This is a genomic window from Achromobacter sp. NPDC008082, assembly GCF_042957345.1.
Classification (GTDB): Bacteria; Pseudomonadota; Gammaproteobacteria; order Burkholderiales; family Burkholderiaceae_B; genus Achromobacter; species Achromobacter kerstersii_A.
The window spans coordinates 512916-567799 of record NZ_JBIBIB010000007.1; the positions used below are offsets into that span (position 1 = coordinate 512916).

The window sequence follows — 54884 nt, forward strand, 5'->3', positions numbered from 1 at the left end:
ACGTCTGCGACTGGCTGGGCGAAGCGCTGGCGCTGGTGGCCCATCAGGCGGACGCCCGCGGCATCCGTTGCGACGTGCGCGCGGGCCATCCTGCCCACGTGACGCTGCACCCGCGCTATATGAGCCGCGCCTTGCTGAACCTGGTGCAAAACGCCGTGCGCTACGCCAGCGCGCGCGTGGAAATCGAACTGGCTGAAACGCCAGACGGCGGATACGAGCTGTGGGTAGACGACGATGGCTGCGGCATTCCCGAAGCCGACCGCGAACGCGTGTTCGAGCCCTTTGTGCGCTTGGACGAAAGCCGTGACCGCGGCACCGGCGGCGCGGGCCTGGGCCTGGCCATCGTCAAGCGGGTGGCGGCTAACCATGGCGGCACCATCGGCATTCTGGACAGCCCCTTGGGCGGCGCGCGCTTTGTGTTGCGCTGGCCTGCAACTGGCGCCGTCATGGCCCAGCATGGCCTATAACAAAACACCATTTATGGCACTTTTGCCCTGGTCCAATCTGCCGCATCCTACGGGCTCGTGATCCCCATTCGATAACAGCTCTTCACAAAGGTAGGCGTATGAGCCAGCGGTTGAATTACTTCCAGGTGTCGGCGGAACTGTCCAAGAAGTACATGGACTACAGCGCGGCAGTGAAAAAATCCCCCGTGGTGCAGGAGTTCGGCGATTTGGTCGATATCCGCGCGTCGCAGATCAACGGCTGCGGCTTTTGCCTGGACATGCATGTCAAGCAGGCAAAGATCCACGGCGAACGCGAACTGCGGCTGCACCACATTGCCATCTGGCGCGAATCGACGCTGTTCTCGCCCCGCGAACGCGCCGCGCTGGCCTGGACCGAAGCGCTGACCACCTTGTCGCCGCACGGCGTGTCAAACGAAGTCTATGAGCAGGTGCGCGAGCATCTATCCGAAGCCGAAATCTCGGACCTGAGCTTTCTGGTCATCGGCATCAACGGCTGGAACCGCTTGAACGTGGCGTTCCGTACCGTGCCAGGCTCAGCCGATGCCGCCTTCGGGCTGGACAAGGCCGGGCTGAATTAAGCCCTGCATCAGTAAGCCCTAAATCAGTAAGCCCTGCATCAGTAAGCCCTACATCAACGCCCGGATTTGCAGGCCCAGCTCATGGGCCTGCGCTTGCGAGGCAATGTTGGTGAAGCTCAGCAGCAGCCCCGACGGCGGGTTGGGCAACGACGACCACCGCGACAAGGGGTGCGCGTACATGCCCTGCTCCAGCATCCTGGCGGCCAACGAGCGGTCGCTAAGCTTGCCATCCATGCGCGCCACCAGATGCATGCCGCCGGGCTGCGGCTCAATATGCATGCTGTCGCCTAACGCCGCGCTCAACCCGGCCGCCGTGGCGTCGCGCCTTTCGCTGTACAAGCGGCGCATGCGCTGAATGTGCCGGCCGAAATGCCCTTCGGTGATGAAGGCCGACAGAATGGCCTGCGTGAAACCGGGCGCGCCACCCGACAGCAGGCGGCTGATCCGGTCGAATCGTGGGACTTGCGCATCCGGCACCACCAGATACGCCAGCCGCATGCCGGGAAACAGCACCTTGCTGAACGACCCGGCATACAGCACCCGCCCCTGTGTATCCAGACTCTTTAACGCCGGCAATGGCCGGCTGACATACCGGTATTCGCCGTCGTAATCGTCTTCCACGATCCACGCCTGCTGCCGTTCGGCCCACTCCAGCAACGCCTGCCGCCGGGGCAGCGACAAGGACATGGACAGCGGGCTTTGATGCGCTGGCGTAACGACCGCCGCCCGCGCCTGCCCGGCGCGCGCGATGCCTTCGCTGACGATCAGCCCGTCTGCGTCCACCGGCACCGGCACCGCCTGCAAGCGCGCCTGCACCAGCAATGCGCGCGTGGGCGGATAGCCGGGGTCTTCCACCCACACGCGGTCGCCCGGTTCCAAAAGCGCCTGCGTGATCAGCTGCATGGAATAGTTGTAGCCCGACGTGATGAACACCTGCGCGGGCTGGCAGTGTATGCCGCGCGCCACCTGCAAGTACGCCGCCAGCGCCGTGCGCAAGCTGGCCAGGCCGCTGGCGGGCGGGTAGGACAAGTCCGGCGCTTGCAGGCCGCGCAGCTGGCGCGCGCCCAAACGAGCCCACAGCTTGCGCGGAAACGCATCAAGCGCGGGCAAGCCCATTTGAAAAGGCAGGATGCGGGCGGGCCGCTGCCAGCCGTGGTCATCGTCGGCCGCGTCAACCAGCGGCGCCGTCGCCGGCGCGGGCGGCTGGGGCTGCAAGTCGGGCGTGACAATCGTGCCGGCTTGCCCGCGCGTCTGGATATACCCTTCGGCCCCCAACAACGAATACGCGACTTCGATGGTGCCGCGCGCCACGCCCATTTCTTTGGCCAAGGCGCGCGCCGACGGAATGCGGTCACCCGGCTTTAATGTGCCTCCCGCGATGGCGCTGCGAAAGCGCTCATAGACCTGCCGGTACAAGGGCTCGGCGCTGTTGGGCGCCAACGGCGGCAGGCTGTCGGGCGTGTGGGCGATCATGGCATAGTCCAAAGTTCAATTTATGGCCCTTCAAATTATGGCATGGCGTTTCTACGATAAGGCCTGATGCATCCACGCCCATTCGTACCGCCTTTCCCTCACGCCATCCATGACCGACACCGATCTCAAACACCTCGACACCGACGACGACATCCAAGCCTGCCTGCCCCTGATGCGCGAGTTGCGCCCGCATTTGGCGGATGCCAGCGACTTTGCTGCGCGCATCGGCCGCATGCGTGCCGACCACTACCGGCTGCTGGCCGGCATCGACGCCGGCCAAGCCGTCGCGCTTGCCGGCTATCGCTTCCAGGAAAATCTGATCTACGGACGCTTTCTGTACGTGGATGACCTGGTGGTGGACAGCACGCGCCGTGGCGGCCGCTGGGGCGCCCGCCTGCTGCACGCGCTGGACGGCATTGCGCGCGAGGCCGGCTGCGCCAAGCTGGTATTGGACACAGGCTTGTCCAACGCGCTGGCCCAACGCTTTTATTTCCGGCAAGGTCTGTTGACCAGCGCCATTCGTTTCAGCAAGAACCTGGATCTTCCCACCGCATGAGCATTCTTCACATCACTTGCAGCCCGCGTGGCCGCGACGCCGAAAGCCACCGCCTGTCGCAACGCATTATTCAACGCTTGATCGCGACAGCGGGCGATACGCCGCCTGCCGTGGTCGAAATTGACGCCACCACCCTGCCCCATGTCGATCAGGACTACGCCGCCGCCCTGAGCGCGCCGATGGACCCGGCCGAAGACGTCCTGGCGCGCGGCGCGCTACGCCAATCCGCACAGTTGATCCAGGCGCTGCTGGACGCAACGCATATCGTCATCGCCACGCCGATGCACAACTTCACGGTGCCGGCATCGCTGAAGGTGTGGATCGACCACGTGGTGCGCGTGCGCAGTACGTTTCGCATTACGGCCGAAGGGAAAATCGGCAACCTGCCCGACCGGCCCGTCTATGTGGCGATATCGTCAGGCGGGGAATTCTCCGGGGATGCCGCGCGTCAGCCCGATTTCCTGACGCCCTATCTGAAGCACGTGCTGGGTACGATCGGCTTGAAGACCGTGACGTTCTTTTCGGTGCAAGGCACGGCGCGCGGCGAGGCGGCGCTGCATACTGCGCGCGCCGCAGCGGATGCTGACATCGCCGCACACCCCGCGCTAGGCGCTTGGTAATTCCACATCCGTACGGGCTGACCGGGCCATTCGGACACGTCCAACTTCATGGCCGGCATTCATCATTCACCGTCCAGATTATTTAATCGGGTCGCATTGACACTGCGGAAATCAGCGCACTACGCTAGGCCGCGAAAGCGTGCGCCATCCGGCATGCGGCGGTTTTTCTGACCCATTAAATAGGCTGGAGACGCGTGATGATTTTGCACCGGTCATTATTTCTGGCGATCGTTTCGATTGCGATGTGGGGGTGTTTTTCTACACCGGCTCACGCGGCATGCAGCGACAAGAAAATCTTGTCGATGTCCGACGAAGGGAAATCCGTTAAAGCCATCGCCAAGTCCTGCAATATGCCCGTGGCCAAGGTGCGTGCGGTTGTTGAAAGCGATGACAACAACGATGACGTCGCCGCGGCCGCACCGGCCGCGACGCCCTTGCCGCGCAAGTTGCCCTCGGGCGCGGGCGTGGCCAGCTGCGACTGCAAGGGCACCATTCCGTATGGAGAAAAAGCCCCCGAACTGCGCTGCCAGAGCGGCGTGTCGATTGCCATGCCCTGCGCGGGTTATTGCCCGCCGCGGGGCATCGCGCCGTGGCGGCAGGTGTGCAGTTGACGGCTAAGCGCTATTTGCCGCCTTCGCCCATGAACCACCGGTAGTAGGCGTTGTCGCCATCGTTGCGGGCCAGACGGTTGATTTCCCGGCCCCAGGTTTCGCGGTCACCGGCATAGGCGGCCAACGCCGCCCGGTAGAAGGTGTCCAGGCGCGCGCGTTCCAGCTCGATGTCGGACAGCAGCGCGGGCGTGGCGCCCCGCAGCGGAGGCTCGTTGCGCTCGGCCAGCAGCGCCGGCAATACGCGGGCAATCTCGCGGGGCCGCACCCAGGTGGCGTATTCAATACCGGGGCGGTCATCCGTGACGGCGGGCGTGTCCCCCGCAAAGTGCGCCAGCCCGTCACGATCCGTGACCCACGTCGCCAGCAACGCCGACGCAGACGGGACGCCCACCGCCTTCAAGGCCGCCGCCGTGTTCGGCTGCGCATAGCGCGCCTGAATGCGCGCGGCGTCCAGCTCCAGCGGCTGCATCGAGCCTACCAGCAGCATTTCATGCAGCTCACTGGTCCATAGCGACGCGTGCGGAAACACCTGAATGAAGCTGGCGATCAGCGCCCGCGTGTCTTCCTCGTTCTGCGTGGGCAGCGGCAGCCATTGCGCCACGATGCCCTGCGGCGCCAGGCGGTTGGCGGCCAATTGGTAGAAGTCGCGCGAATACAGGTTGACCACGCCTGTCGCCGACGGCGGCGGCGGTTCCAGCGTAATCACGTCCCATTGTTCGGTGCTGGCTTGCAGCGCGCGGCGGCCGTCGCGCAAGCGCTTTTCCAGCCCGGGGTCGGACGCGGCCTGGAAGGTGCCTTGGAAATGCGGCGCGGCGCGCAGGACGGCGGGCAGCAGTTCGGCAACCGCCCGTTTGGCGAGCCCCGGGTATTGCGACAGCGCGCCCGCCGTGATGCCCGTGCCATAGCCCACGACCAACGCGGATTTCGGGTCGCCGTTGTGCACGATCAGCGGCAACAGCGCCTGCAAGCGCATGTAGCGCAGCGACGGCATCGCGTCACCCGAATTCGATACGCCCTGAATGTACAAGCGATGAAAGCGCGTGCCTTGGCCGGGCTGCTCCACTACCGCCACCGTGCCGCCATGGCTTTCTTCGTAGAACAACAGGCCCGCGCCGCTTGCGCCCGGCAACAGCCGCGCGAATTGGTCCACGGGCAACAGCACCGCCACGGCCAGCGCCGCCATCCCGACAAGACCCGTCGCGATACCGGAAGTGGCCGTGCCGGTCACCCGCCCGCGCCACGCCGCGATCACCCCAATCAACGCCGCCATGGCCGCCAGCACCCCCAACGTGCGCACAAGACCCAGGGCGGGCAGCAGTAAGAATCCCGTTAGCAGCGTCCCGGCAATTCCGCCCAGCGTATTGCAGGCCAGCACTGCGCCCACCTCGCGTCCTACATGGCGGTCGCCCACGGCAATGCGCAGCACGGCGGGAAAGGCCGCACCCAGCAACAACGTGGGCGCCAGCACAAAGCTTGCCGCCGCCACCGCAAAGCGCGCGCACATGCCGGCGATGGCGCTGCCCGTCAGCTGCACGACGGCCGCTTCCGCATGCGTCTGCGCTACGACCAGCCACTTGCCCACCACCGCCACTTCCAGCACAGCCAGCAGGCCCGCACCGGCAATCAGGCAGCCGAACACGCCCCAGGGGTTGCGCACCCGGTGCGCGACGCGCGCATACAGCGCGGCGCCTATCGCCAGGCCAGCCAGATACGTCGCCAGCACAATCGCAAACGCAAAGGCGCGCGTGCTCATGAACGGCACGATCATCTGCGACCAGATGACTTCATAGCCCAGCGCCACGCCACCCGCCGCGGCGTACAGCGCCACCGCCAAGCGCGCCTCGCCCGATAACGGGGCGGTGGCGTTAGGCGCGGGCGCGGCGGCGGCCAACGCGCCCGCCTTGCGGTCCAACGTCCAGGCGCCCAGCGCGGCCAACACATTCAACGACGCCGCCGCCAACGCAGCGCCTTGCACGCCAAAGCGCGGAATCAGCACAAACGCCGGCAGCAACGCGCCCACGATTGCGCCACAGGTGTTGGCGGCGTACAGGATGCCGCCGCGCCGGCTGGCCGCCGCATCCTGGCGATTCACGGCGCGCATCAGCACGGGCAAGGTGCCGCCCATCAGAAAAGAAGGAATGGCCAGCATCAGCCCGATCATCAGCCACGCGGCCAGGGGGCTGACGGCCTCCACCGCCACGAACAGCGCCGCGCTATGCGCCAGCGCCACGGTGACGGCCACGCAGGACACCGCCACACCCGCCTCCAGCCACGCGTAGAACCGCACGGGCCGATCCAGGCGGTCAGCCAGCCGGCCCAGGAACCAGCCGCCTAGCGCCAGCCCTAGAAAAAATGCGCTGACCGCCCCGGCGATGGCGCTGACCTCCACGCCCACCACTAGCGATAACTGCTTGATCCACAACACCTGGAACACGAGCGCCGCCGCGCCCGACATCAACAGCAGCGCCGCCGGGCGAGCCGTTGTCAATGTGCGTGCGCCGCTATCCGGCCGTTGCGTGTCCAACCCTTCCATTGCCGCCGTCCCCATCCGCATGCCGCTGTTCCTCTAGCGTGTTGCCCCGGCTCCGTGCTGGCGCCGGCCTGGCCTTCTGGTTTTCCAACTTATCTTGGCATCTCAAACGCGTAGACGCGTTTCCATTCGCGCGCCATGTCCACCACGACCCAGCCCTTGCTGTTGGCCTCATCCAGGGCCTTGTCCAGCTTGCCGATCTTTGATTCGCGGTCATAGGCCCATTCACGCTTGGCGTCGGTGTGATGCACCAGACCCGCAAAGCGCTTGCCGGGCCCGGCCATCGTCCATTGCAGCATTTGCAGGTCGCCATCCGAATTGCCGAACGCAAAGATGGGCTGGCGGCCGATGAACTTGTTGATCGACACGGGTTTGCCCGGGCCGTCGTCGTTGTAGTCCAACTTGGGCGTGCGCATCAGCACCGGCTTGCCGTCCTGCATCTGGAACTCGGTGACGAATGTAGTGCCGATCACTTGCTCGGGCGGAATGCCGTAGACATCCTGCGCCCAGGCGCGCATGAACTCCACTTCGCCGCCCGACACGATATAGGTTTTGAAGCCGTTGCCGCGCAGATAGTCGAGCAGTTCGCGCATGGGCGCGTAGGTCAGGCTGGTGTACGGCTGCTTGAAACGCGGGTGCTGCGCCGTTTTGACCCATTGCTTGACCTCATCCGAGAAGGCCTGCGTCGTCATGTTGGTATGCGTCACGCCCACGATCTTCAGCAGGCCTTCGGTGCCGGACGCGGCCAGCGCCTGGCGGTCGCCTTCGATGGCGGCTTTGTACGGCTGCTCTTGCGACCATTCCGGGTGCTTGGGCGCCATCACCTTGATCTGGTCCAGCGCGAAGATCAGCTGGAAGTACAGCGGCTGCTCGCTCCACAGCGTGCCGTCGTTGTCGAAGACGGCAATGCGGTCGGCGGGCGCGACGTAATCCGCCCCGCCCTCTTGGGTAACCGCCGCCACAAACTCCACGATGGCCTGGCGTGACGGCCCATCGTTCCAGGACGGCAGTGCCGTCTGGGCGTGCACCAGATTGGCCAGAAACAGCAGCGCCAGCATGGCGAAGAGGCGTTGCGCGGTGCGCCGGGTCAGGGTCATCGGGGGTCTCCGGAGTGGCGGTCGATCTTGCGGGGATTCAGCGGCAACAAGTCTTCTTGGCGCGCGCGGGCAACGTCGGCGCGGAATGCCTGTCGCCAGCGCGGTGTGGCTAGGCGAAAGGCGTGGAGCCCCCGGGCGGGATTCGGGGTGGCGCCATAGCAATCACGCATCGCCGCGGCCCCGCCATTGCGCAGATCCGGCGCAAGGCCCGCCGTGGCGTCAGCCATCGAGACCGAACGGCGGCTCAAGCGCAGCCAGTGATACAGCGCGTTCAAGCGGCCAGTCGGCTGGGCCAATTCTTTGCGCATGGCGCGGGCGGCATACGGTTCCGACGCCTGCCAACGGACACGCAATGCCCGCGCACGTTCGCGGGTCCAACGTGTGATCCGGCGCCAGCTTGGCCCGCCCAGCCATACCGCCAGCGCCACGACGATCAACACGGCGGCCACCAGCAGCCAGCCGCCGGGGATGCGCACCTGCGCCTGCCTCCCCAGATCTCGCAAATCTTGCTGGATTGAAAATGGCGTCTGGTACGCGGCCCCAGCCTTGGCCTCGAAACGCTCTCCGGGCAACACGGCGCGATCAGCCTGCTTCGTGGTCAGGTTCCACCACGGCAGTTCGACGTCGGGCAACGCATAGGACCCGGCGCGTTCCACCACGTAGTCGATCCGGTCGACCCGTTGTCCGCCTAGAAACCTGCCCCGGCTATCCGACAACTGCGTCAGCACGGGTTCTGAGCGGTACGCCTTCAGGCCCGGCACGTCGGGGCTTGCAGGCGGCGGAATCAGCATGGCCTGCGCGCCTTGCGCCTGCACCGTGATGACGCGGCTGATGTGGTCGCCCACCGACGGCGGTTGCGCGGAATACTGAATCTGCTGGGTCAAATGCACCGCCGTTGCCGCCAGCAGATGACCCGAGCCGGCCGCGGCGCCACCCGGGGGGCCGGAAGCCTGCACGTCCAGCGGCTGCGTCTGCACCGTTAGCGGCCCTTTGGCCTGGCCGGCCTGAACACGGATCGCGATAGCGGGCACTTGCAGCGCGCCCGCCGTCGTCGGGCTGATCAGGTAGGCAAAGCGCAATCCGCTATATGGCACGCCGTCGATGGTGTCGCGGATCAACGTCGCGTCACCGGTGGGGCCCGTCACCATGGCGCCGGGGATGTTCAGCGGCGGCAGTTCTGGCGGCTGCGTAAACCAGGTGGACGTCAGCACATCGACTTGCAAGGTGGCGGTGCCGCCCACCGTCAACGGCGTGTCGGTGGACATGCGTGCCGTTGCGCGCAATTGGGGACCCGAGTCGGTCGGCTGCGGCGGGGTTTGGGCCGGGGCCTGGGTTTGGGTTTGGGCTTGCGCGTACGCATGCGCGCCCAAGGCGATCAGCGCCAACAGCCCCATCAGCCTTCCCAGCCGGCGCATCAACGTCATGGACGGCCTCCCGCCGGTGCGGACGCGCCCCTGCGCGCATCTTCAATCGCGAACTTCTGCTTCAGAAAGCCCGCGGGCGACAAGCTCAGGTTGCGCAACCACACATCATCGGACGACGCTTTGGCTACCTCGACCTGCGTCATTTTGCCCGCGCCTTTCTTATTGTCTTGGGCGACATCGTCGGGCTTTTGATCGTTGTTGTCGTCTTCTTGCTCGGCCTCGATGGCGGCTTGCAGCTTGGCGACCAGCTCGCGGTTCTTCTTGGCTTCCGGAAAGTCTGCGTGCTGACGCAAGGCGCGGTCATACGCGGCAAGCGCGTCGTCATAATGGCGCAGCCGAGCCTGGGTATTGCCTACATAGAAGTTCGCCTCAGCCGTGTCCAGCCGGGCGAACGCCGCCAGGGCCAAGGGGTAGTCGCCCGCGTCGTAGGCGGCGCGGCCCTTCCAGTACGGGTCCTGGAATACGGCGGCGGCGCGGGCGTAATCGTGGTGCTCGTAGGCCCAGCGGCCTTGCTGGTCGGGCGTGAAGAAGGCGTTGGCGATGGCGCCGGCAACGGGGTTGGCGTTGCGGCCAGGGGTGGCGTTGGCGTCGGGGTTTGCGTTGGGGTTTGCGTTGGGGTTTGCATGACCGTCAGGCGCATACCACCCCGCCAGACACGCCAGCATCAGGCCAGCCAGCCAGTTAACGTTCCAGCCGCGCCGCAGGCACAGCAGCGCCAGGATGGCCAGTGGCCAGCACAGCCAGTAGCCCATGTCCTTCCAGTGCACCGCCTGCCCCGCGTTCTGCACTTCCTGGAAATGCCGCTGTGCGTGCAGCGTCACCCAGTCCAGGTCGTCGTCATTCAAGGTCAGGCTGCCCAGCGGTGCGCGCGCGGCTTGCGCCAGTTGCTTGATGGCGCTGGCGTCGAACGTGCCCAGCACGGGCTTGCCGTCCTTGTCCATGCGCGGCTGCCCCCGGGCATCGCGCAACACGCCGCCATCCGACGCACCCGCGGCCAGAACCAGTATCTGGAAGTCGGCCGCCTTGGCCAGCTGTTCCACCTGCGGCAACTGGCTGGTGTCCGCGCCGTCTGTCACCAGCAGCACCGTGCCGCCCGCTTGCGTGGATTTCAATACCGAGGCGGCCACGTTGATCGCGCCGGCCGCATCCTTGCCGGGCGCGGCGATCAGCTCGGTGGCTAAGGACTGGATGAACAGGTCGACAAGACTGGGGTCGTCCGTGGGCGGCAGCACCAGATGCGCGGAGCCCGCGTAGGCAATCAGCCCTGTCTTGGCGCCCGCGCGGCGCGCCAGCAGGTCATGCAGCTTGTGCTTGGCTGCCTGCAAGCGGCTGGGCGGCACGTCTGCGGCGTCCATGGACGGCGACAAGTCCACGGCCACGATCAGCGGCGCCTGGTTGTCGAGAAACGGCGGCAGGTCTTGCTGCCACGTCGGGCCGGCAGCCGCAATGCCGCCCAGCATCAATAGCGCCGCCACCGCATGGATCGGGCGCGGCCCCCGGCTGCCCGGTGCGTTCACGATCAGGTACGGCAACAAGGCGGGCGCAATCGTGCTGCCCCAACCCAAACGACCGCTTGGCGACCGGCCCAGCCACAGCAACAACGCCGCCAGCGGTATCGCCATCAGCCACCAAGGGCGCAGAAAATGGAAGGCGCTCAGGTCGACGTCCACGCGTCTTCCTTGGCAGCGGCACCGCCTGCCTCGCTTGCTGCGTCTGCTCCGCCGCCTGCCGTGCTTGCCGATCTGCCTGCCCAGCGCGCGCGCAGGCTGGCGCCCACATGCCACACCGCCAGCAGCAGCACCGCCAGACCCAGCGGAATCCAGAAGAAGTCCTGCTTGGGCTGATGGCGCAGTTCGCGCACCTCGTGCGGCGTAATTTGGTCCAGCGTGGCGTACACCTGTTGCAGGGACGCCTGATCCTGCGCCGAAAAGAAGCGCCCGCCCGTGGCCTTGGCAATCCGTTGCAGCGCGGCGAAATCCACCTTGTCTTCCCCCTGCGCCTGGGGGTTGCCAATGCCGATGGTGTGCACGGTGATGTGCCGGTCGGCCGCCATCGACGCCGCGCGGTCGGGCGGCACGGCGCTGCCGGTATCGTTGCCGTCCGTCAGCAAAATCAGCACCTTGTCGCGTTCTTTGGCTTGTTCAAGCTGCTTGATCGCCACGCCAATCGCATCGCCAATGGCGGTATTCGGCCCCGCCATGCCGGTTGTCACCTGATCCAGCAGCAGGCTCAGGGTGGCGTGGTCTTGCGTCAGCGGCGCTTGTGGATACGCGGCCGTGCCGAACACGATCAGGCCCAGCCGGTCGTCCTTGCGGCGCGCGATGAAATCCGCCACCACGGCCTTGACGCCGCTCAGGCGGTCCTTGCGCTGCCCCGACGGGTCAACGAAGTCCTGCGTTTCCATCGACTGGGAAATGTCCAGCGCCAGCATCAAGTCGCGCACCGGCAGGCGATGTTCCAGCGGCGGCTCGACACGCTCCGGGCGCGCCAAGGCCAGCACCAGCAAGGCCCAGACCAGAACGTTCAGCGCCAGTTGCCAGCCGTCGCGCCGCACCCCGGGGCGCTGGGGTGACTGCCCTATTGTCCGCGCGACGGATTCAAAAAAAGGAATGCGCAAGGCCCCGCGCCGTTGCACATAGGCGGGCAGATAGCGGTACGCCAGCCACCCCAGCGGCAGCAGGATCAGCAGCCAGGGGTATTCAAGCCGCCACATGGTGCCGTTCCATCCACTGCCGGCTGGCGGCAAACAAGGATTGCAAGCGAGCAGGCGGAATTGCGCGCACCGCGTCGGGCGGCGCGTAGGCCAGCACACGCAGCAGCGCCTCAGTATCTGGCGTGAATGCGCCGCCGTTGCGCGTCATGAATGTCAGCCAGGCCTCGCCCGTCAATGCCCCAACCTGCGCGCGTTCGCCCTCCGGCACCGACGACAGGCCGACACGCTTGAGCAGATCAGGCAATTCACGCGCCGCCAACGTATCTGCCTGCGCGGCGATTCGCAGGGCTTCCAGACGCTGCAAACCGGCGCGGCGGTAGGCGTTGCGCTGGTGCTTTCGCACCGCGCGCCACGCGAGCCAGCCACCCAGCACCACCGCCACCGCCAGCACCACAAGCCAGCCCCACGTTTGCGGCCAATAGCTGACCGGCGCGGGCAACGGCAGTTGCACCAACTGGTCCACCGAGGGCAATGCGCTGTCGGCGCTGGCGTTCATGCGCGCCTCCCTGCCCCGGCTTCACGGCCCAGTTCACGGCGCAATTGCGTCAAGGTGTCGTTGGCCGTGTCGATGGACAGCAGCGGCACATGGCTGCGGCGCAGCAGTTGCGCCACGTCGCGCAGCCGGCCCGTGAAGAAGTCCGACAAGGGCTGATGCACCTGCCGCTTGTCGGCCGCCACCTCAACCTGCAATTCGCCCTGCGTCACCACCAAGCGGCCGCGCAACGGCATGTGCACCGCCAAGGGGTCGTAGACCAGCGTGGCAATCACGTCGTTGTGCGCGGCAAGGGTGCGAAGCAGCCGCAAGGTTTTGTCATCGGCGCCGGCAAAGTCGCTGATCAGGCAGATCAGGTTGTCGTGCGGCGCCTGGGCCAGCGCCCCTTGCAGCGCCTGGTTCAGGCGGCTGGCCGCGTCCACGTCCGGGGCATCCGCGCGCAACGCCTGATTGCGCCGGACGATGGCGGCGAACAAGGCCTGGATGCGTTCGCGGCTACGCAAGGGGCGAATGGCGTCGATGCCGTCGTCGCTGAACACCAGGCCGCCGACGCGGTCGCCCGCCTGATACCCCATCCACGCCGACATGGCGGCCAGCCTTGCCGCCACCACCGATTTGAAGCTGCGCACCGACCCAAAGTGCATGCCCATGCGCTGGTCCACCAGCACCAGCACCGGGCGGTCGCGTTCTTCGCTGTAGGTGCGGATGTAAGGCTTGCCCAAACGCTGCGAGGCCTTCCAGTCCAGTTGGCGCAGATCGTCGCCCGGCAGATAGCGGCGCAATTCTTCGAAGTCCAGCCCGCGTCCGCGCAGCCGCGACCCATGCTGGCCCGCCAGGATGCTGTTGATGGGCTGCCGGCTGGAAAAGCGCAACCCGCGCGCCGCCGGTTCCAACGCCATCAGGTCCGGAATGCGGACATGGACGTCGGGCATGGGCGCGGGGGTGGCCATGGCTGGGCTCACACGGGAATCGCCACAACATCAAGCAATTTGCCGATCACCTGATCGGCCGTCACACCATCCGCCACCGCGTCGTAAGACAAATGCAGCCGATGCCGCAGCACGGGCTTGGCCGCGCTGCGCACATCATCGGGCGACGTGAATTCCTGCCCCGCCAGCCAGGCGTGAGCGCGCGCCACCTTGTCCAGCGCAATGGCGCCGCGCGGGCTAGCGCCCACCTGAATCCAGCGCGCCAGGTCTGCGTCGTAGTCGGCGGGGTGGCGCGTGGCATTGACCAGGTCAACCAGATAGCGGTCCAAGGTGTCGGACACATGCACCTGGTTGATCTCGGCGCGGCACGCAAAGAGCGTTTCCTGCGGCAAGCGCGCATCAACGGGCGCCCCGTTCTGCTGCGATTCCCCGCGCAGCAGCGATAGCATGCGGATTTCGCTGGCGGCGTCGGGGTAGTCCAGCACGATCTTCATGACGAAGCGGTCCATCTGCGCTTCGGGCAATGGATACGTGCCTTCTTGCTCGATCGGGTTCTGCGTGGCCAGCACCATGAACAGCTGGGGCATGCGGTGCGTCGTGCCCGCCACGGTGATCTGCCGCTCTTCCATCGCTTCCAGCAAGGCCGCCTGCACTTTGGCGGGCGCACGATTGATCTCGTCAGCCAGAATCAAATTGCCGAACAACGGACCCTGTTGGAATTGGATGCGGCTATTGCCTTGCGCATCCTGTTGCAACACTTCCGCGCCGGTGATGTCGGACGGCAGCAAGTCCGGCGTGAACTGAATGCGGCTCATGTCCGCCGCCAGATGCGCGGCCAGCGCCTTGACCGTGCGGGTCTTGGCCAGGCCTGGCAGGCTTTCCAGCAGCACATGGCCATCGGCCAGCAGGCCCAGCAACACCTCGCGAATCACACTGTCCTGCCCCAACACGGACTGGGCGATGGCGCGCTCCAGTTCCAGGATGCTGTCGCGGTTGGCTATCGGCATGCCCTATTCCTTAGCGTGGTTGCCGCGTCGTGGCGACGCGATGGCGTCATCGGCTGGCGACGCCGTGCTTGTTGGCCTGGGCCAGCTTCCACTGCTGCGTCGTCATGACCGTGCGGAATCCCAAGTGAGACATCCCGTTCATCGGGTCCGTGCCGCGCCGCGCGCTGGTGCGGTAGCTGATGCAATAGGTATCGCTGCACAGGAATGAGCCGCCGCGTGTCACTCGCTTAGGTGCGCCGGCGGGCACGATGCCGTCATCGGGGTCGAAGCTGTCTGACGGCCCGGCCGGGTCTACCGGCGGTTTGCGGAACTGCGCCTGAATCTTGAAGGCGTCGGCGCGATACCAGTCTGACGTCCACTGCCAGACGTTGCCGGCCATGTCATACAGGCCATAGCCATTGGGCGAAAAGCTGCCCACGGGCATGGTGCCCACCTGCACCTTTTCATCCTTCACAACCGGGAATGGCTGCTGTTGCTGCGTGTCCCAGATGTTGGCCATGGCCTTGCCTTGCGGCAGCAGCTCTTCGCCCCAGGCGTAAGTGGCTTGCTCCAGTCCGCCGCGCGCCGCCATTTCCCATTCCGTCTCGGTAGGCAAACGCTTGCCGGCCCACTTCGCGTACGCCTGAGCGTCTTCATACGACACCTGTACGACGGGGTGATCATCCTTGCCCGCGATCGAGCTGGCGGGGCCTTGCGGATGACGCCAGTTGGCGCCCGCCACATAGCGCCACCAGCGCGAGTAATCACGCAGCGACACCTCGGATTCGGTCCCGACGAACACCATCGCGCCAGGCACCAGCAGGCTGTCATCCGGGCGCGGCGTGCCGGGCGGCAGCTGCACCTTCAAGTCTTCCCACTTCGGTTTTTGCTCGGCCGTGGTGACGTAGCCCGTGGCTTCGACGAAGCGGCGGAACTGCGCGTTGGTGACGTCGTTCACGTCCATCCAGAAGCCGCTGACGGACACCTTGTGCGCGGGCATCTCGTTAGGCTGCGCCAGCTTGTGGCTGCTGCCCATCAGGAACTCACGCGCCGGCACCCAGGCCATGCCGGGCGGGCCGTTCTTGCCATCCCCCAGCACCACCTTGACGGCTTCGGGGCGGCCATCGTCGCCCAACACCAGATAGGCGGTGCTGGCCGCAACGCCCAGCGCCACGCCGCCCAGCAGCAATGCGCCAACCAGGCGGGCCTTGTGTTTTGTTTGCGTTGCCGTCATCTGAATCACCATCCGATATCAAAGTCTTTAAAACACCAGCGTGGCCGTTCCCATGAACGTGCTGGTGCTGTCCAGGCGGTTCGTGCTGCTGATGGTGGGCACCCAGCGCAGGCTTAACGACAGCGAGCGTTTGTCCGCCAGTTTGGTGTCATACGTGACGATCGGGCCCAGCGCCCAATCTCTGCCCTTGAATCCGTTAAGCCGGTCGGCCGTGGGGCCGGTGTCGCTGCCCAGCTGCTGCATCGTGCCCAGGATCAGCCCCGCACTGACGCCGTTGCTAAACATCTTGCGGCCCATCACGTCCATGCTGAAGATGGGCGCATTCTGGTAGTCGGTGGCGTTGTTGCGCGTGTAGAACTGCACGCCCGCCACCGTGTCCAGCTGAAAGCCGGACTCCGGAAAGATCTTCGTGTAGGCCACTTGGGGAATGAACGTCCAGTTGTTCAGGCTGGGGTTGGCCATGTCATTGGCGTTGTACTTGCCGGTGGGCGCCCAGATGTTCAGGCTGAGCGCCATGTGGGACGTTTCGGAAAAGTGATAGCCCGCGATGATCGGGGAAAAATACAGGTCGAACAGGTTCGACGCCTTGTCCGAATCCCCCACCGAGCGGCCGCCCGGCCCTGTCAACGTGGAGTTCACCTTGGTGTAGACATACGGCAAGGTGAAGCTGGACGCGAAGTTCCAGCGTCCGGGGCCGGTGTCCCATGTTTTGAGGACGGTGGCCAGCGTGAACGCCACCTGCCCGTCCAGCCCCAGCGATGTCCTGCCGCCCACCGGCACTTCGCGGCTGCCGCCGATCTTCCCGTCCATATAGATCTGGGCGAAGTTCACCGCCCAGATCGGCTCGGGAGACACGATGCCCGCATTGGGCTGCACATTGGTGCCGGTGATCTGCCGGCCCAGTGCGCCTTCGGTGGCATGGGCAGTGCCGGATGCGGCGAGCGCAGCGATGGCCAACCCGCTACGCCATGACTTCACAACGTTCTGCATGTTCTCAACGCTCTCTACGTTTCGATAGGAATGCAATCAATCAATGGCCGAACGTAATGTTCAACCCAGCGAAAACCGTGAACTGCGGTAAGCCTTCGCCCTTGTGCGCCACCGTCCATTGCGGTTCGACGAAGACGTTGAAGATGTTTTTGTCCACGCGCCAGGCCTTGCCCGCGCCCAGTCCAACGGGGATGTAGTAATCGCTTTTCTGCAAGTCGAACGTCCAGGTCGCCGTCGAACGCAAGTACCAGCCTTGCGGCAAATTACGAATCAGGAATGGCTGGAACGTGGCGGTATTGACGGTGTCGCGCCGGCTTTGGCCTGCGAAAGAATGCTGCCATTCCACCAGCGCCCCCATCAGGCCTTCCTTGCTGGCGCTGACCACGGTGCCGGCCAGCCCTGCTGACCACTTGCCCGCGCCGGTTTCGGAGCTGGTGGCGGTCGGCATCGTCAGCATCGGCCCGATGCCGATGTCCAACGCTCCTTGGCGCAACAGAAAGATGTCGAAGATATTGACGTCGCCCAAGCCGGTTTTGTAGCTGCCGTCTGCTTGAGGCCGGGTACTGACCGGGGCCGTAACGCGAAATATCTGCGGCACGCCAACGAGGTCGCCCGGCGCGATGGGTATCGTTGGCCGGATCAGAAAATCATTGGTATGCGCATTGGTGCCGAATAATTTCGGCGTGTAGTAGTTCTGAAAATTTAGAGACGCCGCCAGATTCAGCGGGTTATTGCTTTTGTTCGCATCGTCGGCGGATTGCGCAGTGGCGCCGGTGGAGAATGCCGCTGTGGCCAAGAACGCCAACCATGAACCCGTGCTTGCCCTGCGTAACTCTCTTGCCTTAGACCTCGTACTGCCCATGCGCTGTTCTCCAATACAGAGATGACAAAATGCAAAGACACGCCGTCGAACTAGGAATCTTCTGTTAATTGTTAATAAAGAAAATAAGAAGAGTTAAATATGCCGCCATATTCGCACAGAGTGTTGCGATCCCCAAGTCAGGCGTCAAGGCGAATATTCCCGCCCGGCGCGCTATGGGAAACGGCCCTTTTATTGCATGGGGTGTTGCAAAAAAACAGCGGAGGCACCCGTCAAGGTGGCTCCGCTGTGCGCGTTATGGCAGTGCGGATTGCGCACTGCCCCAGCCCTGCATCAGCGCGCTTCGGCGCTACCCTGCGCGGCCGGCCGCGCGTGCACCTGATCAATCCGCAAACCATCGCGGCGCGTCACTTCAAAGCCCCAGTCGCGCAAGGCGATCGTGTCGCCCGCCTCGGGAATTCGGCCGACGGCGCGCAGCAGGCAACCGGCCAGCGTGGCGTCCTCGGTATAGTCTTCGGCCAGCGCCGGCGTGTTCAATAACCGCGCGGCCTCGCCCACCGACAAGCGCCCTTCCAGTAGCCAGGAACCATCGGACAACTGCAAGGCTTCGGGCTGGTCTTCGCTGTGTTCGGGCAGTTCGCCCGCCACCGCCGTCAGCACGTCCATCGGCGTGACCAGGCCTTCGCAGACGCCATGCTCGTCCACCACAATCAGCATGTGGTCGCGCGAGGCGCGCAGTTCTTCCAACACCCGCAACACCGGCGTCGTCTCCAGCACATAGCGCGGTTCGCGAGCCAATTCCACCAGGTCAATCGGGCCGGGGTTCTGCAAAAGCGGCAGCAAGTCCTTGAAATGCAAGACGCCCAGCACGTTTGACACGTCTTGCGCGCAGAGCGGCAAGCGCGAATGGCCGCTGGCGAATTTGCGCACGATGACATCCGGCGTATCGGCCACATCCAACCAGACCATGTCGCCGCGCGGCACCATGATGGAGCGCACGTCGTGTGTGCCCACCGACAGCACGCGTTCGATCATGGAGCTTTCCTCGGGCGCAAACGCCGGCTCGTCGCCCGCGCTATCGACCAGCGCGACCACTTCGTCGGCTTGCTGGCCCGCTTGGCCGGCACGCCCCGCGTGCAACAGGCGCAACACGGCGCGCGCCGTGCGCTGGCGGCGTCCCAGCGCGTGCGTGCCTTTGGCGCGATTACGGCGGGCCAGCTGGTTGCACAGCTCAATCAAGATCGAAAAGCCGATGGCCGCATACAGATAGCCCTTGGGCACGTGGAAGCCCAGACCTTCAGCCACCAGGCTGAAACCGATCATCAGCAACAAGCCCAGGCACAAGATCACCACGGTCGGGTGGCGGCCCACAAACGCCATCAGCGGACGGCTGGCCACCATCATCACGGCCATCGCCAGCACAACCGCAATCATCATGATGCTCAGGTCTTGCACCATGCCGACCGCCGTGATGACGGAGTCCAGCGAAAACACGGCGTCCAGCACCACGATCTGCAAGATCACCTGCCAGAACACGGCGTGTTGCGGCTTCTGGCCAGCGTCGTGGCTGGCGCTGCCTTCCACGCGTTCGTGCAGTTCCATCGTGCCCTTGAACAGCAGGAACAAGCCGCCCAGGATCAGGATCAGATCGCGCCCGGAAATTTCCGCGCCCCACACGGTGAACAGCGGCGCGGTCAGCGTCACCACCCACGCAATACTGGCCAGCAGGCCCAGACGCATCACCAGCGCCAGCGTCAGGCCAATCAAGCGTGCTCGATTGCGCTGCTCGGGCGGCAGCTTGTCGGCCAGGATGGCGATGAACACCAGGTTGTCGATGCCCAGAACAATTTCAAGAATGACCAGCGTCGCCAGGCCAAGCCAGGCGGTGGGGTCGTTCATCCAATCGAAAATCATCGTTAGTCCGCAGTAGTCGCAGGTTTGGAGCGCGCACACGCGGCGGCTCCGCCTTGCTGAAAGGTGAGTATGAGGTCAAGCGGGGAGCGTTGGGCGATAAAGCCCGGCGGCGCTTGCGGCGGTGCGCGGCACGCCAATTGAGGCGTGGCTGCGACGACGCGGACCGGATCGGCGCGCCGGGCGGAGCCGGCGGCGGTTGCAAAGCGGAAAGTTTTCGGGCGCCTGGGCGCCCTGCTAGGCGGGGGGTCTTCGGTCATAGTGGGCGGCAATCGCAGGCCTGCCAGGGGCAGCCGTCACGCGCAAGTACCGCCGTGCTCTCGTTCTTACAGGAAGCTGAATCTTACCTGAATCTACATTCCCTGCATGGACGGGACAACCCTGACCTAACGCGGGTCAGCAGACCCGCCTGAGCCTGACGACGCACCCGAACCAGGCATGCCGGCGTTATCCGGCGCACCGGTTTTGCCACCCGGCGTGGTCGATTTTCCATCCGGCATGGGCGCCTTGCCGGCATCCGGCGTTGTGCGCGTGTCACCCGGTTTGCCCTGCCCTTGGCTGCGGGTGTCCGCGCCCGGGTCATCCTGCCTGGGGCTGGAACCGGCCTTGTTCTGCGCATCCGTTTCTTCGGTTGATGGCATTTTCTTCCCGTCGTCCATCCGCGCACCGGGGACGGGCTTGCCGATGGCGTTCGCCGGCGCGGTCTTTTCATCCGCGGTAGGCATGGGCATGGTGGGCGGCGCGGCCTGCGCCACCAGCGTGGTCTCGCGCGACTGCGCGCTGGCCGCATGCCAGGGCAATATTGCAAGGAGTGGGAATAGCAGTAGCAGTTTGTGGCTTTTCATTGTTGTCTCCCAATCTAAAACAGTGACAAACTAAGCGCCGACGGATTAGCGAAGTGTTGCGGTATCTCTTTCGACAAGGGGCAAGTTTCGTGCCTGCCCCGATGCTGGAGTGATGCATGGACGAGCAAGCCCCGGACAATGAACCCCTGAGCCCCCCTGCTCCCGCCGATCAGCCCTTGGCTGGACGGCGCGGACTTCTCAAAGCGTTGGCGGTAGGCGTACCCGGCGCCGCATGGGCCGTCACGGCGCGCGGCGCACCCGGCGAGTCCCCGCCCGCCACCGGGCATGGCGCCAGCCCGCCCGCCGCCTCTCCCGCCAACCGCACCTACAAATTCTTCAATGCCCAGGAAGCGCTGGCGATGGACGCCATTGCCGCGCGGCTGATCCCCGCCGACGAGCTTGGACCCGGCGCGAAAGAAGCCGGCGTCACCCGCTTCCTGGACGAGCAGCTGGCTGGCGCCTGGGGCGCGGGCAGTCAGTTTTACCGGCAGGGTCCGTTTGAAAAAGGCACGCCGGAACAGGGTTATCAGTTGTCATTCACGCCCGCCGAGATGATCCGGCGCGGCTTGGCCGCCCTGGACGCCGCCACCCGCAAGCAAGACGGCAAGCCCTACGCAGAACTCGATGAAGCCAGGCAGGACGCCTGGCTTCATGACTTGCAGGCCGGCAAACCGGATTTTTCACCGCTGCCGTCCGATGTGTTTTTCCAAGCCTTGCTGGACGCCACCATCGAAGGCTTCTTTTCTGACCCGCTGTATGGCGGCAACGCCGACATGGTGGGATGGAAGCTGGTGGGGTTTCCCGGCGCGTTCGCCTCGTTCTCAAACGACATCGAACGCCATGGCGTGATCTGGGCCGGCAAACCGGTATCCATCGCCAATGCCGTCAGCCACAACATGAAGCCGGGAGACGGACATGGCTAAGACCTTACCCGCGGTGGATGTGGCGATTATCGGCGGCGGGTGGACCGGGTCCATCATTGGCAAGGAGCTGGCGGCGGCCAAGCAGCGCGTGGTGGTGCTGGAACGCGGGCAGGCGCGTTGGCCGTCCCCCGACTTCCAAGGCCCGAACGTGCACGATGAATTGAAGTACACGCGCCGGCACGAGCTGCATCAGGACGCCGCCACCGAGACCTTCACGTTTCGCAATTCCACCGACCAAAAGGCGCTGCCCATGCGCCGTTGGCAATTCGCGTATCCCGGCACGCATCTGGGCGGCGCGGGCAATCACTGGTCGGGCGCGTACTACCGTTTCGACCCCACGGATTTCCGCATACGCAGCCACTACACCGAACGCTATGGCGCGAAGATCTTCGACAAGGAACTGACCTGTCAGGACTGGCCGCTCACCTACGACGAACTGGAACCGTACTTCGACCGCTACGACTACCTGATCGGCGCGTCTGGCCAGGCCGGCAACATCAAGGGCCAGAAGCAGGAAGGCGGCAACCCGTTCGAACCCTGGCGTTCGCGCCCCTACCCCAACCCGCCGATGAAAGTGCCGTACGCGCCCGCGCTGTTCGGCGAGGCCGCCCGAAAGCTGGGCTATCACCCCTATGTGCAGCCGTCGGCGCTCTGTACCCGGCCCTACGTGAACACCGAAGGGCTGCACATGAGCGCCTGTGTGTATTGCGGCTTCTGTTCGAACTTCGGCTGCGAACACTTCGCCAAGGCCTCGCCCCAGGTCTGTATCCTGCCCGTGGCGATGAAGATGGAGAACTTCGAAATTCGCACCGGCGCGCACGTGCTGCGCGTGGAGCTTACGCCGGACAAGAAGCGGGCGCGGGGCGTGACCTATGTGGATGCCGCCGGCGAAGAGGTCTTTCAGCCCGCCGAGATCGTGGTGCTGTGCGCCTTTGGCATCAACAACGTGCGCTTGCTGCTGCTGTCGGGCATTGGCAAGCCTTATGACCCCGTGACGGACACGGGCGTCGTCGGCCGCAACTACACGCACCAGACGACGTCCGGCGTGAATCTGTTTTTTGATGAGTCCGTCAACATCAACCCGTTCATGGGCGCGGGCGCCGTGGCCGTCACCATGGACGACTTCAGCGCCGACAACTTCGACCACGGGCCGCACGGGTTCGTGGGCGGCGGCTATCTGCAAATCCAGGTCGTCAGCGGCGCGCCGATTGGCTACCACCCCACCCCCAAAGGCACGCCCACCTGGGGCGCCGACTGGAAAAAGGCGGTCAAGCGCTACTACAACCACTCGGCCTCCATCACCATCACCGGGTCCGCCCAACCGTGGCGCGGCGGTTACTTGAGCCTGGACCCCACCTATAAAGATGCATGGGGCTTGCCGCTGCTGCGCGTGACCTATGACTTTCCGGATAACGACATCCGCATGTCGGCGTTCCTGACCGACAAGGGCGATGAAATCGGGCGCGCCATGAAGGGCATCGTGCGAACCGAACCCGGGCCGCGCAAGAAACCGTTCTCGGCTACCGCGTATCAGTCCACCCACCTGACGGGCGGCGCGGCCATGGGCGACAACCCCGAGACCAGCGTCGTCAACCGCTACGGGCAAAGCTGGGACGTGCCCAATGTATTCGTGACGGGCGCGGCGCTGTTTCCGCAGAACTCGGGCTACAACCCGACAGGCACCGTAGGCGCCACCGCCTACTGGATCGTCGAAAAAATCAAGGCGGACTACCTGCGTTCGCCGGGGCGGCTGGTGTGATCATGATTGAACATCGCAAAGGCATTACCATCGCCGTCCTGCTGATCATGGCGCCGCCCGCGGTGACACTGATCGCCACCGCCCACCAGATGATCGGCACGGGCGGCGACGGTTTGATCCGCGCGGCTGCGGTGACGGCCGCGGCGCCGCCGGCTCAGGCCCCGGCGGCGCCAGCGGCGGGATCGTCGCCAGCAGCAGCACCTGCCTCGGCTTCGGCGCCCGCGCCTGCTTCGGCGCCTGCATCGGCTTCGGCATCCGCACAAGCACCAGCGGCCGCACTTAAACCGCCTGCCCCCGTGCCGGGCCGCAGCGCGCTGGACTTCAGTGCGTCTCGCCCGGCCTGGGAGGGATTTCTGCGCGGCGCTGATCCCGAAGCCGGCAAGCAACTGGCCGCCAACGGCAAACCCGGCGCGGGCGTGCAAGCCTGTATCGCCTGCCATGGCTCGGCCGGCATCACGCCTACCGGCGGCATCTTCCCGAACCTGGCGGGCTTAAGCAGCGAGTACCTGGCCAAGCAGTTAGCCGATTTTCGCAGCGGCACGCGTGTCCAACCCTTGATGAACACCATTGCACGCGGGCTCACCGAACAGGAAATTGGCCAGGTCGCGGCCTATTACGGCACGTTGGCCGGCCCGCCGATGCACGTGGGCGAATTCGGCGGCGAAGCGGCCCGCAAGCTGGATGTGCAAGGCGATGGCAGCCGCGCGCTACCGGCCTGCGCCAACTGTCACGGGCTGCGTGGCCTGGGCGAAGGACCCTTGTTGCCGCGCCTGGCAGGCCAATCAAAGGAATACTTCACGGACCAGATGAACGCCTTTCGCAATGGCTCGCGCCAGAACGACGACGTGGGCGTCATGCGTGCGTTTTCGCAGCGCCTGACCGACAGCGAAATCGAAGCGCTGGCGCTGTACTACGCCGGCCCGCCTCCGCAGCCGAAGTGATGGGAAGGGTCAGGCGCGCGGGCTGCAAAGCGCCGCATGACCCTTCCCCCTCCCCCCAGAAATTTTTCCTGGTATTTACCCTAGGTGCGCGGTAAACTCCGGGCACTTTCAACCACTTAGAGATCACTGTGGACAACGACGGATGTAGTCGAACACCGACTGCTAGCGCCGCTTGACGCAGGATTCGCGGAAACCCTCTTTCCGCTAAGTCCTGCGAACAGCCAGGACTTGGGTCTTTACCCCTCTCCCCCAAAAGCTTGCCGACGCGATACGCGTGCCTTGTTGCGCGCGCATTCTGCCGGTCAGGCGGCGCATGCCTGTGGACCTTCCACCGTACTCCCCCTTCAAGGAGACGAACATGCGCATCGAGCAATGCTTCCAAGCGCCGGCGGCAACGCCGGTCTATCAATTCACCATCGTCAGCCTCAGCGCCGTGCTGCCCGCACTGCGCAAGCAGTTGTACTTCGAGCTGCAAGCGCTGGACCTTCCGGTGCTGACCGTGCGCGTCTCGCGCGGCGAAGCCGACCAACTGGCCTCAACGGTTGTCACCCTGCGCTGCCCGCCGCACCTGCGCAAGCTGCTCAATGCCGTTGCGCTGCGCCTGGGCCAAAGCCCCGACGTGCGCCGCGTGCAGTGGGAAAGCGACGCGGGCGCCTCAATCGCCGTACTGCCGGCTTGATCACCACACGCTGCAAGGAGACTGTCATGAAAGACCCGTACAAGGTCTTGCTGCTGGCGCGCGTGCTTGCGCTGGTGCTGATCTGGCTGATTGGGCTGGGGCTGGTCGTGGAATCCATCTGGCGGCTGCCGTAGGAAGGGTTGAACCACGAAGGGCCGTACCAAGAACGGCTGAACTAAGAACGGCTGAATCAAGGAAGCCTGAACAAAGCAGGACACAACAATGAAAAACTTCGACAACATCCAATACCTGACGCTGGCCAATACCCTGGTCAGCCTGACGACCGCCTTCGTGCTGGGGGCCATCGTCGGCTTCGAGCGTCAGTTCCGTCAACGTACCGCGGGGCTGCGCACCAATGTGCTGGTGTCCGTGGGCGCGGCCATTTTCGTTGACCTGGCGTTCCGCGTCGCCGGCGATGACGGCGGCGCTCGCGTCATTTCCTACGTGGTGTCTGGCGTCGGCTTCCTGGGCGCGGGCGCCATCATGCGCGAAGGCGGCAGCATACGCGGCTTGAACACCGCGGCGACGTTGTGGGGCTCGGCCGCCATCGGCGCGTGCGCCGGGGCGTCCTTGATGCTGGAAGCCGTGGCGGCCACCGCCTTCGTGCTGGCCGCCAACACCTTGCTGCGCCCCGTGGTCAGCTATGTAAACCGCCAGCCGCTGGATTCGCAAACCTCGGAAGTCACCAATGTGATTCATGTGATTGCGAACGTGGAACACCGCCAAGCTGCCATGACCGTGCTGGAAGACGTGCTGGAAGCCGAGCAGCTGCCGCTGTCGGAATTGAAGATCGATCAGTTCGGCGAGAACGAAGTCGAGATTGAAGCCGCGCTCAGCGAGGCCTCGGTGGATGAGCTGGACCTGGACCGCGTCACCGCCAGCATTGCCGCATCGCCTGCGGTGCGCACGGCGTTCTGGGCCGCGCGCACGGTCTGACGCAAGGGGCGACGCGCCTGCCGAAACGCTCTAGAATGAGCGCCGATCATGCGCAGCCCTGTTCCTTTCCTGCATCGCGGCAACGCCGGCCTGTGGCTGGTGTTGATGCTGTTCGCGTTGAAGGCGATTGTGCCGCAGGGCTTCATGCCCGCCACCCATCAGGGCGGCACGCTGATCCAGCTGTGTTCGGCAGCCGGCCCGATCTGGGTGCAAGGCCCGTCCAAACCAGACACGGCGCCCGACGAACGCCATGCGGCGCAAGCGGCCACCTGCCCCGTGGGCATGGCGCTGGCCGCCGTGGCGCTGCCGTCTACACCCGTTTTGCGCGTGGCGGCGGCCGCCGTCATGGCGCATCCCTGGGCGGCACGCGCGCCGCCCGCACCGGTTCACGTCTCTCTTATTGGGGCGCCGCTGGGCGCGCGCGCCCCGCCCCTGCCCTCGGTATTGCGCTAATTCCGTTGCCGCCTGCGCGCGGCCTGTCATCGCTTACCGAGAGCACTCATGTCTTTTTATCCCGCCGGGACGCGTCGCGTCCTGAAGCGGCGCGTGGCCGTCTGGACCGCGCTCGCCTCTGTTTTTTCCACGCCATCCGCGCTGCTCGCGCAATCGGCGCCCGTCGCCACCCTGCCCGCCATTTCGGTGTCGGGCGATACGCCATCGCCCACCTTGCTTGCGCCCTCGGCCACCGGCACGCTGTTGGGCCTGACGCCGTTCGAAACGCCCGCCAGCATCGAGATCATCAGCAACGAACAGTTGCGTGCGCGCGGCGCCACCACCGTCACCGACGCCATCACACAGGCCGCCGGCATCACCGCCATGCGCCACCCCGGCAACGGCGGGTCATCATTGTCATCGCGCGGGTTTACGGATTCCAACTCGGTCGCTCAGTTGTATGACGGCGTGCGCCAATATGGCGGCGTCGGCCAAACGTTCATGTATGACCCCTGGGCCGTGGACAGCATCGAAGTGCTGCGCGGCCCCGCCTCCGTGCTGTATGGCGAAGGCGCCATCGGCGGCGTCGTGAACGTCATTCCAAAGAAGCCCACGCGCGGCCCCATCGAAAACGAATTCATGACGGCCATTGGCACGCACGACACCCAGCGCTTTGGCTTTGGAAGCGGCGGCGCGCTGGACGACAAGTGGTCATACCGGCTGGACGTCAGCGGCAACCACACCGATTCCGGCATCAGCCTGGGGGATTCGCGCGACGCCGCCCTCACCGCCGCCGTGCGCCTGGACGTGTCGCCCGAGCTGAACTTCACGCTGACGCAGGCCTACGCGTGGCAAGAACCCACCCGCTACTTCGGCACCCCGCTAGTCGACGGCGCCCTGGATTACGGGCTGGCCAAACACAATTACAACGTCGCCGACAGCAAGATCATCTATCGCGACAGCCGCACCGAGCTGAAGGCGGAATGGTCGCCCAACCCCGCGACCCTGGTCAGAAGCCGCGTCTACGCCATCGGCAGCAAGCGCGACTACCGCGACGCTGAAAACTACACATGGCTGCCCAGCGGGCTGATCGAGCGCAGCGGCTACACGGATATCCGACACGACCAGGAACAGGTGGGCACCGTCACCGACGCCGCCTTTGACGGCCATCTGTTCGGCCTGGCGAACAAGGTGGCGGTGGGTTTCGAACTGAACCGCGCCTCGCTCAAGCACACCAACAACTCGCCCTATTCCGGCACGTCGCTGGTGGACCCGTATGACGTCGACCATGGCCGCTTTATCAACGTCGCCGGCACTACGCCGCGGTATCGCAACACCGCCGGCCAGGCCGCCTTCTTTGCCGAAGACCGCTTGATGCTGAACGCGCGCTGGTCGGTGCTGGCCGGGCTGCGGTATGACCACATCGACCTGAAGCGCCGCGACCTTGTTGCCGATGAAACCGCCTTTCGCACCACCTACAACAACGTGGGCTGGCGCGTGGGGACGGTGTACGACGTGCTGCCCACGGTGTCGGTCTATACCCAGTACGCCCAGGCCGCCGACCCCATCGGCAGCTTGCTGCTGCTGTCGCCCGCCAACAAGAACTACGAGCTCTCGCAGGGCAAGCAACTGGAAATTGGCGTGAAGCAAACCTTCTGGGACAACAAGGGCCAATGGACCTTGGCCGCCTATCACATCAAGAAGAGCAACCTGGTCACGCGCGACCCCAACGACCCGTCGCTGCGCATTCAGGTCGGAGAGCAATCGTCGCGCGGGGTGGAGGCCACGCTGGGGGTGGAGCTGACACCGGCCTGGCGCCTGGACTTGAACGCCGTGGCGCTGCGCGCGCGCTATGACGACTTCAACGAATCGGTGGGCGGCGTGTCGGTCTCGCGCAATGGCAATGTGCCGACCGATGTGCCGGAGCGCGTGGCCAATGCCTGGCTCAGCTGGAAGTTCGCGCCGCAATGGACGGCCAGCGCGGGCGTGCGGTACGTGGGCAAGCGCTATGCGGACGCGGCCAACCGGTTGGAAATGGCGGGTTACACCACCACCAACCTGGCGTTGCAATGGGAGCCCCGCCGTGACCTCACCCTGGCGCTGCGCGCCTTCAATGTGTTTGACCGCCAGTACGCGGAAACCGCTTACTACAACCAGACGCAATGGCTGGTGGGTGAAGGCCGGCGCGTGGAGCTCAGCGCGAATTACCGCTTCTAAGTACCGCCAGCACCCCGCCTGACAACAGAAGCAGGTCGGGCCCGGGGCGCTCGTACGTCGGCGCGGGGTGCGGCCTCCCTGGCCGCTCCCGCCGGTACAGCGGGGTGTACAATTCCGCCCGCCGCCTCTGCAACGGAGGTGGCGGACCGGCATCGCGGTCCTCGTGGACCCGGCATGCCGGGTGGCTCGGCCGGGCGCCTATCCCTCGGACAACTCCAAGCGATCTCGGACGCATTCCGAACCCACACATGTCTTTTCTGTCGCAGCTACGCCGCAGCTGGATGTCCAATCCGCGCGGCGACATTCTATCTGGCGTGCTTGTCGCGCTTGCCCTTATCCCTGAAGCCATCGGCTTTTCCATCATCGCCCGCGTCGACCCCAGCGTTGGGCTGTACGCCTCATTTTCCATTGCGTTGATCATCGCCTTCACGGGCGGCCGCCCGGCGATGATCTCGGCGGCGACGGCCGCGGTTGCGGTGCTGGTGGCCCCGCTCGTGCGCGAGCACGGCATCGGCTACCTGTTCGCCGCCACCGTGCTGATGGGCGTGGTGCAGATCGCGGCCGGCTTCCTGCGGCTGGACTTGCTGATGCAATACGTGTCGCGCTCCGTCGTGACGGGCTTTGTCAACGCGCTGGCCATTTTGATCTTCATGGCGCAATTGCCGCAACTGACCGGCGTCACCTGGGTGGCCTACGCCATGATCGCGGCCGCGCTGGCCATCATCTACCTGCTGCCGCGCGTGACGACCGCGGTGCCGTCGCCGCTGGTGGCCATCATCGCCATGACCGCGGTGTCGATCTACGGCGGGCTGGACGTCAACACGGTGGGCGACATGGGCGCGCTGCCGTCGGCCCTGCCCTCGTTCATGATCCCCGACGTGCCGTTCACACTGGACACGCTGCGCATCATCCTGCCCTACTCGGTGACGATGGCGGCCGTGGGCTTGCTGGAATCCATGATGACGGCGCAAATCGTCGATGACATGACCGATACCCCCAGCAATAAACGCCGTGAATGCAAGGGCCAGGGCATCGCCAATATCGTCACGGGTTTTCTGGGCGGCATGGGCGGTTGCGCCATGATCGGGCAGTCGGTGATCAACGTGCGTTCGGGCGGACGCACGCGCTTGTCCACCTTCGTGGCAGGCACGTTCCTGCTGTTCCTGATTGTGGTGCTGGGGCCGCTTGTGGCCCGCATTCCGATGCCGGCGCTGGTGGCGGTGATGATCATGGTGTCGATCGGCACGTTCAACTGGCGCTCGTTTCGCAACCTGCGCTCGCATCCGTGGCAGTCGTCAGTGGTGATGCTGGCGACCGTGCTGGTGGTGCTCTGGACGCACGACCTGGCCCGGGGCGTGTTGACCGGCGTCGTGCTGAGCGGCTTGTTCTTTGCCGGCAAGGTAAAGCGCATGCTGAACGTCACGTCGCACCTGTCGGCAGACGGCGCCACGCGCACGTACCGCTACGCCGGACAGGTGTTCTTCGCATCGGCCAGCCGGTTCGCCGCCAACATCGACTTTCATGAGCCGGTCAACACGGTGGTGATGGATCTGTCGGCGGCGCACTTCTGGGACATCTCCGCCGTGGACGCCCTGGAGAAAACCGTGGCGAAGCTGCGCCGTGCGGGCCGGAACGTGGACGTCATCGGGCTGAACGAGGCCAGCGCGACGCTCATCGGCAAGCATGGCGCGCCGGCTGCGCCGGGCGCGCATTAATACGATGTGGATGCAGGCGGTTCGGCTTCAGGCGGTTGGGCTTCAAGCAGTTCAGCTTCAGGCGATTCGGCTTCAGGCAGTTCTGCTTCAGGCGGCCAGGCGCAGGGCGACTTCTGCCGGGTTCCACTTCTTGCCTGGCACCGCCGCCAGCAAGGCCTGTGTGTAAGGGTGGGCGGGCTGGCGGAATACGTCGGCGCACACGCCAGATTCCACCACGCGGCCGCTTTTCATCACCGCGATGTGGTCGCACACCTGGGCGGCCACGCGCAAATCGTGCGTGATGAAGACGATGGACAAGCCCAACTGGTCGCGCAGCCGCGCCAGCAAGGCCAGCACCTGCGCTTGCACCGATACGTCCAGCGCCGAAACGGGTTCATCCGCAATCAGCACGCGCGGCTGCATCGCCAGCGCGCGCGCCAAGCCCACGCGCTGGCGCTGCCCGCCAGAGAATTCGTGCGGGTAACGGCGAATGGCGTCTGCCGACAATCCCACCAGTTCAAATAATTCGGCCGCGCGCGCCATGGCTTCGCGCCGCGGCGTGCCGTGCACCATCGGGCCTTGCGCCACGATTTCCCCCACGCGCTGACGCGGGTTCAGTGAGCCATACGGGTCCTGGAACACCATCTGTACGCGCCTGGCATGTTCCAGCTTCGCGCTACCGCCCTTGAACACCAACGGTTTGCCCGCCAGCGTGATGGCGCCTGCATCGGGCGGCACCAGGCCCAGCAAGGTGCGCGCCAGCGTGGATTTTCCCGACCCGCTTTCCCCCACAATGCCTAAGGTGCCGCCTTCGTGCAGCGTGATGGACACGCCGTCGACCGCATGCGTGACGCGGCCCGCACGGCCCAGCCAGCCGCGCTTGCGGTAAGTCTTCGACAGCGCGTCGGTGCTGAGAATAACCGGCGCATCGTCAAGGCCGCCCGCTCTTGCCGCGGCCGGTTCCAATGGGGGCACGGCAGCGATCAGCGCGCGGGTGTACGGGTGTCGCGGGTGTTCCAGCACTTGTTCGGCCGCGCCGCTTTCCACCAGCACGCCGCGCTGCATCACGGCGACGCGGTCGGCAATCTCGGCCACCACACCAAAGTCGTGCGTGATGAACAGCACGGCCGTGCCTTTGCGGCGTTGCAGGTCATGGATCAAGTGCAGAATCTGCGCCTGCGTCGTCACGTCCAGCGCGGTCGTGGGTTCATCAGCGATCAGCAGCGCAGGTTCCAGCGCCAGCGCCATTGCGATCATGGCGCGTTGGCGCTGTCCGCCCGACAGTTCGTGCGGGTACGCCTCCAGCGCCTGCGCCGGCTCGGGCAGCCGCACTGACTCCAGCAAGGCCAGCGTACGCGTGCGGATCTCGGCGCGGCCCAGGCGGGTGTGCGTGCGAAAGACCTCGGCAATCTGGTCGCCGATGGTGCGCAGCGGGTTCAGCGCCGTCATCGGTTCTTGGAAGATCATGCCGATGCCCTGGCCGCGCAAACGCCGCAAGGCCTCGGCAGGCAAGCGCAACAGATCTTGTTCGCCCTGCCATAGAATCTGGCCGGCGCTTGCGCGCACGTCTTGGGGCAACAGGCCAAGAATGGCGCCTGCCGTCAGCGATTTTCCTGACCCGCTTTCGCCCACCACGCAGAGAATTTCGCCGGCGTTGATCGTCAGGGATACGTCTTTCAACGCATGCTGGCGGTCGGCGCCCGGCGGCAGGTCCACCGTCAGGTTTTCGATGCGCAGCAAGGCGTGCGACGACGACGGGGACGGCTGGGAGGGGCTACGCATGAGACGGCTCGGCAGTTCGGATAAGACCAGCTGCCGATGATAGGCTTGCGCCTGCCGCCCGAGAAATGCCGATTCCTCATTTGCTCATGCGGCGCGCGCCGCCTGCCGTCCAGATACGGCCCGCGCTGCCCGTCAGGGGCTGAGCATGTCGGAGATAGCGTCGCCCAATTCCTTGACCGCGCCTCCCACACCCTGCGCCGCGCCTTCGGCGCCGACGCCAATCGCGCGGCCGAACCCACGCGCCACTTGCGCGGCGAAGCCCCGCGTGACCGAGAATTTGGGGTTGTCCAGGCTGCCTCGCAGCGCGAACTCGAAGCGCAGCGCGCCGGACTTGTCTTTCATGGCGGCCAGCACGGCTTTGCGCGGCAGGGAAAACAGCGAGCCATCCCCACTGAATTGCAGACCGCGCAAGGCGACGGTGCCTGAGGCGCGCAACTCGCGTTTGGCGATCCTGGTTGTCATGTCCAGATCCATGGCGCCGCCCGTCAGCGTGCCGGCGCCGTTTGCCGACAAGTAAGGCGCGGCATGGCGAATATCCATGTTGCGCACGGCCACCTTCATGTCGGCATCCGTGCTGCCCACGACCAGCCAGCCCTGCGCATGGACCGTGGCTTCGCCGTTGCGGTTGTCTTCCACGACGCCGTTGAATTCCATGTTGCTCTGCGTGCCATCGCCAGGAATGGCGAGCGGGCTCAATCGCGCCTGCACATTTTTGAAGGGAATGCGATGGGGGGGCTTGGCGACCACCGCATCCAGATAGTCCAGACGGCCGTCGCGCAAGATGAGTTCACCCACATGAACCGGCATGGGCCGCCGCGATTTGCCATCGCCGCCATCGCCCGAATGCAGCGCGGTCTGCAACGCCGGCGCGATCTGCATGTCGCCGTCCGCGCCCCGGATCACCGAAAAATTGAAGCCTTCGACGACAACGGTTTTGAACACGGCTTCATGCCGCAAGAAGGCCGACCATTCCGGTTCCAGCACCACGCGTTTTGCGCTTACCGCCGATTGATTCGCCGAACCGGGCACGTTGACCTCTGTCAGCACCACCTGGTGAAACCCCACCTGAATGTCGGCGACCTGGCCGCGCGGGCCCAGCATGCCCGCGATGCGCTGCTCAACGATTCGGGTTGCCGCAAACGCCAACACGGCAGCCAACGCAATCAACACAAGCACCACTACCAGCGTGGTGGTCAAGGCGGATCGCTGGCGTGGCGCAACGGCGTTCGTGCTCATAGAGTTCCTGGATGGACGGGGTTGGACAAGTGCAATGTCAACAGCGCATCGTCAGAGATCGCGCGGTAAGTTTCAATGGCCGAAAAGGATGATGGCAGCTAACCCGTCCGGAATGCAAACCCAAACCCAACGCAAACCCAATGCAAACGGCCCCGTCCGTGCGCGAAGGCGCGGACGGGGCCGTCGGGATGCGCGCTGCCGGTATGCGGACTCAAGGCGCGATCAGGGTGCTAGCGCTGGGTCTTGTTTTGCTGACCCGGATTTTGGCCCGCTTGACCTTGGCCCTTGTCGGCGGTCTGGCCGGCTTGACCGGGCTGCTGGCCCTGCTGGTTACGATCCTTGGGGTTTTCCTGAGCCTGCTGCTTTTGGGGCTGCTTCTGCTGGTCGGGCTGATTCTGGTTGGACATTACAAGTCTCCTAGTAGGCGGAAAGGACTCCGCTGAACCAGGTGTAGCAACTGACGTGCCTAAGCGAGCTCTGAAGGCGGCGGGAGGATAGGGTTTTCAGAGTCCCCGTTTCTTCGGGGTGAGGATTGGGCGAGGATCGGGCGATGAACCAGTGATGAACCGGTGATGGGCCGCTGATGAACCGGTGAGGAGCCGGTGAGGAGCCGGTGATGGGCCGGTGATGGGCCGGTGATGGGCCGCTGCTGGGCCAATGAAGCTTGCGTAGGTGGAGAAAACGTGCAGATGATCCGCAGATGACACCACGCCCCGGCCGGTAAAAATTACCGCCCTGCCGGCCAGCGCCTCAGGACTGCCGCGGGCACTGCCTCGGGACTAATGCAGGACTAATGCAGGACTTACTACACGGCGGACTTCACGGCTTACTGCGTGACCACGCCCTTGGGAATGGCCGGTTCGGATTCGCTGCCGTCAAAGGCTTCGATCCAGGATGAGGCGTAGTTGGCCGAGGCCAACAACGGCTCCACGCCGTCGCGTTGGCTGCGCAGGCGCAGCATCAAAGCGTCCAGCGGCATGGGACGCCCTAACGCATAACCTTGCCCGTAACGGCAGCCCGCCGCCCGCAAGGCCGGCACGTCGGCCACGTTTTCCACGCCTTCGGCAACCACGCGCCAGCCCATGCGGGTGGCTAATTCGGCGGCCGAGCGCAAGACTTCGAACGCCACGGCGCTGCGCCGCATGCGGGTGACGAAATATTGGTCGATCTTTACTTCAGACAGGGGAATAGCCGACAGCAGCTTGAGCGACGCGTGGCCGGTGCCGAAGTCGTCCAGGCTGACCTCGCAGCCCGCGTCTTCCAGCTTCAATAGCGAGGCGCGCAGCAGATCCAATTCTTTGATGGGTTCGTCTTCGGTCAGCTCAACGCGCACCAAGGACGCCGGCAGTTCGGCCGCGCGGATGCGGTCCAGCAGAAAATTCACGGCGCGTTCATCGGACAAGGTGGTGGCGGGCGCGTTGACGGCAATTGGCACGGCCACGCCCGCCCGGCGCATCGTCAGCAATGTGTCGATGACGCGCAGGCAGACGCGCTCGAACAATTGCCTGTCCAGGCCCATACGATTGATGGCGGGAATGAACTCGGCGGGCATGACGAGCCCCAAGCGGGGATGATGCCATCGCGCCAGCGCTTCGGCCGACACGATCTTGCCGGTCAGCAAATCCATCTGCGGCTGCAAGAGCACCCGCAATCCATCCTTACCTGCCACCATGGCCGCGATTTCGTCATCGCTGACCACCGAGCTCGTGGAAGCCTCGTGATTCGGTGTCATGTCTACGCTCCTCGCGCGCCTCTTGAAAATGGCCTGCGCTGTCCGGGCGCAGATAGAGGCACTTCAGGACATGAGTATTCACTTCCGGCTTACCGCAAGCGCGCCGACGAATTTTTCGGCGCGCGGTACCGCTAGTGCTTTTTTATGCCATGTTGCGCAATTGTTCCAGGCAATTTTGCACATATGATGTCGTAAGAACACATAGATGTAACTATTCGTGATTAAAAGGGCTGCACGAGAGCGCGCGATACGCATCCCCCGAACTTTCCGCCCGCTTTCCTCGCGCCCGCTTGTCGACATGGTAGGGTTTGCGTCTTTCGGCCATTGGGCCTAATTGCTGCTTCACATTCCGCGTGACAAATCTGCTTTCCCGTTGGCGCGCATCACTGCGCAACGTCCTCTGGCTTGACGCCCTGCAAGCCGCCGCCATCAGCGCGGCCCCTGTCATTCTTGCCGTGCTGGCGCATGAACCTCGCCTGGGCTGGACCGCCATTGCGGCCTTCTGGGCCTGCTTCGGCGACCCCGGCGGCCCGCTGCGGCAACGTGCAGGCTCCATGCTGGCGTTGGGGGTGATCGGCGCCCTCTTCTGCTTTCTGGCCAGCGCAAGCGCCGGGCATCTGTGGCTGCTGTTGCCGCTGACGTTCATCTGCTGCACGTTTGGCGGACTGCTGCGCGTGCTGGGGCCGGCGGCCGCCATTGTCGGCACGCTGCTGTCGGCCGGCTTCGTCGTCGCCGCCGAATTGCCCGCGCCGACGCTCACAGAAAGCCTGTCGTACACGCTGTTCTTTCTGGCCGGCGCGGTCTGGGCCATTCTGATGACGGCGCTGGTCTGGCGCCGCCGCCCCTGGAAAGACGCCACTCACGCCGTGGCGCATTGCTATCGCGGCCTGGCGGATTTTGCCGACGCTTTGGCGCGCATGTATTCCGGCTTGACGCCCGCCGCCGGGCAGCAAGCCTGGACGGCCGTCACCAAGCCCCAACGCAGCGCCCAGCGCGCGGCGCTGGAAGCCGCCCGCGTCCGTATCCGCGAAGTGCAGGACGCGCGCCCGTCGCGGCGCGCCCGCGCGCATCAGCTGATGTATCTGCTGGACAGCGCGGAAGACAGTTTCATCGCCCTGGTTGCGGCGGCGGACCTGCTGGAATCCAACGCGCCGCGCTGGCTGGGCCGCAGCGCCGGCGCGCACCTGTCCCATGCGTTGCACCGCTACGCCAGCGTGTGCAACGCCATCGCCAGCACGTCGGATGTCAGCGACGCCAAGCAGGCCGAGTGCCTGCGTGAACGGCTGGCCCATTACAGCGCCGGCCTGCACGACCTGCGCGGCGGCGCCATGGCCTATGCGCCCGATCTGGCCACCGTGGTGCCGGTGCTGGACCGCATGCTGCATACCGCGCAATCCGTGATGCAGGCGCTGTTCGACCAGGGCGACGCCCCGGCCGCGCCCGCGCAAGGCCCCGGCATCGGCAGCCGCGCGCGTCAGGCCTGGCGCACGTTGCGGCAAAACCTGGGCGTTGAATCCGATGCGTTCCGCCACGCATTGCGGGTGGGCATCGGCGCGACCATCGCCGTGGCCTTGTCCAAAACGTTCGCCGTCAACCATGGCTATTGGATGTCGTTGACGCTGGTGTTCATCCTGCAACCCTACTTCGCCACCACCTGGCAGCGCACCGTCGAACGCGTGATCGGCAGTGTGGCGGGCGCCATTGGCGCGTCGTTATTGGGCCTGTTGCTAAGCACACCGTTGTCGGTTGCGCTGGCTGTGCTGCCCATCGCGCTAGGCACATTCGCCGCGCGCACCATCCACTACGCCCTGTTCACGTTCTTTCTGACGTCGCAGTTTGTGCTGGTCAGCCATATTCAGCAGCCGGATATCTATGAACCCATGCTGGCTGCGCTGCGTGCGTTCAACAGCGTGCTGGGCGGCATCCTGGCGTTACTGGTGGGCTTTTTGGTTTGGCCGGAAAAAGAACCCCGCCAGCTGGCAGGCGCCCTGACCCGCGCCCTGGAGCGCCACGCCGCCTACGCCTTGGCGCTGATCCGGCAGAAAAGCGGCGAGCCCGACACGCCGGATATCGTCGGCCTGCGACGCCTGGCCTGCCTGTCAGCCGACAACGCCGAGGCGTCGATGCAGCGCTTGCAGCAGAACCCCGTGCACCGCGACCGCAACGTGGACACCGCCGTGAATTTATTGAATGCCATGCGGCGCATCACCGCAGCAGGCACCGTGCTGGAAATCCAGCCGGCGCTGTCGCCCCAAGCACCGGCGGCACAGGCCCTACGCGAATACGGCCTGGTCCTGGCGCATGCGCTGCATCCGCAGGACGGCGCCCAGGACGTGCCGCCGCGGCAACTGGCGGTGCCGCCGGCCATTGCCAGGGCCGACCCGGCGCTGGCCGGACCGCTGGACCGCATTGCGCAGCAGGCGCGCCAGGTGCGGCAACTGCGGGACCGCATCGAAAAAGACCCCGCACGCTAGCCAACCCTGTCCCCCCAAGCCCGGCGATACCTTAGGCGGCTCCCGCCCTATCCTGCGCCAAGGCCGGCACTGCCTTGCGCCAGCCCCGGCTATATCAAGACGGCTTGATGCGCATCAATAGCGGCCTGCCTGATAAGCGCAACCATGCAGAGATGGAACGCTTACTAAGGAGGCCGCCATGTATCGCCGCATTTCCGTCCATCTGGACCACGGATTCGATTGCACCCGCCGCACGGCATTGGCGCTGTCGCTCGCCAAGCGCCACAAGGCCGAGCTCGTCGGCATTTACGCCAGCGCCGCGCCGCCGCAGTATTACTACGGCGAATCGGTACTGATGTCGCGCACGCTAAGCGTGATGAAGGAAATTCAGGCGCAAAACCGGGGCGCGGTTCAGAATGCGTTCCTGGACGCGGCGGCCGCCGCCGATGTGCCGGCGGTGGTGCGCGCCGGAGAGGCCTCGCCCAGCGCCAGCGTGGCGCTCTACGCCCGCACAAGCGACCTTGTCATCGTCAGCCAGTTCAACCCGGACGACGTGGAAGCCGCGCACGAAACCGAATTTGTCGAACAGATGCTGCTGACCGCGGGCCGCCCCGTGATGGTGCTGCCGTCCAGCGGCGAATTTTCCGCCGTGGGCGACCGCGTGCTGGTGTGCTGGGACGGCAGCCGTGAGGCCGCCCGCGCGCTGGCCGACGCCGCGCCCGCGCTGCGTCTGGCGTCGCACCTGGTGATGCTGACCATGGACGAAGGCGGTGCCTCATCAAAAGGCGAAGCCGTGCCGTTTGAAGACCTGGCCACCTATTGCGTCGCCCAGGGCATGCCGGCGCCAAACCACGTGCGCCGCGACATCAAGGGTGTGGGGGTGGGCAGCACCATCCTGAACGCCGCGGCCGACCATAGCGCCGACCTGATCGTGATGGGCGCGTATGGCCACAGCAAGTTCCGCGAATGGGCGATGGGCGGGGCCACCGCCTCGATCCTGAAGAGCATGACCGTGCCGGTCATGTTCTCGCACTAAGCCCCGGATCAGGCGGCTTCGGCCTGCGCGTCCAACACGGGCGTCAGCACGGCCTGGCCGCTGAAATGCGCCGTGGCGTTTTGCAGGAACAACGTCACGGTGGCCTCGACCGCTTCAGGCGAACGGCCGGCGCTATGCGGCGTCAGCACCACGTTCGTCAACGCCTTCAGCGCCTCGGGAACAACGGGTTCGCCATCGACCACATCCAGGCCCGCGCCCGCGATGCGGCCTTCCGCCAACGCGGCGATCAAGGCGTCGGTATCCACGACGCTGCCGCGCGCAATGTTCACCAGGTAGCCGTGGGGGCCCAACGCGTCCAGCACTTCGGCGTTCACCAGATGACGCGTACCCGCGCCGCCGGGCGTGGCCACCACCAGGAAGTCTGACGCCGCCGCAAGATCACGCGGGTTATCGAAATAGGTGTAGCCGGATTCCGGGCGCGCGCGCCGGTTGTAATAGCCGACGCTCATGCCAAAGCCATTGGCGCCGCGCTTGGCAATTTCCAGGCCGATGGTGCCCAGCCCCAGGATGCCCAGCCGTTTTCCGGTGACTTGCGGCCCCATGAACCCGCTCCAGTGGCCCTGACGCACCCAGGCGTCGGCTTGCGGCAAATGGCGTACGGCGCCCAGCAGCAGCGCCATCGCGTGGTCGGCCACCGACACGGCATTGGCCCCGGGGCCATTGGTGACGATGATGCCGCGTGCGGCGGCGGCCGCCAGATCAATGTTCTCGTAGCCCACGCCCAGCGAACAGATCAGCTCAAGCTTGGGCAGCGCCGCGATCTCGTCGGCGCGAAAACCCGTCGCGCCGCGGGTCAGCACAACGCGGATATCGTCCGCGTGTTGCGCAATGGCGTCCGCGCGCGCCTGGGCGGTGGGTGCGTACACGGCTTGGAAGCCACGCGCTTCAATAGCGGGCAGGTAGTCATGCACGCTATCGATCAAAACTAATAGGGGAATGGTCATATTGGCGTAACGGGATGGGCGAAGGTCGGTATCAAGGCGGGAAATCTTACGCCTCGTCCGGCCCCTGCGCTACCCAGAGACGCCACCCGCCGTCCAGCGGGCGACCATTCCCCTATCAACCCAGTTGGCTCGGCGTACTTGCCGCGTGGCAAGCCGCCGTCAGGCAACCGTCAGGCGCTTATATTCGCCCCATCAGCAGCATCACGATCAGCACGATCACGACGATGCCGAGCAAGCCGCTGGGGTAATAGCCCCAGCTTCTGCTGTGCGGCCAAGCGGGCACGGCGCCGATGAGTAGCAGGATCAGAATGATCAGCAGGATGGTCGACATGATGACTCCTCGTCTTGTTTGATTCGATCTTAGTGATTCGATCTTAGTGATTCGATCTTAGTGATTCGATCTTAGTGATACGAACTTACGTACTTCGATCTTGTTGTTTCGTTTTATTCAGCGGCGAGATCCAGCATCACTGGCATCAACGCTTGGGCGGATCGATTTCCTTGATCGGTGGAGACAGCGGCGGCAAATCCACCTCCGGCTCATCGGTATCCGGTTCCACCGGCAAATCACCCGGCGGCGATCCCGGCGGAATCGGATCGGGCTTGGGCGGCACGTGTAGTTGCATCGAGTCTTGCATGGCACTCTCCTTAAAGGGACGTCAGCTGGGACGTCAGCGACCAGACTTCGGGTCTTAGTCTTGCTGCCCGCCCTTTCAGCAAGCGCCGTGCCCAAACTGCGCCGCCATACGGGAAAGCACTTGATGGCACGCCGCTTGCTAAGGGAAAACTTGCCTCACCCGCCGTCCGTGCAGCCGGAGAATGAATGGATACCCGCCTATCGCCCGCCGAGCCGGCCCTGTGCGCCGCCGTCGAATCACCGCTGGTTTATGTGGACGACACGCACCCCGGATACCGGCGCGTGCGCGTCAACGGCAGCACGTTCCACTACGTCGATCAAGACGGCAAACGCTTGAAGGATGAGGCGGAAATCGCCCGCATCCACGCGCTGGTCATTCCGCCTGCCTATGAGGATGTGTGGATCTGCGCCCTGCCCCATGGCCACCTGCAAGCCACGGGCCGCGATGCCCGGGGACGCAAGCAATACCGCTATCACCCCGCCTGGGCCGCGATGCGCGACGCGGGCAAATATCAGAATCTGCTGGCCTTCGGCATGGCGCTGCCGCGCATTCGGCGCCAGGTTGCGCGCGACATGCAGGCGCCCGGCTTGGCGCAAGAGAAAGTCATCGCCACCTTGGTGCGCTTGCTGGAAACCACGCTGATCCGTATTGGCGCACGCGAGTACGCGCGCGAAAACAAATCGTATGGGCTGACGACGCTGACTCGCCGGCACACCACCGTGGCCGGCAGCCAGTTCCGGTTTCGCTTTCAAGGCAAGAGCGGCGTGCCGCATGACGTGACGGTCAGAGACCGCCGCGTCGCGCGCATCATCAAGCGCTGCCTGGAAATTCCCGGGCAGCAGCTATTTCAATATCTGGACGAAGACGGCGGCAAGCACCCCGTGGATTCGGGGGCCGTGAATGCCTATCTGCGCGCGGCGGGCAACGGCGATTTCACCGCCAAGCACTATCGCACCTGGGCCGGTTCGGTCATGGCGTACGCCGCGCTGCAAGCCCGGCCCTATGAGAACGACGCCCAGGCCAAGCAGGCAGTGGTCGACGTGATCAAGGACGTGTCCAAACGTCTGGCCAACACGCCCGCGGTATGCCGGGCCTGCTATGTGCACCCCGCCGTGCTGGACACCTATCTGGCGGGCGACCTGCCGGCCAAAGCCCGCGCCCCGGCCGGGCCGCGCGGACTGGATGCAAGCGAGCGGCGGCTGTTGGCGTTTCTTGAAAAACTGCCAGCCGCCGCCCCGGCCCAATCAGAACAAGGATGAGCGCGCGTTCTTCGCGCGTGGCTGCGGCGCGGCGCCGTCGGCCCAGTTCGATTCGGTCTCGTCGTCCACCACCACCCGCTTGTCGCGCGCGGCTTCGTCGGGTGTCGAGGCGTCTGGTTTAACCGGTTGATTTGGCACGTCGACGGGACCTTGCGGCGGCAGTATCTTAGCGTTGTCCGGTAACGCTTCCGCCTTGCTTGGGGAAGCGGCGGGTTTCGAATCGGATCGGGATGTCATCGGGGTCTCTCCTGCCTGGTTTCGACGGTTCATCCTACGGCTAACGCCCGCGTCTAAGCACGCGCAACAACTTCAAATTGCAAGCGGATGTGGCCGGGCGAGCTCGCACACGCCGTGGCCGGCCACTCTGGGCACTCACAAGGAGATGCAATGCGAGACCCAAACTTCGAGCAATGTGTGCAAGCCTGCTACGAATGCGCGGTGGCATGTGACCAGTGCGCGGCGGCCAGCCTGGAAGTAAATGCAGCTCGTATGAAGCGCTGCATCAGCCTGGCGATTGATTGCGCCAGCGTGTGCCGGCTGTGCGCCGCCATGTTGGCGCGCGACGGGGAATTTTCTACCGCGCTATGTACTTTGTGCGCCTTGGTCTGCGATGCCTGCGCCCGCGCATGCACCCCGCACCAGGACATGGAGCATTGCCAGATTTGCGCCGGGGCCTGCCTGGCGTGCACACTGGCTTGCCAAGACATGCTCGAGGCTTGAGGCCTCGGCACGCCACGCGGCCGCACGGGCCGGATCGCGCTGGCGGACACTGCGCCCGACTGCCAGGAGCTTTCAGATGGCCTCTACGAACACCCCTCTGCCTTCCGATTTTCCCGAGAATGGCCCGGATAATCGTGGGTTGCGCAGGCGCGCACGCCATCCGGAAAGTTGGATCGATGAAATTGAAGCGACCTTGCGTGACGCCGATCCCGGTGATCTTGACGCGCTGAAGGCGCGCCTGGCGGATCAGTTAGCCGCTACGCGAAGCAGCTTGCGCGAGGCCTCTGAAAATGCGGGCGATCTGATGCGAGAAACCATCGACTGCACCGAGGAATACATCCACGCGCGCCCCTGGCAAGCCGTCGGGCTGGTGGCGGGTGCGGCATTCCTGTTCGGCGTGATTGTCGGACGGCAGTAACGCCGCCATCGCGCGCACAAAAAAAGCCGGGGCAATCCCCGGCTTTTTCATGTTGGCCAAGTGCGTCTTACGACTTTTCGACCTTGTCCTTGGCGTCACCGTAAGCGGCCTGCGTCTTGCCAGCCACCTTTTGCGCCGTCCCCTTCAACTCGGTGGACGTGCTGCCGGTGGCCTTGCCGGCGACTTCTTTCGCCTTGCCGACGGCTTCGTTGACTCTGCCCTTCACCTGGTCCTTGTTCATGGCTCTCTCACTTTTCATCGCGTTGATGGTTGGTGGCGCTGTCGCCAGCACCTGCCCTCTTACAGCAAGCCGCGTGCCTAAACGCGCCGCAGCCGGAATGGGGAGGATGGCGGCGTCCCGTCGACGCGCGCCGCACGACCCCGTTTTCACGACATCGTGGAGGTCTCTTCGACCGGGTGCGGCGGCTTGAGCGGGTCAAAGTCTTCCCACTTACCGGCTTGCCAGCGGCCTTGTGCGCGTTCGATGTCGCGCCCGCCCGATTCCCGCAGCACCCGCCGCGCCAGCGCATCCTGGCCCGGGGCCACGTGCAGCGCCAGCATCACGCCTGCCGGACGCACGGCCGGATGCGGTTCTTGCGCGCGCGGGGTGTTGGCGGCCCGGCGCTTGTTGCGGCCGATGATCCATAGCGCACCCGCCAGCGCACCCAGATACGCGCCCACGCCTGCCGCCGCGATGGCGATAAAGATGGATGACGCCAGACGCGACGCGATCAACCCGCCCAAGAGGGCGAACACCAGCCCCATCACCGCCGCGCCCGCCACCGCGCCCACATGCCCGCCCTTGGAGTCCGGGTCTGCAAGGCGGTCACCGCCCAACGGATAGCGGCCATGCTCACCCGCTGAGTTGATATAAAAAGTGTGCACATCGTCTTCGGTAAAGCCTTCCGCAAAGAGCTTCTGCGCGGCCACCGTGGCCTGATCAAAGGTCTGAAACCTTGCAGCAACGATTAATGACATAGCAATCTCCCGGTTTGCCTTCCCGTTTGCCTTCCCATCGGGCCTGTGCGGGACGGGGCAGCAAATGCCATACCTGAAGTGTCATTCCTGAAGTGCCGGACCCGAAGTGCCATCCCTGGAGTGCCAGACCCCAGCGCAGCACGATGAATCCCGCCCAGCGGCACGGCGGTTGCTGGACAAGCGCCAGCAAGGGCCTTCCGCCCTGCCATGCCGCCACACGTACCGGAGACCGCCATGTCGCGCACCCCTTCCCCCGATTTGCCCGAGCTGGATACGAGCGGACGCCCCGATCTCGGCCCTAGCGATTCTTCTGATTCCGCCAGCGATCTACCGCCCGGACTGGCCCACACCGATAGCGATTCCCAAGCCACGGGCGACCGCGAAAGCGTTGACCTTGAACTGCCGGATGACGACGGCCAGGACATTGCCCCAGACCGCGTCACCGGCGAAGACGAAGCCGGCGTCTCGCATTCGCCGCCCAACCCCGTGCGCAATGGCGGCACCGCTGATTAAAAAAATGCCGGGCAAAGCGCCCGGCATTTTTTACTTCCGCATTTTTTACTTCCCCTCGGGGCGCTTGCCCGGGTACTGGCCGCCTTCCTCGTACTCCGCCCCTTGCTGGTTGGGATGTTTGTCGGACGGGCGCTTGGTCGCCGGCGGCTCCTTTCCAAAGCCGGGCTTATCCGCGCCGAACTGGCCGCTGCGATGCGCGGTGTCCGTGTCGTCCGTGGGCGTGTTGGCTTGCGGCTTGGCCGGATCTTGATCCTTGCCGTGCTCATTACGGGTGTGCGGTTCCATCTTTCGTTCTCCTTGTGACGCGATGCCCGGACACTGGCGCAAGCGCCGTGCCTGAGCGGGGCCGGGAACGGCACTTGCTAAGAGCGGTATGAGGTCCGGTTCAACCCGGACCCTTACCCCAAGGAGTTAGTCATGAATCTGTCCAAAACCGTTTGCCCCGCCATCGCCCTCTGTCTGTCCGCCTTGGCGTTCCAAGCCTCCGCGCAAACCACGCAAGGCAGTTCGCCGCCCGTGCGCACGAACGACCAGATCGACAGCCAATACAAGATGGATAAAAAGGCGTGCGACGGCATGAAGGGCAATCAGAAGGACGTTTGCCAACAACAGGCCGAAGCCAATCGCGACAAGGCGAAGGCCGACGCCAAGGCCGGCAAGCAAAAGGCCGAGGCGAACCATGACGCCGCCAAGGTCAAGAACGATGCCGACTACAAGGTTGGCAAGGAAAAATGCGATGCGATGTCCGGCAATGCCAAGGACGCCTGCATGGCTGACCTGAAGACCCGCCACGGCAAGTAATGCGTGAAGAGGCGGCGGACATTGTCCGCCGCCTTCTTTCTTATTGACCGCTTGCTTTATTGGCCGCTTGCTTTATTGGCCGCCTGTTTTGTTGGCAGCCTCGTTTATTGGCAGCCTCATTTATTGGCAGCCTCATTTATTGGCAGCCTGGTTCGTCGCCCGCCTCGTTAAGCCGTAGACAAAGCCAAAGCGGTCACAGCCAACGCGCTATGCCGCATTGCGCGAATTGCGCGCGCCGCCGCCAGCGTCTTCGCCGGGCAGCACATAACCGGCCGCCGCATACTCTTCCAGACGGTTGTAAAGCGTCTTCGGACTGATGCCCAGCATCAACGCCGCTTGCTTCTTCACGCCATTGCAGCGTTCCAGCGTAGCCAGGATCAAGCGCCGATCCGCTTCGGCCAGCGTTTCGCCCACAGGCACGCTCACCTGCGCACTTTCGGCATCGCCGCCAGGCGACACGTGTGGCGCCAACATGTCCGCATCCAGCACGTCGCCGTCAGCCAGGATGAAGGCCCGGCGCACAAAATTCTTCAGTTCGCGCACGTTGCCCGGCCACTCGTATTGCTTGAGCAACTCGGCGGCTTGCGGCGAAAAGTCCTTGTTCTTGCCGGACTCCTGGTTTTGCGACTGCAAGAAGCGCCGCGCCAGGAACAGGATGTCGTCTCCGCGCTCGCGCAGAGGCGGCAACTCAATCGGAAACACGCTCAGCCGGTAATACAAGTCTTCGCGCAGCTTGCCCTCCTGCACGGCTTGTTCAGGATTGCGGTTGGTCGCGGCGATGATCCGGATGTCGCAACTGATTTCGCGGTTGGTGCCCACCCGCATGAACTTCCCTGTCTCAAGCACGCGCAGCAACTTCACCTGCAAGTCCAGCGGCATTTCAGTCACTTCGTCCAGGAACAAGGTGCCGCCGTCCGCCCGTTCGAAATAGCCTTTGTGCTGTCGATCGGCGCCGGTAAAGCTGCCGCGTTCATGGCCGAACATTTCGCTTTCGATCAGGTTCGGCGAGATCGCGCCGCAGTTGACGGCGATGAACGGCCGTTGGCGCCGCGTGCTCAATTCGTGGACCGCGTGGGCGGCCAGCTCTTTGCCGGTGCCGCTTTCGCCGATCAGCAAGGTCGTGACATTGGTGGGCGCGACCCGGCCCAATTGCCGGTACAGCTCCAGCATGCGCTCGGATTTGCCGAACAACTTGCCAAAGCGTCCCGGCTCTTCAAACGGCATGCCGGGCAAATCACCGCCCGCATTGGCGGCAACGCGGGTCAGGATGTCGTTCAGCCGTTCCATGCAAATGGGTTTGACCAGGAAATCGCTGGCGCCCAGGCGCAAGGCCTGCACCGCGTAATCCACCGAGCCGTGACCCGTCATCACCACGACTTCAGCGCTGGCGATGGCTACGTTCTTGAAAATATCCATGCCGTTGCCGCCCGGCAGGCGCACATCGGTCAGGACCAGATCCGGCGCTTGCCGCTCGAGCTGAATCAGCGCGTCTTTGACGCTGCCCGCGAGGGCAACCGAAAAGCCGCTGTCGCGGCCCATCTCGGCCAGTGTTTCCCGTATCGCATCATCGTCATCGACGATTAGCAGGTGTGGCATAGGTTCTCCGTATTGCCGTGCGCGGCTCGACGCGAGCGCGCGCGCGTTTGCATGGTCTTCAGAATAGTCACTCTGAGAGCGAGAGGCGTAAATTTTCGATACTGTCCACTAAAGTTTTCGAATACTTGCAACTGGTCGCAATCGGCGCAGCAGCACGCTACTACCATGGAAACATCGCGAGCAGGCCCAGGGGGCCGAGGTATAAGCATGGCTAATCGCACTACCAACGCGGGGCGAGCGGATGCGGTTGCATCCCGACCGACCGGTATGGACGTGACAGGATTATCCCCTGTCATGCAAAAATTGGGGGCCCAGTTGCAGCTGGCCGCCTCCACCGACGCCAGCGTCTTCATTGTTGGAGAAAGCGGCGCGGGCAAAGAAATCGTCGCGCGCGCGATCCACGACGCCAGTGATCGGCGCGATCAGCCTTTTGTTGCCGTCAACTGCGGCGCCATCAGCGGCACGCTCGCCCACGCCGAACTCTTCGGCCATGAGAAAGGCAGTTTCACCGGCGCCGTGTCGCAAAACGCAGGCTACTTCGAATACGCCAGCGGCGGCACCCTCTTCCTGGATGAAGTCACCGAAATGCCGCCCGACATGCAGGTGCATTTCTTGCGCGTGCTTGAAGCCGGGACCTATCAACGCGTGGGCGGATCGGATCTGCTGCGCGCCAACGTGCGCATCATCAGCGCCAGCAACCGTGACCCCGCCGCGTCGGTGGCGGAAGGCCGCTTGCGCCAGGATTTCCTGCATCGGCTGCTGGTGGTGCCGCTGCGCGTGCCGCCGCTGCGTGAACGCGGCGGCGATGCGGTGATACTGGCGAACCGGTTCCTGGATACCTTGAACGCCCAGCACGGCACGCAAAAAACGTTTTCCAAGGCCATGCTGGACGCTATCTCGCAACACGACTGGCCGGGCAATGTGCGCGAGCTGCGCAACGTAGTGCAGCGCGCCTTCATCTTGTCAGACGCGCAACTCGAGGCCCCGCTGCTGGCCCGCGCGCCCGCCCACTCGCGCGCGGAAGTTCGCGACGGCGCGTTGAGTTTCCCGGTGGGCATGCCGCTGGGCCGGGCGCAGCGCGCCTTCATCCTGGCGACGCTCGCGCATCACGACGGCGACAAGCGCTTGGCGGCCGACACCTTGGGCGTCAGCCTGAAGACCTTGTACAACCGCCTGGACGTGTACGAAAAAGAAGGCGCAGCGGGACACTGAGCAGTTCTTACCGCCCGCTTGTAATACGTCGCCTTTTCCGCGCGCCTGGCGCGCGAATTCCGCCCGGCGGCGCAGTTGGCACAGTTCTTGCATGAGTATCAGGATGCGCCGCCTTCCGGCGGTATCCATCCAGGAGACTCGATTGGGCCACCCTACGCAAGAATTGCGCCTGCGCCAGCAGATGACGTTGGCACCCCGCTTGCAACAGTCCGTCAAGCTGCTGCAAATGTCAGCGCTTGAATTTACGACTGCGGTGGAACATGCGCTTGCCACCAACCCATTTCTTGAGGACAGCGACGAGGCCGACGGTGATCAGCCGTCCATCGGCGCGATTGCCTTGAATGGCAGCCACGGCGGCGGCGAAACGGAACCTGCCGCCGAACCGGTGAGCCCGTCGGTGGCAGACGCCGATGACAGCCCGCCCGACGCGCCCGCCTATTCGGGCGACTACCCCACGCAATCTTCCAGCGGCGGCGACACCAAGGACATGGGCCAATGGGTCAGCGCATCGGTGTCGATGCGCGAACGCTTGTCCGCAGACTTGGGCAACTATCATCTGCAACCGCGCGACCGCCTGCTTGCCGAGTTCATCATCGATGCGTTGGACGACGACGGCTATCTGCGCGTGCCGCTCACCAGCCTGTGCAGCACCGAGCGCGCCGAGTTCAGCCCCCCGCCCGACGAAGGCGAATGGCTGGCGGCGCTGCGTCTGGTGCAGCAGCTGGATGCGCCCGGCCTGGCCGCGCGTGACCTGGCCGAATGCCTGTCGCTGCAACTTGCGACCGTTCGCGCCGTCGACGCGTCGATTCGAGACTTGGCCTTGCGCATCGTGAATGAGCATCTGGACCGGCTGGGCAAAAATGACTGCGTAGGCTTGCGCCGCCTGCTGGGCTGTTCCGACGACGACTTGCGCGACGCGTGCGCATTGATTCGCAGCCTGGACCCGAAGCCGGGTTCGCGCTATAGCGTGGACGAGCCCGTCTACGTGGTGCCGGATGTGTTCGTGGACAAATGGCAAGGACGATGGCGCGTCATGCCCAACCGCAACGCCATGCCGCATGCGCGGCTGCACCGCACGTACGCCGACTTGTTCCGCCGTGCCCGGCTGGACGACCGCAGCCCCATGGCGCAGGAATTGCAGGAAGCGCGCTGGCTGGTGCGCAATGTCGAACAGCGCTACACCACGATCCAACGCGTGGCCGAGGCTATCGTCAAACGGCAGCAAACCTTTTTTGAATACGGCGAAGTTGCGCTGCGCCCGCTGATGCTGCGCGAAGTGGCTGATGACTTGAACATGCACGAATCCACGGTGTCGCGCGCCACGGTAGGCAAGTACATGGTGACGCCGCGTGGCGTCTTCGAATTCCGCCACTTCTTCTCGCGCGAGCTGGCGACGGAATCGGGCGGCTCTTGCTCCGCAGCCGCGGTGCGTGCGCTGATCAAGGAAATGGTGGATGCGGAAGATCCGTCGATGCCGTTGTCGGACGTGGCGCTGACGCAGCAGTTGGCGGCAAGCGGCATCCTGCTGGCGCGGCGCACGGTATCGAAATACCGCGGCCAGCTGCGCGTGCCGCCGGCGGAGTTGCGCAGGCAGCACTAAGAACCCGCAGTCGCAACGTCGGTTGCCGCAGTCTGTGTACGTAGGACCTGAAGACCTGGCAACCCTGGCCCGGTCAAAAAAAAGGCTTCCCGAAGGAAGCCTTTTTTCATGCACGGCCCCTTACTTCGAGCCGCCCGAGTTCGGGTATCCCGGAGGGGGAGCCGCACCGGCAGCGGGCGTGCGCGGCACATTGTCGTTCGCTTCGCGCGGACGCTTCGGCGTTTCGTCCGCATGCTTCTTACCGGACGACATCGTGCCGCTGTGCTGCGTGGTGGTCGGCGTGGTGCCGGTAGACGGCGTCGCATTGGGTGCGGGAGCCATCTGCCCCGGCGGCAGCGGACGGTTCGGCTGTGCGGCCGATGCATCGTTCGGCGTGGAAGACGGCGTGGTCGGCGCAGCGGATTGTGCCAATACGGTGCCGGCGGACGTCAGGCCGGCCATCAAAACAAAAGCGCAAGTCAGGGCACGAGATTTCATGGTCAGACTCCTTGGTTGGATTGCACCTTCCATGAAGCAAGCCCCGTTCCCGGCCCTGCCGCCACGACGCCCTCCCTGAGAAACGCGCGGCGCTAAATAGACAGGTATTTTTTACCTGCCTTTGCAACGCCGTCACCCCGAGGCGCTATCGCCCTCTTGCGTCTCCAGCATCCGCTGCACCCGTTCGCCCAGCACGTCCAGCGAGAATGGCTTCACGATCAGTTCAAGTCCGCGTTCCAGAAAGCCGCCGTCGCGGGCCGCGCTTTCGGCATAGCCCGTCATCAGCAGTACCTTCAGGCCCGGGTGCGCCGCGCGCGCCGCGTCGGCTAATTGCCGGCCATTCAACGCCGGCAAGCCCACATCGGTGACAAGCAAATCGATGTCGGCCGTACCCAACACCAGTTCAAGCCCCGCTTCGCCGTCCGCGGCCGTCAGCACTTGCATGCCTAGCTCGGCCAGGCACTCATGCACCATCTCGCGCACATTGTCGTCATCTTCCACGACCACCACCCGCGACTGCCGTCCCATGCCTGCGGCCTGTGGCGCCGATGGCTCGGACAACTGCGCCGCATCCGGCGCGCCGTCGAACCTGGGCAGCAGCAGCCTGACCGTGGTGCCTTCGCCCACCTCGCTTTCCAGCGTGGCCATCCCCCCGGCCTGCTTCGCAAAGCCGTAGATCATCGACAAGCCCAGGCCCGTGCCTTCGCCCAGCGGCTTGGTGGTGAAGAAGGGATCGAAGGCGTGGGCCAAGACGTCGGGCGGCATCCCGCAGCCGCCGTCCGATACCGACACCTCGACGAAGTCTCCCGGCTTCACGCCAGGATAGGAGCGTAACGCCGCGCCATCCAACGGCTTGTTCAATGCCGCCACCGTCAGCGCGCCGCCATTGGGCATGGCGTCGCAGGCGTTGATGACCAGATTCAGCACCGCGTTTTCAAACTGGTTCCGGTCGCAACGCACCGTCCACAGCGCGGGTTCCAGGTTGAATAGCAGGCGCACTCGTTCGCCGGTGTAGCGATGGAAAAGATCCACCATGGATTGCAGCGTCGACGCCACGCTGAACGGCTTGGGGTCGATGGGTTGGCGCCGCGAAAACGTCAGCAGCCGCTGCGTCAGATGCGCGGCGCGATTTGCCGAATCCATGGCTACGTTGATGAAGCGCTGCGCCTGCTCGGGCGTGCCTGCGGCCAGCTTGCGCTGGATCAGATACAGCGCGCCCGTGATCCCCTGAAGCATGTTGTTGAAGTCATGCGCAATACCGCCCGTCAACCGGCCCACCGCTTCCATCTTCTGCGATTGGCGCAGCGCCTGTTCGGTTTCACGCAGGGTCTCGGCCTGCACTTTCAAGTCGGTATCGTCCCGGCCGGTCATGTAGAGGCTGTCTTGCGACCACGACATGCTCCACGTGATCCAGCGGTAGCTGCCATCCCGTTTGAGCAGCCGGTTCTCCATGTGCCTGACGGCCTGGGCCGGGTCCCCCTGCGAAGCTTGCGCAATGGCGGCGCGCGTGGCGGCCTGGTCGTCAGGGTGGATCACTTCGGCCAAGCCCATGGACAGAAATTGTTCAGGCGACCAGCCAAGAATTGGGCGCACCGCCGGGTTGACGCTGACAAAGCGTTCAGCGCCGTCCACCACGGCAAGCAGCTCGGGCGACAAACGCCAGATCCGGTCGCGTTCGGCGATGGCGTGTTCCACGCGCTGCTCAAGCATGCGCGCGTACTGCGAACGCTCGACAGCGTCGCACAGCCGCTCGGACACCTCTTCGATAAACGCAATGTCGCCTGCCTTGAGCCGGCTGTTGACCAGCGGGCGAACCAGCAGCGCGCCACCCTGCCGTCCCCAACGGCGCATCGGCACCACGATGGCCGACGGCCGGACTTCCCCGCCCGGCTCCGCCACCAGCGGTTGCAGATACGCGGTGCGCCCCTTGCGCAGCGCGTCCGTAAAGTCGGTGCCTAATTTTTCTGGCGCCAGCGCCTGTTGCGCAGCCAGGTCAGCTTCCGAACGCCAGGAGGTGGACACGGTGGCCGGCGCCGCGTCACCCGACCAATCCAGCACGGCGACCATGCCCAGCGCCAGATGCTGGCCCAGGCCCTCACAGGCTGCCTGTTCAATCTCTTCCTGAAAATGCAATTCGCGCATGCGGTCGCCCAGCGCCAGCAGGAAATTCTTGCGATGCTGCCCTTCCCACAGCTCGGTCTCGGCCGCCTTGCGCGCGGTGACGTCCAAGAACAGCGCCATCATGCGGTCGGGGCCGTCCTTGCGCGCCCGCGCTTCGTACCACGCCTCTTTCGGCGCAGGCACCGCAAATTCGAATTGCGTCGGTTCGCCCGTTTCCACGACCTGCGCGAAGGCATCCATGATCTGTCCGGGCACACCGGGAATCATCTCGCGCAAGGTGTGGCCCAGCGTGTCGCCCTCTTTCATGCCGGTCTGTCGTTCGAACGCCGGGTTCACCTCCAGAAAACGGAAGTCCACAATGCGGCCGTCTTCATCGCGCAAGGCTTCGCTCAGAAAGAACGCTTCCTGCATGCCATCGAACATGGCGCGCCATCGTTCGCCGCTGCTGCGCAATGCTTCTTCGGTCAGATGCCGCTCGATGGCCAGCGCCGCGCTGCGCGTCACCAGCGCAATCGCATCGATGTCGTAGGCGGAGGGCGAGCGCACCACGCTGTAATAGTTCGAGAACACGCCCAACAAGCGGCCGTCCGGCGCTTTGATCGGGGTGGACCAACACGCCCGCAATCCATGCGCCAAGGCCAGGTCACGCCATTGCACCCAATCGGGGTGCGAAGCAATGTCCTCTACGTAGACGGGGCTGCCGGTGTAAGCCGCCGTGCCCCATGACGCGATGTTCGGCCCGATGGGCGCGCGCTGCACCGCTTCGCTGAACTCCAACGGCAAGCTGGGCGCAGCGCCATGCAGCAGAAACGTTCCTGTTTCATCGATCAACGCGATGGCGGCGCGCAGTTCCACACTGGACTGGGCCTCAATGGCATTCAATACATGTTCAAGCACATGCGCCAGCGGCATGCCCGCCGCAATGCGCTGCAACATGATGCGCTCGTCCTCCAGACGCGCAAGCGTGTCCGTCCAGGGAAGCGCCACGCGGTCCCGCTTTTTCAACATGTCAGCCCCTTAGCCAACGCTTACTGTATTGCGGGCGGCCTCCATGATGCGGAAACGCAAGGTAACGCGACGCTACCGTTCCTGCTCGGCTTCCAGGCGCAGGGCGTGCAGGGCTTCGGGTTTGTCCACCAGCACGCATTGCTTGCCCGTGCGGGTGCAATGGTCTTTCACGCGCCAGTACGCGCCATGGCTGACGCACCCCGTCTGGCAGATGACCAGGTCAGCCGCCACCAGGCTGGCTTCCAAGGTGGCGCCGTCGTTGTCATCGCCACCGCTATGTCCCAGGTACCTGCCCCCTGCCATTTCCACGACCTTGCGCGTCAGCATCAACGCCATCGCGTCTTCGCCCACGCACAGCACGGATTTTTCGCGGAGCGCCACCGCCGCCACCGCGGTCCCCGGCGCTTGGACCGCTGAGGGGTCCGCAAGGGGAGCCTCAAGGGGGGCCGGGGGGGCCGCAAAGGGGGCGGCAGACTTCGCGCGCGCCCGGCTGATCCCATCCTGCCACGCGAGCCGTTCGCGCATCAGCGTCTGGACGCGTTCCACCAGTTGCGCCACGCGGCGCGCCAACGCAACGCGTTTAGGCAAACCAGGAATCGATGCTTCCAGTGCGGCGCGGTCTTCACGCGACCACGCCAACGCGGTGTCCCTGACGATAAGCGCCGCACGCAAGCGCATCGCTTCTGCTTCCAGATGCAGAATGCGCGCGGCCTGTGTTCGTAGCAACTGGCTGCAATGCGTCTGCGCGTGTCCGTACGCGGCAAGCAGCGCGGCATGCTCGCGCTGCAACGTGTGGCTGTCTGGAAAAGAGGATGTCATCGCGCGCCTGGGGTTGAAACGAGAAACCGCGCACCGCCATTCTTCGGCACGCGCCATTGGCATGCGGCGAATTATAAATGAGAATGCTTCGTTTTTAGAATATGACCTTATGCCCGGAATTCGTACAGGGAAATCCATTACTGACGCGTTCAGGTCGCTTAAATATGATCGACAAACCATATCGGCACGCAAGCCCCTTCCGGGCTTGGAATAGACGTCCCCCTGAGGACGCCGCGCGCCATTCCGCCTTGGCCGCGGCCGGGTTGCGGAACCAACGAAGTCTGGGGTGCCCGATGCCGAGATCCACCGAACTTCTGCGCGATATCCACGAAATCAACCTGATGTACCTGCTGCTCTTGCAGCGCCTGGCGCGCGATGCTGACGCCAGCGCGTTGGCGGGCGTGCCGCTATCGCGCGAGGCCTGTCTGTGGCTGGCGGCATTGCAGCCAGAGGCCCTGGTCAAGCTGGCGCAAAACAGCGTGCTGCTGGCGCAGTTGAACCTGGCGCCTCATCTGATTCTGGCTGCCCTCAGCCAAGGCATAGACACCACCTTGTCGGCGCGCGCGGCCACTGAATTGCCCGACGCAAAACCGGCCCAGGCACCCTTGGGCCAGATTTGACTCGGGCGGGCCACTTTTGACCCGATACAAGCCATTGATTCATAAGCTCTTATTTTTATTCGAGTCAAATCTGGCCTGACTTTCGGCCGAAAACCCGCGATTCGCGGGTTTTTTTGCGCTTTCGTTTTTTCGTAGTCGTCTTATTTTTTCTTCAAGCAATTGATTTAATTGATATTTTTTTGACTCCGCAGTGCCTGGCACGGATGTTGCATAGGTCCTCGTAGCGCCTCCTTCGGGAAGCATCCCGGCCTTGAACGGCCACTCATTACTACGACGACAACGGAGTCTGTCATGCCTACCCCCGCCTACATCAGCATTTCCGGCAAAACCCAGGGCAATCTTACCGAGGGCGCCTTCACCGCTGATTCGGTCGGCAACGTCTACGTAGAAGGCCACGAGGACCAAATTCTGGTCCAGGAAATCGAGCACCGCGTCAACACCCCGACCGACCCGCAAAGCGGTCAACCGTCGGGCCAGCGCGTGCACAAGCCCTTCACGTTCACCAGCGCGCTGAACAAAGCCACGCCGCTGCTGTATCAGGCGCTGGCTTCGGGCGAAATGCTGCCCGAAGTGGAAGTGAAGTGGTACCGCACGTCTATCGACGGCAAGCAGGAACACTTCTTCACCACCGCCCTGGAAGACGCCACCATCGTGGATATCACCAGCGTGCTGCCGCACGCGCAAGACCCCAGCAAGGCGGAATTCACGCAGCTGATCAAGGTAGCCATGGCCTACCGCAAGATCACGTGGACGCATGAGATCGCCGGTACGGAAGCCTCGGACGACTGGCGCAAACCGCTGGAAAGCTAAGGCAAGCCGCCGCGGCTGCGAATGGGCGCAGCCGCGGCTTTGCTGTCTGTCCGCGTTATCCGTCATCTGCCCCGTTCCTAGAGGCCGCCATGCCCCGCCAATCCGATTTGCGCTTCACCTTCACGCCTTCCGGCCGAGGGCTGGACTTCGACGTCATCGAATTCACGCTGGACGAGGCGCTGTCCGAGACCTATCGGCTGGAATTGGACCTATCCAGCTTCCACCCCGCCAT

Annotated in this window: 52 protein-coding genes and 1 other annotated feature (1 of these 53 only partly in view); of the genes, 23 read left to right on the forward strand and 29 right to left on the reverse strand. The window is 64.7% G+C overall.

Going from position 1 to position 54884, the window contains the following annotated elements:
- Both ACFZAI_RS28440 and ACFZAI_RS28445 read left to right on the forward strand, forming a co-directional pair.
- Window positions 1-467, forward strand: the final stretch of a protein-coding gene (locus ACFZAI_RS28440; RefSeq protein ID WP_391570208.1) for an ATP-binding protein. It extends 859 nt beyond the left edge of the window; the window shows 467 of its 1326 coding nt (coding positions 860-1326); its start codon lies off the left edge, out of view; the stop codon is at window positions 465-467.
- A gap of 98 nt (window positions 468-565) precedes the next feature.
- Window positions 566-1045 (forward strand): carboxymuconolactone decarboxylase family protein, encoded by a 480-nt coding sequence (locus ACFZAI_RS28445; protein WP_391570209.1) that lies wholly within the window; start codon window positions 566-568, stop codon window positions 1043-1045.
- A gap of 48 nt (window positions 1046-1093) precedes the next feature.
- Here the strand turns inward: ACFZAI_RS28445 and ACFZAI_RS28450 are convergent, their stop codons facing one another.
- A complete protein-coding gene (locus ACFZAI_RS28450) occupies window positions 1094-2518 on the reverse strand; it encodes a PLP-dependent aminotransferase family protein (protein ID WP_391570210.1) in 1425 nt (474 codons plus the stop codon).
- 109 nt (window positions 2519-2627) lie between these two features.
- Between ACFZAI_RS28450 and ACFZAI_RS28455 the strand changes: the two genes are divergently transcribed.
- The 3 genes from ACFZAI_RS28455 to ACFZAI_RS28465 all read left to right on the forward strand — a co-directional run bounded on the left by ACFZAI_RS28455 (window position 2628) and on the right by ACFZAI_RS28465 (window position 4305).
- Complete coding sequence (locus ACFZAI_RS28455; RefSeq protein ID WP_391570211.1) at window positions 2628-3074, forward strand: GNAT family N-acetyltransferase; 447 nt, start codon at window positions 2628-2630, stop codon at window positions 3072-3074.
- The gene (locus tag ACFZAI_RS28460) at window positions 3071-3694 is read left to right on the forward strand and encodes an FMN-dependent NADH-azoreductase (protein WP_391570213.1); all 624 of its coding nucleotides are present in this window, start codon (window positions 3071-3073) and stop codon (window positions 3692-3694) included. The genes ACFZAI_RS28455 and ACFZAI_RS28460 overlap by 4 nt, the downstream gene beginning before the upstream one ends.
- Window positions 3695-3996: 302 nt before the next feature.
- Complete coding sequence (locus ACFZAI_RS28465) at window positions 3997-4305, forward strand: hypothetical protein (protein ID WP_391570214.1); 309 nt, start codon at window positions 3997-3999, stop codon at window positions 4303-4305.
- A gap of 10 nt (window positions 4306-4315) precedes the next feature.
- On the opposite strand, the gene ACFZAI_RS28470 is transcribed toward ACFZAI_RS28465, so the two are convergent.
- The 13 genes from ACFZAI_RS28470 to ACFZAI_RS28530 form a co-directional block, all read right to left on the reverse strand.
- Window positions 4316-6859 (reverse strand): fused MFS/spermidine synthase, encoded by a 2544-nt coding sequence (locus ACFZAI_RS28470; protein ID WP_391570216.1) that lies wholly within the window; start codon window positions 6857-6859, stop codon window positions 4316-4318.
- A gap of 68 nt (window positions 6860-6927) precedes the next feature.
- Window positions 6928-7932 carry an HAD family hydrolase gene (locus tag ACFZAI_RS28475; RefSeq protein WP_391570218.1) on the reverse strand — a complete coding sequence of 335 codons (1005 nt, stop codon included), beginning with the start codon at window positions 7930-7932 and terminating at the stop codon, window positions 6928-6930.
- Window positions 7929-9356: a hypothetical protein gene (locus ACFZAI_RS28480; protein WP_391570219.1), complete on the reverse strand. Its 1428-nt coding sequence runs from the start codon at window positions 9354-9356 to the stop codon at window positions 7929-7931. The genes ACFZAI_RS28475 and ACFZAI_RS28480 overlap by 4 nt, the downstream gene beginning before the upstream one ends.
- On the reverse strand, window positions 9353-11026 hold the full coding sequence (locus ACFZAI_RS28485) for a VWA domain-containing protein (RefSeq protein ID WP_391570220.1): 1674 nt from the start codon (window positions 11024-11026) through the stop codon (window positions 9353-9355). Before ACFZAI_RS28485 ends, ACFZAI_RS28480 begins: the two co-directional genes overlap by 4 nt.
- Window positions 11011-12069: a vWA domain-containing protein gene (locus ACFZAI_RS28490; RefSeq protein WP_391570221.1), complete on the reverse strand. Its 1059-nt coding sequence runs from the start codon at window positions 12067-12069 to the stop codon at window positions 11011-11013. Before ACFZAI_RS28490 ends, ACFZAI_RS28485 begins: the two co-directional genes overlap by 16 nt.
- On the reverse strand, window positions 12056-12565 hold the full coding sequence (locus tag ACFZAI_RS28495) for a DUF4381 domain-containing protein (protein WP_391570222.1): 510 nt from the start codon (window positions 12563-12565) through the stop codon (window positions 12056-12058). Before ACFZAI_RS28495 ends, ACFZAI_RS28490 begins: the two co-directional genes overlap by 14 nt.
- On the reverse strand, window positions 12562-13512 hold the full coding sequence (locus tag ACFZAI_RS28500; RefSeq protein WP_391570223.1) for a DUF58 domain-containing protein: 951 nt from the start codon (window positions 13510-13512) through the stop codon (window positions 12562-12564). Before ACFZAI_RS28500 ends, ACFZAI_RS28495 begins: the two co-directional genes overlap by 4 nt.
- Before the next feature lie 8 nt (window positions 13513-13520).
- The gene (locus ACFZAI_RS28505) at window positions 13521-14492 is read right to left on the reverse strand and encodes an AAA family ATPase (RefSeq protein WP_391570289.1); all 972 of its coding nucleotides are present in this window, start codon (window positions 14490-14492) and stop codon (window positions 13521-13523) included.
- A gap of 52 nt (window positions 14493-14544) precedes the next feature.
- Window positions 14545-15711 (reverse strand): formylglycine-generating enzyme family protein, encoded by a 1167-nt coding sequence (locus ACFZAI_RS28510; RefSeq protein WP_391570225.1) that lies wholly within the window; start codon window positions 15709-15711, stop codon window positions 14545-14547.
- A 27-nt stretch (window positions 15712-15738) separates the two neighbouring features.
- Window positions 15739-16701, reverse strand: a complete 963-nt coding sequence (locus tag ACFZAI_RS28515; protein WP_391570227.1) for a transporter — start codon at window positions 16699-16701, stop codon at window positions 15739-15741.
- Between the two features lie 40 nt (window positions 16702-16741).
- The gene (locus tag ACFZAI_RS28520) at window positions 16742-17497 is read right to left on the reverse strand and encodes a hypothetical protein (protein ID WP_391570229.1); all 756 of its coding nucleotides are present in this window, start codon (window positions 17495-17497) and stop codon (window positions 16742-16744) included.
- 357 nt (window positions 17498-17854) lie between these two features.
- Entirely contained in the window at window positions 17855-19435 is a 1581-nt protein-coding gene (locus ACFZAI_RS28525) for a TerC family protein (protein ID WP_391570230.1), read from the reverse strand.
- Between the two features lie 383 nt (window positions 19436-19818).
- Window positions 19819-20277: a hypothetical protein gene (locus ACFZAI_RS28530; RefSeq protein ID WP_391570231.1), complete on the reverse strand. Its 459-nt coding sequence runs from the start codon at window positions 20275-20277 to the stop codon at window positions 19819-19821.
- 116 nt (window positions 20278-20393) lie between these two features.
- Between ACFZAI_RS28530 and ACFZAI_RS28535 the strand changes: the two genes are divergently transcribed.
- The 8 genes from ACFZAI_RS28535 to ACFZAI_RS28570 all read left to right on the forward strand — a co-directional run bounded on the left by ACFZAI_RS28535 (window position 20394) and on the right by ACFZAI_RS28570 (window position 29879).
- A complete protein-coding gene (locus tag ACFZAI_RS28535) occupies window positions 20394-21200 on the forward strand; it encodes a gluconate 2-dehydrogenase subunit 3 family protein (protein ID WP_391570233.1) in 807 nt (268 codons plus the stop codon).
- Window positions 21193-22959, forward strand: coding sequence for a GMC family oxidoreductase (locus tag ACFZAI_RS28540; RefSeq protein WP_391570234.1), 1767 nt, complete (start codon window positions 21193-21195; stop codon window positions 22957-22959). The genes ACFZAI_RS28535 and ACFZAI_RS28540 overlap by 8 nt, the downstream gene beginning before the upstream one ends.
- Window positions 22960-22961: 2 nt before the next feature.
- The gene (locus tag ACFZAI_RS28545) at window positions 22962-23900 is read left to right on the forward strand and encodes a c-type cytochrome (RefSeq protein ID WP_391570235.1); all 939 of its coding nucleotides are present in this window, start codon (window positions 22962-22964) and stop codon (window positions 23898-23900) included.
- 358 nt (window positions 23901-24258) lie between these two features.
- Window positions 24259-24579 (forward strand): hypothetical protein, encoded by a 321-nt coding sequence (locus ACFZAI_RS28550; RefSeq protein WP_391570237.1) that lies wholly within the window; start codon window positions 24259-24261, stop codon window positions 24577-24579.
- A 222-nt stretch (window positions 24580-24801) separates the two neighbouring features.
- Window positions 24802-25515, forward strand: coding sequence for an MgtC/SapB family protein (locus ACFZAI_RS28555; RefSeq protein WP_054422153.1), 714 nt, complete (start codon window positions 24802-24804; stop codon window positions 25513-25515).
- 48 nt (window positions 25516-25563) lie between these two features.
- Entirely contained in the window at window positions 25564-25968 is a 405-nt protein-coding gene (locus ACFZAI_RS28560) for a DUF2946 family protein (protein ID WP_391570238.1), read from the forward strand.
- 48 nt (window positions 25969-26016) lie between these two features.
- Entirely contained in the window at window positions 26017-28164 is a 2148-nt protein-coding gene (locus tag ACFZAI_RS28565) for a TonB-dependent receptor (protein WP_391570239.1), read from the forward strand.
- A 162-nt stretch (window positions 28165-28326) separates the two neighbouring features.
- Window positions 28327-28379, forward strand: a sequence feature (sul1 is cis-regulatory element that is thought to sense ions involved in sulfur or methionine metabolism; They are found in Alphaproteobacteria).
- A gap of 33 nt (window positions 28380-28412) precedes the next feature.
- Window positions 28413-29879, forward strand: coding sequence for a SulP family inorganic anion transporter (locus ACFZAI_RS28570; protein WP_391570241.1), 1467 nt, complete (start codon window positions 28413-28415; stop codon window positions 29877-29879).
- An 87-nt stretch (window positions 29880-29966) separates the two neighbouring features.
- On the opposite strand, the gene ACFZAI_RS28575 is transcribed toward ACFZAI_RS28570, so the two are convergent.
- The 4 genes from ACFZAI_RS28575 to ACFZAI_RS28590 all read right to left on the reverse strand — a co-directional run bounded on the left by ACFZAI_RS28575 (window position 29967) and on the right by ACFZAI_RS28590 (window position 34608).
- Entirely contained in the window at window positions 29967-31640 is a 1674-nt protein-coding gene (locus tag ACFZAI_RS28575) for an ABC transporter ATP-binding protein (protein ID WP_391570242.1), read from the reverse strand.
- Window positions 31641-31772: 132 nt separating this feature from the next.
- A complete protein-coding gene (locus ACFZAI_RS28580; RefSeq protein ID WP_391570244.1) occupies window positions 31773-32876 on the reverse strand; it encodes a DUF748 domain-containing protein in 1104 nt (367 codons plus the stop codon).
- Window positions 32877-33106: 230 nt separating this feature from the next.
- Complete coding sequence (locus ACFZAI_RS28585) at window positions 33107-33283, reverse strand: hypothetical protein (RefSeq protein WP_391570246.1); 177 nt, start codon at window positions 33281-33283, stop codon at window positions 33107-33109.
- 419 nt (window positions 33284-33702) lie between these two features.
- Window positions 33703-34608 carry an EAL domain-containing protein gene (locus ACFZAI_RS28590; protein WP_391570248.1) on the reverse strand — a complete coding sequence of 302 codons (906 nt, stop codon included), beginning with the start codon at window positions 34606-34608 and terminating at the stop codon, window positions 33703-33705.
- A 353-nt stretch (window positions 34609-34961) separates the two neighbouring features.
- Between ACFZAI_RS28590 and ACFZAI_RS28595 the strand changes: the two genes are divergently transcribed.
- Window positions 34962-37082, forward strand: a complete 2121-nt coding sequence (locus tag ACFZAI_RS28595; RefSeq protein ID WP_391570250.1) for an FUSC family protein — start codon at window positions 34962-34964, stop codon at window positions 37080-37082.
- Window positions 37083-37260: 178 nt separating this feature from the next.
- Entirely contained in the window at window positions 37261-38097 is an 837-nt protein-coding gene (locus tag ACFZAI_RS28600) for a universal stress protein (RefSeq protein WP_391570251.1), read from the forward strand.
- 8 nt (window positions 38098-38105) lie between these two features.
- On the opposite strand, the gene ACFZAI_RS28605 is transcribed toward ACFZAI_RS28600, so the two are convergent.
- The 3 genes from ACFZAI_RS28605 to ACFZAI_RS28615 all read right to left on the reverse strand — a co-directional run bounded on the left by ACFZAI_RS28605 (window position 38106) and on the right by ACFZAI_RS28615 (window position 39700).
- Window positions 38106-39062: a 2-hydroxyacid dehydrogenase gene (locus ACFZAI_RS28605; RefSeq protein WP_391570252.1), complete on the reverse strand. Its 957-nt coding sequence runs from the start codon at window positions 39060-39062 to the stop codon at window positions 38106-38108.
- Between the two features lie 178 nt (window positions 39063-39240).
- Window positions 39241-39393 (reverse strand): DUF3309 domain-containing protein, encoded by a 153-nt coding sequence (locus ACFZAI_RS28610; RefSeq protein WP_006219570.1) that lies wholly within the window; start codon window positions 39391-39393, stop codon window positions 39241-39243.
- Window positions 39394-39538: 145 nt separating this feature from the next.
- Window positions 39539-39700, reverse strand: a complete 162-nt coding sequence (locus ACFZAI_RS28615) for a hypothetical protein (RefSeq protein WP_391570254.1) — start codon at window positions 39698-39700, stop codon at window positions 39539-39541.
- A 185-nt stretch (window positions 39701-39885) separates the two neighbouring features.
- Between ACFZAI_RS28615 and ACFZAI_RS28620 the strand changes: the two genes are divergently transcribed.
- Window positions 39886-40959, forward strand: a complete 1074-nt coding sequence (locus tag ACFZAI_RS28620; RefSeq protein ID WP_391570255.1) for a DNA topoisomerase IB — start codon at window positions 39886-39888, stop codon at window positions 40957-40959.
- Here the strand turns inward: ACFZAI_RS28620 and ACFZAI_RS28625 are convergent.
- Complete coding sequence (locus ACFZAI_RS28625) at window positions 40945-41196, reverse strand: hypothetical protein (protein WP_391570257.1); 252 nt, start codon at window positions 41194-41196, stop codon at window positions 40945-40947. The genes ACFZAI_RS28620 and ACFZAI_RS28625 overlap by 15 nt on opposite strands.
- Before the next feature lie 559 nt (window positions 41197-41755).
- Between ACFZAI_RS28625 and ACFZAI_RS28630 the strand changes: the two genes are divergently transcribed.
- Window positions 41756-42097 carry a YqjD family protein gene (locus ACFZAI_RS28630; protein WP_054422141.1) on the forward strand — a complete coding sequence of 114 codons (342 nt, stop codon included), beginning with the start codon at window positions 41756-41758 and terminating at the stop codon, window positions 42095-42097.
- A gap of 67 nt (window positions 42098-42164) precedes the next feature.
- On the opposite strand, the gene ACFZAI_RS28635 is transcribed toward ACFZAI_RS28630, so the two are convergent.
- Window positions 42165-42338 (reverse strand): CsbD family protein, encoded by a 174-nt coding sequence (locus tag ACFZAI_RS28635; protein ID WP_054422140.1) that lies wholly within the window; start codon window positions 42336-42338, stop codon window positions 42165-42167.
- A gap of 146 nt (window positions 42339-42484) precedes the next feature.
- The gene (locus ACFZAI_RS28640) at window positions 42485-43075 is read right to left on the reverse strand and encodes a hypothetical protein (protein WP_391570258.1); all 591 of its coding nucleotides are present in this window, start codon (window positions 43073-43075) and stop codon (window positions 42485-42487) included.
- A 234-nt stretch (window positions 43076-43309) separates the two neighbouring features.
- Between ACFZAI_RS28640 and ACFZAI_RS28645 the strand changes: the two genes are divergently transcribed.
- Window positions 43310-43588 carry a hypothetical protein gene (locus tag ACFZAI_RS28645; RefSeq protein WP_391570259.1) on the forward strand — a complete coding sequence of 93 codons (279 nt, stop codon included), beginning with the start codon at window positions 43310-43312 and terminating at the stop codon, window positions 43586-43588.
- A 45-nt stretch (window positions 43589-43633) separates the two neighbouring features.
- Here ACFZAI_RS28645 and ACFZAI_RS28650 read toward each other — a convergent pair whose 3' ends face one another.
- The gene (locus ACFZAI_RS28650) at window positions 43634-43873 is read right to left on the reverse strand and encodes a hypothetical protein (protein WP_391570260.1); all 240 of its coding nucleotides are present in this window, start codon (window positions 43871-43873) and stop codon (window positions 43634-43636) included.
- Window positions 43874-44005: 132 nt separating this feature from the next.
- Here ACFZAI_RS28650 and ACFZAI_RS28655 point away from each other — a divergent pair, with 132 nt between their 5' ends.
- The gene (locus ACFZAI_RS28655) at window positions 44006-44389 is read left to right on the forward strand and encodes a hypothetical protein (protein WP_391570261.1); all 384 of its coding nucleotides are present in this window, start codon (window positions 44006-44008) and stop codon (window positions 44387-44389) included.
- 207 nt (window positions 44390-44596) lie between these two features.
- Here ACFZAI_RS28655 and ACFZAI_RS28660 read toward each other — a convergent pair whose 3' ends face one another.
- Entirely contained in the window at window positions 44597-45985 is a 1389-nt protein-coding gene (locus tag ACFZAI_RS28660) for a sigma-54-dependent transcriptional regulator (RefSeq protein ID WP_391570262.1), read from the reverse strand.
- A gap of 267 nt (window positions 45986-46252) precedes the next feature.
- Between ACFZAI_RS28660 and ACFZAI_RS28665 the strand changes: the two genes are divergently transcribed.
- Both ACFZAI_RS28665 and ACFZAI_RS28670 read left to right on the forward strand, forming a co-directional pair.
- Window positions 46253-47197: a sigma-54 interaction domain-containing protein gene (locus ACFZAI_RS28665; protein WP_391570290.1), complete on the forward strand. Its 945-nt coding sequence runs from the start codon at window positions 46253-46255 to the stop codon at window positions 47195-47197.
- A 103-nt stretch (window positions 47198-47300) separates the two neighbouring features.
- A complete protein-coding gene (locus tag ACFZAI_RS28670; protein ID WP_391570264.1) occupies window positions 47301-48797 on the forward strand; it encodes an RNA polymerase factor sigma-54 in 1497 nt (498 codons plus the stop codon).
- A 120-nt stretch (window positions 48798-48917) separates the two neighbouring features.
- On the opposite strand, the gene ACFZAI_RS28675 is transcribed toward ACFZAI_RS28670, so the two are convergent.
- From ACFZAI_RS28675 to ACFZAI_RS28685, 3 genes are all read right to left on the reverse strand, one after another.
- The gene (locus ACFZAI_RS28675; RefSeq protein WP_391570265.1) at window positions 48918-49274 is read right to left on the reverse strand and encodes a hypothetical protein; all 357 of its coding nucleotides are present in this window, start codon (window positions 49272-49274) and stop codon (window positions 48918-48920) included.
- A gap of 132 nt (window positions 49275-49406) precedes the next feature.
- Entirely contained in the window at window positions 49407-52403 is a 2997-nt protein-coding gene (locus ACFZAI_RS28680) for a PAS domain S-box protein (protein ID WP_391570267.1), read from the reverse strand.
- Window positions 52404-52475: 72 nt separating this feature from the next.
- Window positions 52476-53222 (reverse strand): DUF2325 domain-containing protein, encoded by a 747-nt coding sequence (locus ACFZAI_RS28685; RefSeq protein ID WP_391570268.1) that lies wholly within the window; start codon window positions 53220-53222, stop codon window positions 52476-52478.
- 293 nt (window positions 53223-53515) lie between these two features.
- On the opposite strand from ACFZAI_RS28685, the gene ACFZAI_RS28690 reads away from it, so the two are divergent.
- Together ACFZAI_RS28690 and ACFZAI_RS28695 are read left to right on the forward strand one after the other, a co-directional pair.
- Complete coding sequence (locus ACFZAI_RS28690) at window positions 53516-53842, forward strand: flagellar transcriptional regulator FlhD (RefSeq protein WP_391570270.1); 327 nt, start codon at window positions 53516-53518, stop codon at window positions 53840-53842.
- 291 nt (window positions 53843-54133) lie between these two features.
- Window positions 54134-54652, forward strand: coding sequence for an Hcp family type VI secretion system effector (locus ACFZAI_RS28695; protein ID WP_054422131.1), 519 nt, complete (start codon window positions 54134-54136; stop codon window positions 54650-54652).
- Window positions 54653-54884: the final 232 nt, after the last annotated feature.

Excerpts from the sequence above, each read along its gene's own strand:
- ACFZAI_RS28445 (WP_391570209.1), top strand. The coding sequence starts at position 566 with ATGAGCCAGCGGTTGAATTACTTCCAGGTGTCGGCGGAACTGTCCAAG.
- ACFZAI_RS28450 (WP_391570210.1), bottom strand. The coding sequence starts at position 2,518 with ATGATCGCCCACACGCCCGACAGCCTGCCGCCGTTGGCGCCCAACAGC.
- ACFZAI_RS28455 (WP_391570211.1), top strand. The coding sequence starts at position 2,628 with ATGACCGACACCGATCTCAAACACCTCGACACCGACGACGACATCCAA.
- ACFZAI_RS28460 (WP_391570213.1), top strand. The coding sequence starts at position 3,071 with ATGAGCATTCTTCACATCACTTGCAGCCCGCGTGGCCGCGACGCCGAA.
- ACFZAI_RS28465 (WP_391570214.1), top strand. The coding sequence starts at position 3,997 with ATGTCCGACGAAGGGAAATCCGTTAAAGCCATCGCCAAGTCCTGCAAT.
- ACFZAI_RS28470 (WP_391570216.1), bottom strand. The coding sequence starts at position 6,859 with ATGCGGATGGGGACGGCGGCAATGGAAGGGTTGGACACGCAACGGCCG.
- ACFZAI_RS28475 (WP_391570218.1), bottom strand. The coding sequence starts at position 7,932 with ATGACCCTGACCCGGCGCACCGCGCAACGCCTCTTCGCCATGCTGGCG.
- ACFZAI_RS28480 (WP_391570219.1), bottom strand. The coding sequence starts at position 9,356 with ATGACGTTGATGCGCCGGCTGGGAAGGCTGATGGGGCTGTTGGCGCTG.
- ACFZAI_RS28490 (WP_391570221.1), bottom strand. The coding sequence starts at position 12,069 with ATGTGGCGGCTTGAATACCCCTGGCTGCTGATCCTGCTGCCGCTGGGG.
- ACFZAI_RS28495 (WP_391570222.1), bottom strand. The coding sequence starts at position 12,565 with ATGAACGCCAGCGCCGACAGCGCATTGCCCTCGGTGGACCAGTTGGTG.
- ACFZAI_RS28500 (WP_391570223.1), bottom strand. The coding sequence starts at position 13,512 with ATGGCCACCCCCGCGCCCATGCCCGACGTCCATGTCCGCATTCCGGAC.
- ACFZAI_RS28510 (WP_391570225.1), bottom strand. The coding sequence starts at position 15,711 with ATGACGGCAACGCAAACAAAACACAAGGCCCGCCTGGTTGGCGCATTG.
- ACFZAI_RS28515 (WP_391570227.1), bottom strand. The coding sequence starts at position 16,701 with ATGCAGAACGTTGTGAAGTCATGGCGTAGCGGGTTGGCCATCGCTGCG.
- ACFZAI_RS28525 (WP_391570230.1), bottom strand. The coding sequence starts at position 19,435 with ATGATTTTCGATTGGATGAACGACCCCACCGCCTGGCTTGGCCTGGCG.
- ACFZAI_RS28530 (WP_391570231.1), bottom strand. The coding sequence starts at position 20,277 with ATGAAAAGCCACAAACTGCTACTGCTATTCCCACTCCTTGCAATATTG.
- ACFZAI_RS28535 (WP_391570233.1), top strand. The coding sequence starts at position 20,394 with ATGGACGAGCAAGCCCCGGACAATGAACCCCTGAGCCCCCCTGCTCCC.
- ACFZAI_RS28540 (WP_391570234.1), top strand. The coding sequence starts at position 21,193 with ATGGCTAAGACCTTACCCGCGGTGGATGTGGCGATTATCGGCGGCGGG.
- ACFZAI_RS28545 (WP_391570235.1), top strand. The coding sequence starts at position 22,962 with ATGATTGAACATCGCAAAGGCATTACCATCGCCGTCCTGCTGATCATG.
- ACFZAI_RS28550 (WP_391570237.1), top strand. The coding sequence starts at position 24,259 with ATGCGCATCGAGCAATGCTTCCAAGCGCCGGCGGCAACGCCGGTCTAT.
- ACFZAI_RS28555 (WP_054422153.1), top strand. The coding sequence starts at position 24,802 with ATGAAAAACTTCGACAACATCCAATACCTGACGCTGGCCAATACCCTG.
- ACFZAI_RS28560 (WP_391570238.1), top strand. The coding sequence starts at position 25,564 with ATGCGCAGCCCTGTTCCTTTCCTGCATCGCGGCAACGCCGGCCTGTGG.
- ACFZAI_RS28565 (WP_391570239.1), top strand. The coding sequence starts at position 26,017 with ATGTCTTTTTATCCCGCCGGGACGCGTCGCGTCCTGAAGCGGCGCGTG.
- ACFZAI_RS28570 (WP_391570241.1), top strand. The coding sequence starts at position 28,413 with ATGTCTTTTCTGTCGCAGCTACGCCGCAGCTGGATGTCCAATCCGCGC.
- ACFZAI_RS28575 (WP_391570242.1), bottom strand. The coding sequence starts at position 31,640 with ATGCGTAGCCCCTCCCAGCCGTCCCCGTCGTCGTCGCACGCCTTGCTG.
- ACFZAI_RS28580 (WP_391570244.1), bottom strand. The coding sequence starts at position 32,876 with ATGAGCACGAACGCCGTTGCGCCACGCCAGCGATCCGCCTTGACCACC.
- ACFZAI_RS28585 (WP_391570246.1), bottom strand. The coding sequence starts at position 33,283 with ATGTCCAACCAGAATCAGCCCGACCAGCAGAAGCAGCCCCAAAAGCAG.
- ACFZAI_RS28590 (WP_391570248.1), bottom strand. The coding sequence starts at position 34,608 with ATGACACCGAATCACGAGGCTTCCACGAGCTCGGTGGTCAGCGATGAC.
- ACFZAI_RS28600 (WP_391570251.1), top strand. The coding sequence starts at position 37,261 with ATGTATCGCCGCATTTCCGTCCATCTGGACCACGGATTCGATTGCACC.
- ACFZAI_RS28605 (WP_391570252.1), bottom strand. The coding sequence starts at position 39,062 with ATGACCATTCCCCTATTAGTTTTGATCGATAGCGTGCATGACTACCTG.
- ACFZAI_RS28610 (WP_006219570.1), bottom strand. The coding sequence starts at position 39,393 with ATGTCGACCATCCTGCTGATCATTCTGATCCTGCTACTCATCGGCGCC.
- ACFZAI_RS28615 (WP_391570254.1), bottom strand. The coding sequence starts at position 39,700 with ATGCAAGACTCGATGCAACTACACGTGCCGCCCAAGCCCGATCCGATT.
- ACFZAI_RS28620 (WP_391570255.1), top strand. The coding sequence starts at position 39,886 with ATGGATACCCGCCTATCGCCCGCCGAGCCGGCCCTGTGCGCCGCCGTC.
- ACFZAI_RS28625 (WP_391570257.1), bottom strand. The coding sequence starts at position 41,196 with ATGACATCCCGATCCGATTCGAAACCCGCCGCTTCCCCAAGCAAGGCG.
- ACFZAI_RS28630 (WP_054422141.1), top strand. The coding sequence starts at position 41,756 with ATGGCCTCTACGAACACCCCTCTGCCTTCCGATTTTCCCGAGAATGGC.
- ACFZAI_RS28635 (WP_054422140.1), bottom strand. The coding sequence starts at position 42,338 with ATGAACAAGGACCAGGTGAAGGGCAGAGTCAACGAAGCCGTCGGCAAG.
- ACFZAI_RS28640 (WP_391570258.1), bottom strand. The coding sequence starts at position 43,075 with ATGTCATTAATCGTTGCTGCAAGGTTTCAGACCTTTGATCAGGCCACG.
- ACFZAI_RS28645 (WP_391570259.1), top strand. The coding sequence starts at position 43,310 with ATGTCGCGCACCCCTTCCCCCGATTTGCCCGAGCTGGATACGAGCGGA.
- ACFZAI_RS28650 (WP_391570260.1), bottom strand. The coding sequence starts at position 43,873 with ATGGAACCGCACACCCGTAATGAGCACGGCAAGGATCAAGATCCGGCC.
- ACFZAI_RS28655 (WP_391570261.1), top strand. The coding sequence starts at position 44,006 with ATGAATCTGTCCAAAACCGTTTGCCCCGCCATCGCCCTCTGTCTGTCC.
- ACFZAI_RS28660 (WP_391570262.1), bottom strand. The coding sequence starts at position 45,985 with ATGCCACACCTGCTAATCGTCGATGACGATGATGCGATACGGGAAACA.
- ACFZAI_RS28665 (WP_391570290.1), top strand. The coding sequence starts at position 46,253 with ATGGACGTGACAGGATTATCCCCTGTCATGCAAAAATTGGGGGCCCAG.
- ACFZAI_RS28670 (WP_391570264.1), top strand. The coding sequence starts at position 47,301 with ATGCGCCGCCTTCCGGCGGTATCCATCCAGGAGACTCGATTGGGCCAC.
- ACFZAI_RS28675 (WP_391570265.1), bottom strand. The coding sequence starts at position 49,274 with ATGAAATCTCGTGCCCTGACTTGCGCTTTTGTTTTGATGGCCGGCCTG.
- ACFZAI_RS28680 (WP_391570267.1), bottom strand. The coding sequence starts at position 52,403 with ATGTTGAAAAAGCGGGACCGCGTGGCGCTTCCCTGGACGGACACGCTT.
- ACFZAI_RS28685 (WP_391570268.1), bottom strand. The coding sequence starts at position 53,222 with ATGACATCCTCTTTTCCAGACAGCCACACGTTGCAGCGCGAGCATGCC.
- ACFZAI_RS28690 (WP_391570270.1), top strand. The coding sequence starts at position 53,516 with ATGCCGAGATCCACCGAACTTCTGCGCGATATCCACGAAATCAACCTG.
- ACFZAI_RS28695 (WP_054422131.1), top strand. The coding sequence starts at position 54,134 with ATGCCTACCCCCGCCTACATCAGCATTTCCGGCAAAACCCAGGGCAAT.